Source organism: Pseudomonas sp. GW822-FHT01E03, assembly GCF_058802985.1.
On record NZ_JBXAOQ010000008.1, the window covers coordinates 1 to 57,411 of the forward strand.

Annotated in this window: 51 protein-coding genes and 6 tRNA genes (1 of these 57 only partly in view); 19 read left to right on the plus strand and 38 right to left on the minus strand. The window is 60.1% G+C overall.

Features of this window, described 5'->3' with window-relative positions:
* Position 1 precedes the first annotated feature (1 nt).
* The 17 genes from AC1RP7_RS17060 to leuC all read right to left on the minus strand — a co-directional run bounded on the left by AC1RP7_RS17060 (position 2) and on the right by leuC (position 18,813).
* Positions 2 to 77 (minus strand) — tRNA-Val (locus tag AC1RP7_RS17060).
* 218 nt (positions 78 to 295) lie between these two features.
* Positions 296 to 1,072, minus strand: coding sequence for an SDR family oxidoreductase (locus AC1RP7_RS17065; protein WP_090454230.1), 777 nt, complete (start codon positions 1,070 to 1,072; stop codon positions 296 to 298).
* A complete protein-coding gene (locus tag AC1RP7_RS17070) occupies positions 1,069 to 2,280 on the minus strand; it encodes an O-succinylhomoserine sulfhydrylase (RefSeq protein WP_057715568.1) in 1,212 nt (403 codons plus the stop codon). Before AC1RP7_RS17070 ends, AC1RP7_RS17065 begins: the two co-directional genes overlap by 4 nt.
* Before the next feature lie 81 nt (positions 2,281 to 2,361).
* Complete coding sequence (purF, locus tag AC1RP7_RS17075) at positions 2,362 to 3,867, minus strand: amidophosphoribosyltransferase (protein ID WP_007975670.1); 1,506 nt, start codon at positions 3,865 to 3,867, stop codon at positions 2,362 to 2,364.
* Between the two features lie 41 nt (positions 3,868 to 3,908).
* A complete protein-coding gene (locus AC1RP7_RS17080; RefSeq protein ID WP_007975669.1) occupies positions 3,909 to 4,469 on the minus strand; it encodes a CvpA family protein in 561 nt (186 codons plus the stop codon).
* Positions 4,470 to 4,567: 98 nt separating this feature from the next.
* On the minus strand, positions 4,568 to 5,236 hold the full coding sequence (locus AC1RP7_RS17085; RefSeq protein WP_057715569.1) for an SPOR domain-containing protein: 669 nt from the start codon (positions 5,234 to 5,236) through the stop codon (positions 4,568 to 4,570).
* Positions 5,220 to 6,527 (minus strand): bifunctional tetrahydrofolate synthase/dihydrofolate synthase, encoded by a 1,308-nt coding sequence (gene folC / locus AC1RP7_RS17090; RefSeq protein WP_154860612.1) that lies wholly within the window; start codon positions 6,525 to 6,527, stop codon positions 5,220 to 5,222. The genes AC1RP7_RS17085 and folC overlap by 17 nt, the downstream gene beginning before the upstream one ends.
* Complete coding sequence (accD, locus tag AC1RP7_RS17095; protein ID WP_008047319.1) at positions 6,524 to 7,444, minus strand: acetyl-CoA carboxylase, carboxyltransferase subunit beta; 921 nt, start codon at positions 7,442 to 7,444, stop codon at positions 6,524 to 6,526. Before accD ends, folC begins: the two co-directional genes overlap by 4 nt.
* Before the next feature lie 191 nt (positions 7,445 to 7,635).
* Positions 7,636 to 8,262, minus strand: coding sequence for a phosphoribosylanthranilate isomerase (locus AC1RP7_RS17100; RefSeq protein WP_150812503.1), 627 nt, complete (start codon positions 8,260 to 8,262; stop codon positions 7,636 to 7,638).
* Between the two features lie 63 nt (positions 8,263 to 8,325).
* Positions 8,326 to 9,150, minus strand: a complete 825-nt coding sequence (gene truA / locus AC1RP7_RS17105; RefSeq protein WP_032829430.1) for a tRNA pseudouridine(38-40) synthase TruA — start codon at positions 9,148 to 9,150, stop codon at positions 8,326 to 8,328.
* 280 nt (positions 9,151 to 9,430) lie between these two features.
* Complete coding sequence (locus AC1RP7_RS17110; RefSeq protein WP_493181874.1) at positions 9,431 to 12,040, minus strand: motility hub landmark protein FimV; 2,610 nt, start codon at positions 12,038 to 12,040, stop codon at positions 9,431 to 9,433.
* 206 nt (positions 12,041 to 12,246) lie between these two features.
* On the minus strand, positions 12,247 to 13,257 hold the full coding sequence (locus AC1RP7_RS17115) for an aspartate-semialdehyde dehydrogenase (RefSeq protein WP_429521219.1): 1,011 nt from the start codon (positions 13,255 to 13,257) through the stop codon (positions 12,247 to 12,249).
* A gap of 256 nt (positions 13,258 to 13,513) precedes the next feature.
* Complete coding sequence (gene asd, locus AC1RP7_RS17120) at positions 13,514 to 14,626, minus strand: aspartate-semialdehyde dehydrogenase (RefSeq protein WP_057715575.1); 1,113 nt, start codon at positions 14,624 to 14,626, stop codon at positions 13,514 to 13,516.
* 66 nt (positions 14,627 to 14,692) lie between these two features.
* The gene (leuB, locus tag AC1RP7_RS17125; RefSeq protein WP_007997553.1) at positions 14,693 to 15,775 is read right to left on the minus strand and encodes a 3-isopropylmalate dehydrogenase; all 1,083 of its coding nucleotides are present in this window, start codon (positions 15,773 to 15,775) and stop codon (positions 14,693 to 14,695) included.
* Between the two features lie 50 nt (positions 15,776 to 15,825).
* On the minus strand, positions 15,826 to 16,593 hold the full coding sequence (locus tag AC1RP7_RS17130) for a class I SAM-dependent methyltransferase (RefSeq protein WP_493181872.1): 768 nt from the start codon (positions 16,591 to 16,593) through the stop codon (positions 15,826 to 15,828).
* Between the two features lie 145 nt (positions 16,594 to 16,738).
* Complete coding sequence (gene leuD / locus AC1RP7_RS17135) at positions 16,739 to 17,383, minus strand: 3-isopropylmalate dehydratase small subunit (RefSeq protein ID WP_015095895.1); 645 nt, start codon at positions 17,381 to 17,383, stop codon at positions 16,739 to 16,741.
* 11 nt (positions 17,384 to 17,394) lie between these two features.
* Entirely contained in the window at positions 17,395 to 18,813 is a 1,419-nt protein-coding gene (leuC, locus tag AC1RP7_RS17140; RefSeq protein WP_493181870.1) for a 3-isopropylmalate dehydratase large subunit, read from the minus strand.
* A gap of 148 nt (positions 18,814 to 18,961) precedes the next feature.
* On the opposite strand from leuC, the gene AC1RP7_RS17145 reads away from it, so the two are divergent.
* A complete protein-coding gene (locus AC1RP7_RS17145) occupies positions 18,962 to 19,852 on the plus strand; it encodes a LysR family transcriptional regulator (protein ID WP_493181868.1) in 891 nt (296 codons plus the stop codon).
* A gap of 65 nt (positions 19,853 to 19,917) precedes the next feature.
* Entirely contained in the window at positions 19,918 to 23,196 is a 3,279-nt protein-coding gene (locus AC1RP7_RS17150) for a PAS domain S-box protein (protein ID WP_057715579.1), read from the plus strand.
* Positions 23,197 to 23,242: 46 nt separating this feature from the next.
* On the opposite strand, the gene AC1RP7_RS17155 is transcribed toward AC1RP7_RS17150, so the two are convergent.
* From AC1RP7_RS17155 to gltX, 10 genes are all read right to left on the minus strand, one after another.
* Positions 23,243 to 23,689: an Hsp20 family protein gene (locus AC1RP7_RS17155; RefSeq protein ID WP_057715580.1), complete on the minus strand. Its 447-nt coding sequence runs from the start codon at positions 23,687 to 23,689 to the stop codon at positions 23,243 to 23,245.
* Positions 23,690 to 23,821: 132 nt separating this feature from the next.
* Positions 23,822 to 24,781 carry a tRNA dihydrouridine synthase gene (locus AC1RP7_RS17160; protein WP_429521222.1) on the minus strand — a complete coding sequence of 320 codons (960 nt, stop codon included), beginning with the start codon at positions 24,779 to 24,781 and terminating at the stop codon, positions 23,822 to 23,824.
* 201 nt (positions 24,782 to 24,982) lie between these two features.
* A complete protein-coding gene (locus AC1RP7_RS17165) occupies positions 24,983 to 25,420 on the minus strand; it encodes an acyl-CoA thioesterase (RefSeq protein ID WP_493181867.1) in 438 nt (145 codons plus the stop codon).
* A gap of 49 nt (positions 25,421 to 25,469) precedes the next feature.
* Positions 25,470 to 26,303, minus strand: a complete 834-nt coding sequence (locus AC1RP7_RS17170) for an alpha/beta fold hydrolase (protein ID WP_090454212.1) — start codon at positions 26,301 to 26,303, stop codon at positions 25,470 to 25,472.
* Between the two features lie 29 nt (positions 26,304 to 26,332).
* Positions 26,333 to 26,872, minus strand: a complete 540-nt coding sequence (locus tag AC1RP7_RS17175) for a TetR/AcrR family transcriptional regulator (protein WP_057715584.1) — start codon at positions 26,870 to 26,872, stop codon at positions 26,333 to 26,335.
* Positions 26,873 to 27,065: 193 nt separating this feature from the next.
* Positions 27,066 to 27,141 (minus strand) — tRNA-Glu (locus AC1RP7_RS17180).
* Between the two features lie 80 nt (positions 27,142 to 27,221).
* Positions 27,222 to 27,297: transfer RNA gene (locus AC1RP7_RS17185), tRNA-Ala, on the minus strand.
* Positions 27,298 to 27,350: 53 nt separating this feature from the next.
* Positions 27,351 to 27,426, minus strand: a tRNA-Glu gene (locus AC1RP7_RS17190).
* A gap of 79 nt (positions 27,427 to 27,505) precedes the next feature.
* Positions 27,506 to 27,581 (minus strand) — tRNA-Ala (locus AC1RP7_RS17195).
* Positions 27,582 to 27,784: 203 nt separating this feature from the next.
* Positions 27,785 to 29,266 carry a glutamate--tRNA ligase gene (gene gltX, locus AC1RP7_RS17200; protein ID WP_057715585.1) on the minus strand — a complete coding sequence of 494 codons (1,482 nt, stop codon included), beginning with the start codon at positions 29,264 to 29,266 and terminating at the stop codon, positions 27,785 to 27,787.
* Positions 29,267 to 29,496: 230 nt separating this feature from the next.
* Between gltX and AC1RP7_RS17205 the strand changes: the two genes are divergently transcribed.
* Together AC1RP7_RS17205 and AC1RP7_RS17210 are read left to right on the plus strand one after the other, a co-directional pair.
* Positions 29,497 to 30,585: an HlyD family secretion protein gene (locus tag AC1RP7_RS17205; protein ID WP_154860620.1), complete on the plus strand. Its 1,089-nt coding sequence runs from the start codon at positions 29,497 to 29,499 to the stop codon at positions 30,583 to 30,585.
* Positions 30,575 to 32,125 (plus strand): MDR family MFS transporter, encoded by a 1,551-nt coding sequence (locus AC1RP7_RS17210; RefSeq protein WP_090454206.1) that lies wholly within the window; start codon positions 30,575 to 30,577, stop codon positions 32,123 to 32,125. Before AC1RP7_RS17205 ends, AC1RP7_RS17210 begins: the two co-directional genes overlap by 11 nt.
* Positions 32,126 to 32,242: 117 nt before the next feature.
* Here the strand turns inward: AC1RP7_RS17210 and uvrB are convergent, their stop codons facing one another.
* A complete protein-coding gene (gene uvrB / locus AC1RP7_RS17215; RefSeq protein ID WP_057715588.1) occupies positions 32,243 to 34,258 on the minus strand; it encodes an excinuclease ABC subunit UvrB in 2,016 nt (671 codons plus the stop codon).
* Positions 34,259 to 34,594: 336 nt separating this feature from the next.
* Between uvrB and AC1RP7_RS17220 the strand changes: the two genes are divergently transcribed.
* The gene (locus AC1RP7_RS17220) at positions 34,595 to 35,791 is read left to right on the plus strand and encodes an amino acid aminotransferase (protein WP_057715589.1); all 1,197 of its coding nucleotides are present in this window, start codon (positions 34,595 to 34,597) and stop codon (positions 35,789 to 35,791) included.
* Positions 35,792 to 36,028: 237 nt separating this feature from the next.
* Positions 36,029 to 36,238, plus strand: coding sequence for a hypothetical protein (locus tag AC1RP7_RS17225; RefSeq protein WP_493181862.1), 210 nt, complete (start codon positions 36,029 to 36,031; stop codon positions 36,236 to 36,238).
* On the opposite strand, the gene AC1RP7_RS17230 is transcribed toward AC1RP7_RS17225, so the two are convergent.
* The gene (locus AC1RP7_RS17230; RefSeq protein WP_007978659.1) at positions 36,235 to 36,465 is read right to left on the minus strand and encodes a hypothetical protein; all 231 of its coding nucleotides are present in this window, start codon (positions 36,463 to 36,465) and stop codon (positions 36,235 to 36,237) included. The two genes, AC1RP7_RS17225 and AC1RP7_RS17230, sit on opposite strands and share 4 nt — an antisense overlap.
* A 227-nt stretch (positions 36,466 to 36,692) precedes the next feature.
* Here AC1RP7_RS17230 and AC1RP7_RS17235 point away from each other — a divergent pair.
* A tRNA-Asn gene (locus AC1RP7_RS17235) sits at positions 36,693 to 36,768 on the plus strand.
* A gap of 134 nt (positions 36,769 to 36,902) precedes the next feature.
* Here AC1RP7_RS17235 and AC1RP7_RS17240 read toward each other — a convergent pair.
* Complete coding sequence (locus tag AC1RP7_RS17240; protein ID WP_493181859.1) at positions 36,903 to 38,420, minus strand: nucleobase:cation symporter-2 family protein; 1,518 nt, start codon at positions 38,418 to 38,420, stop codon at positions 36,903 to 36,905.
* A 254-nt stretch (positions 38,421 to 38,674) separates the two neighbouring features.
* Here AC1RP7_RS17240 and AC1RP7_RS17245 point away from each other — a divergent pair, with 254 nt between their 5' ends.
* On the plus strand, positions 38,675 to 38,956 hold the full coding sequence (locus tag AC1RP7_RS17245) for a BrnT family toxin (RefSeq protein WP_057715593.1): 282 nt from the start codon (positions 38,675 to 38,677) through the stop codon (positions 38,954 to 38,956).
* A gap of 3 nt (positions 38,957 to 38,959) precedes the next feature.
* Positions 38,960 to 39,265 (plus strand): BrnA antitoxin family protein, encoded by a 306-nt coding sequence (locus AC1RP7_RS17250; RefSeq protein WP_057715594.1) that lies wholly within the window; start codon positions 38,960 to 38,962, stop codon positions 39,263 to 39,265.
* Positions 39,266 to 39,320: 55 nt separating this feature from the next.
* Here the strand turns inward: AC1RP7_RS17250 and AC1RP7_RS17255 are convergent, their stop codons facing one another.
* Positions 39,321 to 40,151 (minus strand): arylamine N-acetyltransferase family protein, encoded by an 831-nt coding sequence (locus tag AC1RP7_RS17255; RefSeq protein ID WP_057715595.1) that lies wholly within the window; start codon positions 40,149 to 40,151, stop codon positions 39,321 to 39,323.
* A 113-nt stretch (positions 40,152 to 40,264) separates the two neighbouring features.
* Positions 40,265 to 41,059: an exodeoxyribonuclease III gene (locus AC1RP7_RS17260; RefSeq protein ID WP_154910069.1), complete on the minus strand. Its 795-nt coding sequence runs from the start codon at positions 41,057 to 41,059 to the stop codon at positions 40,265 to 40,267.
* Between the two features lie 347 nt (positions 41,060 to 41,406).
* Between AC1RP7_RS17260 and AC1RP7_RS17265 the strand changes: the two genes are divergently transcribed.
* A complete protein-coding gene (locus tag AC1RP7_RS17265) occupies positions 41,407 to 41,733 on the plus strand; it encodes a hypothetical protein (protein ID WP_493181856.1) in 327 nt (108 codons plus the stop codon).
* Positions 41,734 to 41,768: 35 nt separating this feature from the next.
* Here the strand turns inward: AC1RP7_RS17265 and AC1RP7_RS17270 are convergent, their stop codons facing one another.
* The gene (locus AC1RP7_RS17270) at positions 41,769 to 43,175 is read right to left on the minus strand and encodes a DUF1254 domain-containing protein (protein ID WP_493181855.1); all 1,407 of its coding nucleotides are present in this window, start codon (positions 43,173 to 43,175) and stop codon (positions 41,769 to 41,771) included.
* A 112-nt stretch (positions 43,176 to 43,287) separates the two neighbouring features.
* Positions 43,288 to 44,859 (minus strand): sensor domain-containing diguanylate cyclase, encoded by a 1,572-nt coding sequence (locus AC1RP7_RS17275; protein ID WP_493183995.1) that lies wholly within the window; start codon positions 44,857 to 44,859, stop codon positions 43,288 to 43,290.
* A 243-nt stretch (positions 44,860 to 45,102) separates the two neighbouring features.
* Here AC1RP7_RS17275 and AC1RP7_RS17280 point away from each other — a divergent pair, with 243 nt between their 5' ends.
* Positions 45,103 to 45,570 (plus strand): hypothetical protein, encoded by a 468-nt coding sequence (locus tag AC1RP7_RS17280; RefSeq protein ID WP_493181851.1) that lies wholly within the window; start codon positions 45,103 to 45,105, stop codon positions 45,568 to 45,570.
* Positions 45,571 to 45,757: 187 nt separating this feature from the next.
* Here AC1RP7_RS17280 and AC1RP7_RS17285 read toward each other — a convergent pair whose 3' ends face one another.
* Complete coding sequence (locus tag AC1RP7_RS17285) at positions 45,758 to 47,512, minus strand: L,D-transpeptidase family protein (RefSeq protein WP_493181850.1); 1,755 nt, start codon at positions 47,510 to 47,512, stop codon at positions 45,758 to 45,760.
* 81 nt (positions 47,513 to 47,593) lie between these two features.
* On the opposite strand from AC1RP7_RS17285, the gene AC1RP7_RS17290 reads away from it, so the two are divergent.
* From AC1RP7_RS17290 to AC1RP7_RS17315, 6 genes are all read left to right on the plus strand, one after another.
* A complete protein-coding gene (locus AC1RP7_RS17290) occupies positions 47,594 to 48,295 on the plus strand; it encodes a murein L,D-transpeptidase catalytic domain family protein (protein WP_057715601.1) in 702 nt (233 codons plus the stop codon).
* Between the two features lie 107 nt (positions 48,296 to 48,402).
* Entirely contained in the window at positions 48,403 to 50,109 is a 1,707-nt protein-coding gene (locus AC1RP7_RS17295; protein ID WP_493181848.1) for a copper resistance system multicopper oxidase, read from the plus strand.
* A gap of 10 nt (positions 50,110 to 50,119) precedes the next feature.
* The gene (locus AC1RP7_RS17300; protein WP_154860626.1) at positions 50,120 to 51,022 is read left to right on the plus strand and encodes a copper resistance protein B; all 903 of its coding nucleotides are present in this window, start codon (positions 50,120 to 50,122) and stop codon (positions 51,020 to 51,022) included.
* Between the two features lie 52 nt (positions 51,023 to 51,074).
* Entirely contained in the window at positions 51,075 to 51,458 is a 384-nt protein-coding gene (gene copC, locus AC1RP7_RS17305) for a copper homeostasis periplasmic binding protein CopC (RefSeq protein WP_493181845.1), read from the plus strand.
* A gap of 3 nt (positions 51,459 to 51,461) precedes the next feature.
* Positions 51,462 to 52,385 carry a copper homeostasis membrane protein CopD gene (gene copD, locus AC1RP7_RS17310; RefSeq protein ID WP_493181844.1) on the plus strand — a complete coding sequence of 308 codons (924 nt, stop codon included), beginning with the start codon at positions 51,462 to 51,464 and terminating at the stop codon, positions 52,383 to 52,385.
* Positions 52,386 to 52,475: 90 nt separating this feature from the next.
* A complete protein-coding gene (locus tag AC1RP7_RS17315) occupies positions 52,476 to 53,261 on the plus strand; it encodes a transporter substrate-binding domain-containing protein (RefSeq protein WP_429521230.1) in 786 nt (261 codons plus the stop codon).
* A 69-nt stretch (positions 53,262 to 53,330) separates the two neighbouring features.
* On the opposite strand, the gene AC1RP7_RS17320 is transcribed toward AC1RP7_RS17315, so the two are convergent.
* Together AC1RP7_RS17320 and AC1RP7_RS17325 are read right to left on the minus strand one after the other, a co-directional pair.
* Entirely contained in the window at positions 53,331 to 53,552 is a 222-nt protein-coding gene (locus AC1RP7_RS17320; RefSeq protein ID WP_429521231.1) for a hypothetical protein, read from the minus strand.
* A 104-nt stretch (positions 53,553 to 53,656) separates the two neighbouring features.
* Positions 53,657 to 54,037, minus strand: a complete 381-nt coding sequence (locus AC1RP7_RS17325) for a DUF6124 family protein (protein WP_223473493.1) — start codon at positions 54,035 to 54,037, stop codon at positions 53,657 to 53,659.
* Positions 54,038 to 54,482: 445 nt separating this feature from the next.
* Here AC1RP7_RS17325 and dusA point away from each other — a divergent pair, with 445 nt between their 5' ends.
* Positions 54,483 to 55,478 carry a tRNA dihydrouridine(20/20a) synthase DusA gene (gene dusA / locus AC1RP7_RS17330; RefSeq protein ID WP_090454169.1) on the plus strand — a complete coding sequence of 332 codons (996 nt, stop codon included), beginning with the start codon at positions 54,483 to 54,485 and terminating at the stop codon, positions 55,476 to 55,478.
* A gap of 49 nt (positions 55,479 to 55,527) precedes the next feature.
* Here the strand turns inward: dusA and AC1RP7_RS17335 are convergent, their stop codons facing one another.
* Positions 55,528 to 56,361 carry an undecaprenyl-diphosphate phosphatase gene (locus AC1RP7_RS17335; protein WP_057715616.1) on the minus strand — a complete coding sequence of 278 codons (834 nt, stop codon included), beginning with the start codon at positions 56,359 to 56,361 and terminating at the stop codon, positions 55,528 to 55,530.
* 524 nt (positions 56,362 to 56,885) lie between these two features.
* Between AC1RP7_RS17335 and AC1RP7_RS17340 the strand changes: the two genes are divergently transcribed.
* Positions 56,886 to 57,411, plus strand: partial view of a winged helix-turn-helix domain-containing protein gene (locus AC1RP7_RS17340; protein WP_167362854.1) — the 5' portion only. 215 nt of this gene lie beyond the right edge of the window; only the first 526 of its 741 coding nucleotides appear in the window; its start codon is at positions 56,886 to 56,888; its stop codon lies beyond the right edge, outside the window.

Sequence of the window (57,411 nt, forward strand, 5' to 3'; positions counted from 1 at the left end):
GTGGTGGGTGATGACGGGATCGAACCGCCGACATTCTGCTTGTAAGGCAGACGCTCTCCCAGCTGAGCTAATCACCCGTTTGCATCTCCGAGGCCGCGAAATTTACGCAGGTAGCGAACCTAAGTCAATAGCAGGATTGAAGTTTTTCTGAAAAAGACAAAATTATGTATGTGCAGCAAGTGCGCTTTCGCGAGCAAGCCCGCTCCCACAGGGGAATGCATTCCAAATGTGGGAGCGGCGGTGCGACGATTCGACTTGCTCGCGAAAGCAGCACATTCAACATCAATCCCGGAGCTTACTCGCTGTAAATCATCTTCTTGGTCATGCCGCCATCGACCACGAATTCCTGGCCGGTGACAAATCCGGCATTCCTCGACAGCAGCCAGGCCACCATCGCCGCGACATCCTCGACCTTCCCCACCCTGCCCGCCGGATGCTGGGCATGATCGGCCTCGGTCAAGGGTTCGGCACGTTGCACCGAGGGGTCGCGCGCATCGATCCAGCCAGGACTGACGGCATTGACCCGGATCTCCGGGCCAAGGCTGATGGCCAACGCATGCGTCAGGGCCAACAAACCGCCCTTGCTCGCCGCATAGGCCTCTGTGTCGGGCTCCGACTGCCCGGCGCGGGTCGAGGCCAGATTGACGATGGCGCCGCTGTGAGCGCGCAGGTACGGTGCACAGTGCTTGGCCAGCAACATCGGCCCACTGAGGTTCACCGCCAACACCCGATTCCAGTGAGCCAGGTCGAGGCTTTCCAGGGTGATGTTGTGCGGATCGGCAACCGCTGCATTGCATACCAGCGCATCCAGGCGCCCGAACTGACCGAGCACCTCGGCTACGCCCAGCGCGACTTGCCCCTCGTTGGAGACATCCATGGCGATGAACCAGGCGTTGTCGCCCAGCACTTTCGCCACTTTCGAACCCCGCTCCCGATCCAGATCCGTCAGCACGACTTGCCAGCCTTCGCTGATCAGCCAGGCCGAAATCCCCAGGCCAATGCCCCGCGCAGCACCGGTCACCAGCGCTACGCGGCCATTTGAGCCGGTGGTCGGCGCAGACAACTCGATCACAACGCAGCCAGGCCGCGCGCCAGATCGGCTTGCAGGTCCGCCACGTCTTCCAGGCCGACCGCAACGCGGATCAGGCTGTCACGAATACCCGCCGCTTCACGCTCTTGCGGCGCCAGGCGACCATGGGAGGTGGTGCTCGGATGGGTGATGGTGGTTTTGCTGTCACCCAGGTTGGCGGTGATCGAAATCAGGCGCGTGGCGTCGATAAAGCGCCAGGCGCCCTCTTTGCCGCCCTTGACCTCAAAACTGACGACCGCACCGAAGCCCTTCTGCTGGCGCAGCGCCAGTTCGTGCTGCGGATGGCTCTTGAGGCCGGCGTAATGGACTTTCTCGATACCGTCCTGCTGCTCCAGCCACTCGGCCAGTTGTTGGGCGTTGGCGCAATGGGCCTTCATCCGCAGGTTCAAAGTTTCCAGGCCCTTGAGGAAGATCCAGGCGTTGAACGGGCTCAGGGTCGGCCCGGCGGTGCGCAAGAAACCAACCACCTCTTTCATCTGCTCGCCGCGACCGGCCACGACACCGCCCATGCAACGACCCTGGCCGTCGATGAATTTGGTGGCCGAGTGCACGACGATGTCCGCGCCCATTTTCAGCGGCTGTTGCAGCGCCGGGGTGCAGAAGCAGTTATCGACCACCAGCATCGCGCCTTTGGCGTGAGCGATTTTCGCCAGTTCGGCAATGTCCACCAACTCGGCCAGCGGGTTGGACGGCGATTCGACGAACAGCAATTTGGTGTTGGCCTTGATTGCCGCGTCCCAGCCGGACAAGTCCGCCAAGGGCACGTAATCGACTTCGATACCGAAACGCTTGAAGTACTTCTCGAACAGGCTGATGGTCGAGCCAAATACGCTACGCGACACCAGCACGTGATCGCCGGCGCTGCACAGGCTCATCACCACCGCCATGATCGCGGCCATGCCGGTCGCGGTGGCCACGGCCTGCTCGGCGCTTTCCAGCGCGGCAATGCGCTCTTCAAAGGCACGCACAGTCGGGTTGGTGTAGCGCGAGTAGACGTTGCCCGGCACTTCGCCGGCAAAACGCGCGGCGGCATCGGCGGCGGTACGGAATACATAGCTGGAAGTGAAGAACATCGGATCACCGTGCTCACCTTCCGGCGTACGGTGCTGACCGGCACGTACGGCCAGGGTATCGAACGCTACGCCTTCGAGGTCGCTGTCCAGCCGACCGGCATCCCAATCCTGACTCATGCTGTCACTCCTTGCCTTGCTCTTGATAGATAAAAGTCTTTTTGCCAGATACAAAACCGGCCCCTCAGGGCCGGTAGTTACTCAGTTGTTGTACAGATCGATGATCGCACTGACTGCCTGCGTCTTGACCTTGGAGGCATCGTTGCGTGCCTGCTCGATCTTGTTCAGATAAGCCTCGTCGACGTCGCCGGTGACGTACTGGCCGTCGAACACCGCGCAATCGAACTTGTCGATCTTGATCTTGCCGCCCCCGACCGCTTCGATCAAGTCAGGCAAGTCCTGATAGATCAGCCAGTCGGCGCCGATCAGGTCTGCCACGTCCTGGGTCGAACGGTTGTGGGCGATCAGCTCGTGAGCGCTCGGCATGTCGATGCCGTAGACGTTCGGGTAGCGAACCGCTGGCGCCGCGGAGCAGAAGTAAACGTTCTTGGCGCCGGCTTCGCGGGCCATCTGGATGATCTGCTTGCAAGTGGTACCGCGAACGATGGAATCGTCCACCAGCATCACGTTCTTGCCGCGGAATTCCAGCTCGATGGCGTTGAGCTTCTGGCGTACGGATTTTTTCCGCGCGGCCTGGCCCGGCATGATGAAGGTCCGACCGATGTAGCGGTTCTTCACGAAGCCTTCGCGGAACTTCACGCCCAGGTGGTTCGCCAGCTCCAGCGCGGCGGTCCGGCTGGTGTCCGGAATCGGGATGACCACGTCGATGTCGTGATCCGGACGCTCGCGCAGGATCTTCTCGGCGAGTTTCTCGCCCATGCGCAGACGGGCCTTGTACACCGAAACGCCATCGATGATCGAGTCCGGACGCGCCAGGTAGACGTGTTCGAAGATGCACGGGGTCAGGGACGGGTTGGTCGCGCACTGACGGGTGTACAGCTTGCCCTCTTCAGTGATGTAGACAGCTTCGCCCGGTGCCAGGTCGCGAATCAGGGTGAAGCCGAGCACGTCCAGGGAAACGCTTTCCGAGGCGATCATGTACTCGACGCCTTCGTCGGTGTGACGCTGGCCGAAAACGATCGGGCGGATGCCGTGCGGGTCGCGGAAACCGACGATGCCGTAGCCGGTGATCATCGCTACGACGGCATAACCACCGACGCAACGGTTGTGCACGTCGGTGACGGCGGCGAAAACGTCTTCTTCGGTCGGCTGCAACTTGCCGCGCTGGGCCAGTTCGTGCGCGAACACGTTGAGCAGTACTTCCGAATCGGAACTGGTGTTGACGTGGCGCAGGTCAGATTCGTAAATCTCCTTGGCCAGTTGTTCAACATTGGTCAGGTTACCGTTGTGCGCCAGGGTGATGCCGTAAGGCGAGTTGACGTAAAACGGTTGAGCTTCAGCCGACGTCGAGCTGCCCGCGGTTGGATAACGCACATGGCCAATACCCATGTGACCGACCAGGCGCTGCATGTGACGTTGCTGGAACACGTCACGCACCAGGCCGTTGTCCTTGCGCAGGAATAACCGGCCATCATGGCTGGTCACGATACCGGCAGCGTCCTGGCCGCGGTGCTGGAGGACGGTTAGCGCGTCATACAGCGCCTGATTGACGTTCGACTTACCGACGATACCGACGATGCCACACATGCGACGCAACCCCTACTTAATGGATCTGAACTGAGCACTACTCACTGAGGCGTTTTGGCCATCGGCAAGAGTTGCTCCTTGAACGGAATATCAGCGGGTACGCTGATTCCGCTGGCAAGCCACTGACTGCTCCACCCGAGGATCAGGTTTTTGGACCAGTCTGCAACCAATAGAAATTTTGGCACGAGCTGTGACTCTTTCCACCACCCGTCCTGCTGTACCGGCCCCAGGCTCAACAGCCCGACGGCGATAACCACCAGCAACCCGCCACGGGCGGCGCCGAAGGCCATGCCGAGGAATCGGTCGGTCCCGGAGAGCCCGGTGACGCGAACCAGTTCGCCGATAAGATAATTGATCATTGCGCCTACGATTAAAGTGGCGACAAACATGATGGCACAGCCCGTTATTATACGTGCCGATGGCGTTTGAATGTACCCGCCGAGGTACTCGGACAGTGAGCCACCGAACATCCAGGCTACGACTCCTGCGATGATCCAGGTCAACAGCGACAGTGCTTCCTTGACGAAGCCGCGGCTCAGACTGATCAATGCGGAGATGGCGACGATTGCAACGATCGCCCAGTCAACCCAGGTAAATGGCACAGTGCAGCCTACAGACGGATAAGGCGGCGCATTTTAGCAGAGCCCATGCTTATCGGTAAGCTGCGATTGTCAGTGCATTTCATATCGGGGCGATAGTTTTAGCCACGTTCCGGTTGAAAGCGCACCACAAACCCCTTGAGGTTCTGCTGGCGGTTGAGCAAGTCACGCAGCCGGTCGGCTTCGGCACGCTCGATCAGCGGCCCGACAAACACCCGGTTTTTGCCGTCGGCGGTACGGATGTAGGCGTTGTAACCCTGGCTGCGCAGGGTTTTCTGAAGTTTTTCCGCGCTTTCACGGTTCGACAGGCTGGCCAGTTGCACCGACCAGCTGACAGACAAACCATTGGCATCGACACGGCTTTGCGTGGTGTCCGGCTTGCCCGGCGCCGCGGTGATCGGCTGGGCAGGCGCCGTTGCAGGCTTAGCCGCCAAAGCCGGGACCGGCGCGGGTGCAGCCGGCTTGGCTGCTGGCGCTGGAACCGCAGGCGCTGGAGCCACCGGAACAGCTGGCACCGCCGATTCCTGCTGGGCGATTTCGTCATCGCTCGGCACGGGTTCCTGAGGCAGGGCTTGCGGCTCAGGCACCGCCACGGGCTCGACCTGTACCTGGGGCATCGCCGGCGCTTGCGGAGCCGCGGGCGCTTCGACCGTCACCTGGCGCTGTTCGTCCTGGCGGGAAAACAGCATCGGCAGAAAAATCACCGCCAGCGCGACCAACACCAGGGCGCCAACCATGCGCTGCTTGTATGCCTTATCCAGCAATGCCATTTGCCGCTTCCTCCGTGGAGCGCCGGGCCAGCCATTCAAGGGCCTCGGCGACACAATAAAATGATCCGAACAACAGGATTTCGTCGTCGCTCGTGGCCTGCGCGCACTGCCCTTCCAGGGCGGCCGCGACACTGTCGTATGACGTGACCGACGCACCAAGACCTTGCAACGCGGCGTGCAAATCCGCAACCGAACGCGCCCGAGGCGAATCCAGAGGTGCGACAGCCCAGTGCTGGACACTAGCATTCAATTCGCCGACAACACCACCCAGGTCTTTGTCCGCCAGCAACCCGAACACCGCCAGACGCTTGCCGACCGGCGGGCGGCTGGCCAGGCGACGAGCCAGATACTCCGCCGCATGGGGGTTATGCCCCACATCCAGCAATAGATTCAAGCGCTTGCCTTGCCACTCGAACTCACGGCGATCCAGGCGACCGACCACCCGGGTGGCCCGTAGCGCCTCGATAATCTGCGCATCCGCCCAAGGCAAGCCGAGCAGCAGGTAAGCCTGCAACGCCAGCGCGGCGTTTTCCATCGGTAGATCGAGCAGTGGCAGGTCGCGCAGCTCCACCGCGCGTCCTTGCCCATCGACACCGCGCCATTGCCAGTTGTGATCGGTCACACCGAGGTCAAAATCGCGCCCACGCAGGAAAAACGGGCAATTGAGCTCGCGCGCCTTGTCCAGCAGAGGTTGTGGAGGATTCAGATCGCCGCAGAGCGCAGGCGCGCCCTGACGGAAAATACCGGCCTTCTCGAAGGCCACGGACTCCCGGGTATCACCGAGGTAATCCGCATGATCGACACCGATACTGGTGACCAGCGCCATGTCGGCGTCCACCACGTTGACCGTGTCCAGGCGACCGCCCAGACCGACTTCCAGCACCACTGCATCGAGCCCGGAGCGCTGGAACAGCCAGAATGCCGCCAGGGTGCCCATTTCGAAGTAAGTCAGGGAAGTGTCGCCGCGCCCGGCCTCTACCGCGGCAAAGGCCTCGCACAGCTCGGCATCCGTGGCTTCGACGCCATTGACTGTTACCCGCTCGTTGTAACGCAGCAGGTGCGGGGAGTTGTAGACCCCCACTTTCAAGCCCTGGGCCCGCAGCAAGGACGCCACGAACGCACAGGTGGAACCCTTGCCGTTGGTCCCGGTGACCGTGATCACCCGAGGTGCCGGCTTGCCCAGTCCCATACGGGACGCTACCTGCTGCGACCGCTCCAGGCCCATGTCGATGGCTGAAGGGTGCAACTGTTCAAGGTAGGCGAGCCATTCGCCAAGGGTACGTTGGGTCATAGGCTGGCGGGTACCGGTGGAACCACGATCGGCTCGATAGGGGCAGCAACGAACTTCGGCGTCGGCAGGCCCATCATTTGCGCCAGCAGGTTGCCCAGACGCGGACGCAGCTCCTGACGGTCGATGATCATGTCGATGGCACCGTGCTCCAGCAGGAACTCGCTGCGCTGGAAGCCTTCCGGCAGTTTCTCGCGCACGGTTTGCTCGATCACACGCGGACCGGCAAAACCGATCAACGCCTTCGGCTCGCCGACAATCACGTCGCCCAGCATCGCCAGACTGGCGGAAACGCCGCCGTAGACCGGGTCGGTCAACACGGAGATGAACGGGATGCCTTCTTCACGCAGACGGGCCAGCACCGCGGAGGTCTTGGCCATTTGCATCAGGGAAATCAGCGCTTCCTGCATCCGCGCACCGCCGGAAGCGGCGAAGCAGATCATCGGGCAACGTTTTTCCAGGGCGTAGTTGGCGGCGCGAACGAAACGCTCACCGACGATGGCGCCCATCGAACCGCCCATGAAGGAAAATTCGAACGCCGAAACCACGACCGGCATGCCCAGCAAAGTGCCGCTCATGGAAACCAGTGCGTCTTTTTCGCCAGTCTGCTTTTGTGCAGCGGTCAGGCGGTCCTTGTACTTCTTGCCGTCGCGGAATTTCAGACGGTCAACCGGTTCCAGGTCTGCACCCAGCTCGGCACGGCCTTCAACATCGAGGAAGATGTCGATACGGGCGCGGGCGCCGATACGCATGTGATGGTTGCACTTGGGGCAAACGTCCAGGGTCTTTTCCAGCTCCGGACGATACAGCACAGCCTCGCAAGACGGGCATTTGTGCCAAAGACCTTCAGGCACCGAGCTCTTCTTGACCTCGGAACGCATGATCGAAGGGATCAGTTTGTCTACTAACCAGTTGCTCATGCTTTCTTTCTCCAGTACCGGCGGCCCGAACGCTCTGGTTCGCGGCCCCGTGTATGCCCTAGCGCTAAATTCATGTGTGCGGCGATGATCAGTGAATGGCCGGGTCAGCGAAACGTGACCTGCGTACCACCCCATGACCCTCAGCCGTTTTGTACAGTGCAGTGGACGGCGGCAGACTGCCAGCCGTCACATCAACGGGTGCTACCGCGTACCGCTTTGATAAATGCCTGAATCTTTGCGTGATCCTTGATGCCCTTGCTCGCCTCTACCCCGCCACTGACATCCACGGCGTAAGGCCGAACGCGCGCAACCGCCTCGGCGACGTTATCCGGCGTCAGACCGCCCGCCAGAATGACCGGCTTGCTCAGGCCTTGCGGTATCAGTGACCAGTCGAATGCCTCACCGGTTCCTCCGGGAACGCCTTCGACATAAGTGTCGAGAAGGATTCCACTGGCACTTGCATAAGCATCGCAGGCCGCGGCGATGTCATCACCCGCCTTGACCCGTAGCGCCTTGATGTACGGCCGGTGCCAGCCTTCGCATTCAGCGGCGGTTTCGTCGCCATGGAACTGCAACAGGTCCAGCGGTACGGCGTCGAGGATTTCCCCCAGCTCGCAACGGCTGGCATTGACGAACAGGCCCACGGTGGTCACGAACGGCGGCAGCGCCTTGATGATCGAGCGCGCCTGCTGAACCGTCACCGCACGGGGGCTTTTGGCGTAGAACACGAATCCGATGGCATCCGCCCCGGCCTCGACGGCTGCCAACGCATCCTCTATGCGGGTAATCCCACAGATCTTGCTGCGAACGGCTGACATGTCGATACAACTCCAAGACAAATCCGGGAAAGTCCCGGATGGTAACAAAAGCGTTCGAGGGCGTCAGCCGCCAAGTTCCGAGAAGCCGGTCAGGAAGTGCGGACCGATGTAGCGCTCGGGCAACTCGAACTCGTCACGGTACTCGACCTGAACCAGATACAAGCCGAATGGATGCGCGGTCACGCCACCGGTCCGTCGAATCCGGCTCTCCAGCACCTCTTTCATCCACTCCACCGGACGCTCTCCGGCACCAATGGTCATCAGCACACCGGCAATGTTGCGCACCATATGATGCAGGAAGGCGCTGGCGCGAATATCCAGCACGATCATCTTGCCGTGACGGGTAACGCGCAGGTGATGCAATTCCTTGATCGGCGACTTGGCCTGGCACTGACCGGCGCGAAAAGCACTGAAATCATGGGTGCCGAGCAGGTACTGGGCGGCCTCGGCCATGCGCTCGACGTCCAGCGGACGGTGGTTCCAGGTCACCTCTTCGTTCAAGTGCGCCGGGCGGATCTGATCGTTGTAGATCACGTAGCGATAACGCCGGGCAATGGCCTTGAACCGAGCATGGAAGTGCGCCGGCATGACCTTGGCCCAACTGACACTGACGTCATGGGGCAAGTTGATGTTGGCACCCATGGTCCAGGCCTTCATCGAGCGCTCGACCTGAGTGTCGAAATGCACCACCTGTCCGCAGGCATGCACCCCGGCGTCGGTACGCCCGGCGCACATCAGCGAAACGGGCGAATCGGCGACTTTGGACAAGGCGTTTTCGAGGGTTTCCTGCACGGTGAGCACCCCGGACGCCTGGCGCTGCCAGCCGCGGTAGCGCGAGCCTTTGTATTCGACGCCCAGCGCGATCCGGAAAAAGCCGTCGGCTGCCATTTCGGCGGCCGGGTTATCTATATTTGCCAAGGAGGGACAGCCTGATGATGTACCAAAGGCGGGCATTATAAGGCCGCCGGGCGGGGATGCCAGAGAGTTCTCCATTGACTGTTCCGGCCTCATCGCGGGCAAGCCCGCTCCCACAGGTTTTGTGAACGACATAAATCTCTGTGGGAGCGGGCTTGCCCGCGATGAGGCCCAAGCAAACAACATCAATTAATGAGCCAAACAAAAACGGCAGCCTCAATGGGCTGCCGCTTTTTTTCAACCTGCCGATCAATCAAGCCAGGCGCGAAAGCATCTCCTCGGCTTCACTCTTCTGCTCGGCACTGCCTTCGCTGACCACCTCATTGAGGATGTCGCGAGCACCGTCGCTGTCGCCCATGTCGATATAGGCCTGAGCCAGATCGAGCTTGGTAGCGGCTTCGTCAGTGCCCGAGAGGAAGTCGAAGTCATCATCGCCATCCAGCGCGGCATCAGCTTCGGTAAAGGTCGGCTCACCGATGCTGTTGGACAAGCTCTCCAGTTCGGCATTGACATCATCCAGCTCTGCCGCGAACGCATCCGGCGCGTCCAGTTCCTCGGCCAGCGACAGATCGAAATCGGCCGGCAACTCCAGATCATCCAGCGCGACCTCAGGAACAGCCGGGGTTTCGGCAACCGGGAAATCCTTCACGCCCTCATCCAGATCCAGCAGGAAATCGTCTTCAGCCAGCATCGCCGGCGACGGTTGCGCACCGAGATCCAGGTCGAGGTCGAAGTCCGACAAATCGTCGAGGTTTTCCTTGATTTCAGTCTGCTGCTGCAACACCGACTCAAAGCTCAGATCGTCGTCCAGCGGGAACTCACCAAGGTCTGGCAACGCCGCCACTTCAGGCTCCGCTGCAGGTGCAGGTGCAGGCGCCAAAGGCGTAATCGCGTCCAGATCATCCAGGCTCAGGTCGAAGGCGCTGTCGAGGTCATCCTCGAACGGTGCCGGTTCTGGTTCTGGCGCCGGTGCTTGCGGCTCATCGAGCAACAGCTCCTTGACGTATTGCGCGTCCAGCTCGGCAGCAACGGCGGCTGCGGCGATGCCACCGGCAGCCACCAGCGCCATGGCCGGGAAGCGACTTTTGAGCTTTTCAACCTGGGCGAAGTTGTCGCCATTGGCCACCAACTGACGCTCCTGGCCGACGAACGCATCGCGGTCGCCTTGCTGGCCGTAGACTTCCATCAGTTTCAAGCGCAGGTCGCTGCGCTTGGGCTCTTGCTTGACGCCGTCCTCCAGCAACGCGGCGGCCTGGTTCAGGCGACCGGCATTGATGTGCGACTGAGCCTGACCCAGCACGTCGTCGGAACGCTCGGCAGCCGGCGCCACCAATGGCGCGGCGATCGGCGTGGTCATCACCACCGGAGCAACCACCGGCGCTGGCGCGGGAGCAGGCGTCGGGGCGGTCGCCAGTTTCACGCTCGGCGGCGGAACTTCCAGACCCTCGAAGCTGCTTTCCGGCAAGTCGAGATCGGCCGAGAATGGCTGATCTTCGGCCAAGGCACGGGCCATGCGCAGATGTTTCTCGGCTGCTTGCTGGGCTTTGCGTCGACGCGCCAGCAACAGCAGCAGGAGCAGGAGAATCACCGCACCGCCGCCCACCAGGCCCAGCAGCAGCGGATTGGTCAGCAATTCATTGAACTTCTGATCGTCAGATGCCGCCGGTGTCGCCTCGACGGGCTTCTCGGCTGGCGCGGGCGTTGCCTCAGGGGCAGGCGCAGCGGCAACCGGTGCAGGCGCTGCCTCCGGGCTGGCAGCCAGCTCGGCCGACATTGCCGGCGCTGTCGCAGCCGCCGGTGCAGCTGCAGAGCCCTCGGTTTGCAACTTGGCCAGTTGATTGTTCTTCAACTCGAGCAGGCGCTGCAGCTTGTCCACCTGGCTTTGCAGATCGGCCATGCGGCTTTTCAGTTCGGCGTTATCACGACGACTGGTGTCGAGGCTTTCCTGAGTCACCGCCAGCTTGTTGCTGAGGGCCTTGGCATCTCCGGCAGCCCCTTTGCCAGGGTTCTTGCCGGACTCGGCAGACACCAGGCTCAACTTGTCGGTGGCCGCTTGCGCCGGAGCACCCTCGGTACGAGCGCGATTGGTGGCGTCGAGCTGTTGCTGCCCTGCCCCGGGTTTTGCCACATAGCGGCGACCCTGGCGCCAGGCCTTGTTCTGTGCGGCCACTTCGGCAATGGCCTTGGCTTGCGGCAGGCCAGTGCTCTGCGCCTGGTCCGGCATGCGCAGCACCTGGCCGGTTTTCAGGCGATTGATGTTGCCGTCGATAAAGGCATCCGGGTTCAACGCCTGGATGGCCAGCATGGTTTGCTGGATCGAACCGCCATTACGCGCCTTTGCGGCGATTTCCCACAGGGTATCGCGCGGCGTGGTGGTGTATTGGGACGGTTTGGTCGCACCGGTGACGGGCGCGGCAACCGTCGACGTCGACTGTGCAGCCGCTTCAGCGGTTTGCGGCGAGAATTTGGACGGATCGAGCAGCACACTGTAGTCGCGCAGCAAGCGGCCGTTCGGCCACATGACCTGAACCAGAAACTTCACCATGGGTTCGGAAAGTGGCTTGCTGGAGGTCACGCGCAGAATGCTTTTGCCGCTGGCGTTGAGCACCGGGGTGAAGGTCAAGTCGTTGAGAAACGCCTGGCGGTCGACACCGGCCTTGGCGAAATCGTCTGGTGAGGCCAGGCTTGGTACCACTTCGGCGGCGGTGAGATCCTTGACATCGAGCAGCTCGATTTCCGCTACCAGCGGCTGGTTGAGCGTCGATTTCAGGGTCAACTCCCCGAGCCCGAGGGCATGCGCCATACCGGAGGACAGCGCCGAGGCGGCCGCTATTGCTAACACCAGTTTGCGAACTTGAACCATTAGCTCATCCTTAGTTTGAACATTCCTCGGCCAGCGAGAAGGTATTGATAGTCGCTGCCGTAAGGCATTGCACGCAACGGCGAGGGTCGTCGCGCGCGGTCATTTCATTGATGCCCGGCAAAGCCCCGCAGAGTGGCTCTGCCTTCAGCACTCCGGCAAGCATAGGCTCGCGCGGAATCATTCGACAAATTGTTGCAAAGTATCTTTTACAGCAGGTCTTTTATCAACAACTCGGCCAGCTGCACAGCGTTGAGCGCCGCGCCTTTGCGTACGTTATCTGACGTCAGCCACAGATTAAGTTCCGACGTGTCGTCAATACCATGGCGAACCCGACCAACGTAGACCACATCCTGGCCTACCGCATCGCCCACCGGGGTCGGGTAGTCGCCGGCTTCCACCAGTTCGATGCCGGGAGCGTCTTCCAGGGCCGCATTGACTTTCCCCAGGTCGATTTCACTCGCGGACTGCAGGGTCACGCTATAGCTATCGCCAAAAAACACCGGGGCTTGAATGCAAGTGACGGAAATCTTCAATGAAGGCCGCGCCATGACCTGGCGCAGCTCACGCACCAGGCGTTTTTCCAGCAGCGTATGACCTTGCTCATCCGGTTTACCGACCTGGGCCAACAGGTTGAAGGCCATCTGCCGATCAAAGAATTTCGGTTCCAGCGGCCGCACATTCAGCAGCTCGGCGGTTTGCCGGGCGAGCTCGCTCACGGCTTCGCGGCCCTGGGCCGACACCGCCAGGCTGGCGGTCAGGCTGATGCGCTGCAAATCAAGCAAATCCATCAGTGGCGCCAGCACCACCGCCAGCGTGGTGGCCGACGGGCTTGGACTGCTGACCTGAAAGGGTTTGTTCAAGCCGGCCAACACCTGGGCATTGGCTTCAGGCACAACCTGTGGCGCCTTTTCGGCCGGCAGGGCACCGGAGAGATCGATAACCGAGCAACCGGCATCGCTCGCGCGGGAAGCGAAACTCAACGAAACCGCCGGGCCGGCGGCAAAGAATGCCAACTGCACCTTGCTGAAGTCGAACTGATCGACTTCCCGCACCCGCACGTTCTTGCCGCGAAACGGCACCGAACTGCCGGCCGACTCGCTGCTGGCCAACAGGTGCAGGTTGCCGATCGGGAAATCGCGCTCTTCGAGAATCTGCACAAGTGTTTCGCCGACAGTACCGGTGGCGCCGATCACGGCAATATCAATGGTCTGGCTCATGGGTTTTACCTCTGGCGAAACGGGGGGAGCGGCACTTTACCGGGTGGGTGGGATACAGGCAATTTCTGCCGGGGATTTGTAGTGTCTGTACCGGCCTCATCGCGAGCAAGCTCGCTCCCACGGGGGTACGCATTCCAATGTGGGAGCGAGCTTGCTCGCGATGACGGAATATCAGGCAACCCATAAACATCAGGTTGCCGGAAATAAAAAACCCGCGCCTCTTTCAAGGCGCGGGTTCTTTCATTGCATCAACCGATCAACGCTCGAGCAGGATCCGCAGCATGCGACGCAGCGGTTCGGCCGCGCCCCACAGCAACTGGTCGCCGACGGTGAACGCGCCGACAAATTGCGAGCCCATGTTCAGCTTGCGCAGACGACCAACCGGGATGTTCAGGGTGCCGGTGACCTTGTTCGGGCTCAGCTCCTGAATGCTGGTTTCGCGGTTGTTCGGCACCAGCTTGACCCAAGGGTTGTGCTGGCTGATCAAACCTTCGATATCAGCGATCGGTACGTCTTTGTTCAGCTTGATGGTCAGCGCCTGGCTGTGGCAGCGCATGGCGCCGATGCGCACGCAGATGCCATCGACCGGGATCGGGCTCTTGAAGCGACCGAGGATCTTGTTGGTCTCGGCCTGGGCCTTCCACTCTTCGCGGCTCTGACCGTTCGGCAGTTCCTTGTCGATCCACGGGATCAGGCTGCCGGCCAACGGTACGCCGAAGTTTTCAGTCGGGTAAGCGTCGCTGCGCATGGCTTCAGCCACACGGCGGTCGATGTCGAGGATCGCGCTGGCCGGATCGGCCAGTTGATCGGCAACAGCGGCATGGGTCGCGCCCATTTGCTTGATCAGTTCACGCATGTTCTGCGCGCCGGCACCGGAGGCCGCCTGATAAGTCATGGCGCTCATCCACTCCACCAGGCCAGCTTCGAACAGGCCACCGAGGCCCATCAGCATCAGGCTGACGGTGCAGTTGCCGCCGATGTAGTTCTTGGTGCCCGCATCCAGTTGCTGGTCGATGACCTTGCGGTTGACCGGATCCAGAACGATCACCGCATCATCCTGCATACGCAGGCTGGAAGCGGCGTCGATCCAGTAACCCTGCCAGCCGGCTTCACGCAGCTTGGGGAAGACTTCGCTGGTGTAGTCGCCACCCTGGCAGGTCAGAATCACGTCGAGGGTTTTCAGCTCTTCAATGCTGTAAGCGTCCTTGAGCGGAGCAATGTCCTTGCCCACGGACGGGCCTTGGCCACCGACATTGGAAGTGGTGAAAAACACCGGCTCGATAAGATCGAAATCCTGCTCTTCCAGCATCCGCTGCATGAGCACGGAACCGACCATGCCGCGCCAACCGATCAGACCTACACGTTTCATCGCAACTACACCTTCTTGAAATGTGGACCGCTGCCTTGTCTTGAATTTGGTAGCGGGCCCGAGAGATTACAGATTCCGCAGCGCGGCGACTACTGCGTCACCCATTTCCTGCGTACCGACTTTAGTGCAACCGGCCGACCAGATGTCACCGGTGCGCAAGCCCTGATCCAGCACCAGGCTGACGGCTTTCTCGATGGCATCGGCCGCGGCCTGCTGGTTGAAGCTGTAACGCAACATCATCGACACCGACAAAATGGTCGCCAGCGGGTTGGCGATGCCCTTGCCCGCGATGTCCGGGGCCGAACCGTGGCACGGCTCGTACATGCCCTTGTTGTTGGTGTCCAGGGACGCCGAGGGCAGCATGCCGATGGAACCGGTGAGCATCGAGGCCTGGTCGGACAGGATGTCGCCGAACATGTTGTCGGTAACGATCACGTCGAACTGCTTCGGTGCGCGCACCAGCTGCATCGCGGCGTTGTCGACGTACATGTGGCTCAGTTCGACTTCAGGATAATCCTTGGCCACTTGTTCGACCACTTCACGCCACAGTTGGCTGGAGGCCAGTACGTTGGCCTTGTCCACCGAGCACAGCTTCTTGCCACGAACCATGGCCATGTCGAAACCGACACGGGCGATGCGGCGGATTTCGCTTTCGCTGTACGGCAGGGTGTCATAGGACTGACGCTCGCCGTTTTCCAGGGTACGGGTACCACGAGGCGCGCCGAAGTAGATGCCGCCGGTCAGCTCGCGAACGATCAGGATGTCCAGGCCGGCCACGATTTCCGGCTTCAGGCTGGAAGCCTCGGCCAGTTGCGGGTACAGGATCGCCGGACGCAGGTTGCCGAACAGGCCCAGTTGCGCACGGATTTTCAGCAGACCGCGTTCAGGGCGGATGTCACGTTCGATGGCATCCCATTTCGGGCCGCCAACGGCGCCCAGCAACACGGCGTCGGCCGCGCGGGCACGCTCCAGAGTCTCGTCGGCCAACGGCACGCCGTGCTTGTCGATGGCAGCGCCACCGATCACGTCGTGGCTCAGTTCGAAACCCAAGGCGAACTTGTCGCTGGCCAATTCCAGCACCTTGACCGCTTCGGCCATGATTTCCGGGCCAATACCGTCACCTGGGAGAATCAGAATCTGCTTGCTCATGCTTTCCTCATGTCATCAGTCGGTGCGCCTTGGGCGCACCCGGAAAAATTCTATCGCTCGGCCATCAGTACCAGCACATCCGTACTGAACGAACCATCGGCCTCAATCTCAAAATATTCGCGTACTTCATTGCCCATCGACTGCTGCAACTCGCGGATCGCCGCGCGCATCACTTGTGGTGTGCGCATGCGCTCGACCCAGCTGTTGTATTCCAGGCGCAAGCGCTGACGGGTGGTACTGCGGGTGTGCAGCCCCGCCTCGCTGACCTGGCGCAACCACTCGCCAGCGGAATAATCGCGCACATGGCTGGTATCGCGCAGCACTTCGACGCTTTGCAGGTAAGTGTCGAACAGCGGGCTACCCGGTGACAACACGTCGACGAACGCCGCCACACCGCCCGGCTTCAGGACTCGACGCACCTCCCGCAGGGCCACGCCCAGGTCGCTCCAATGGTGCGCCGAATAGCGGCTGAAGACGAAATCGAATTCGCCATCGGCGAACGGCAGGCGCTCGGCGGCACCGTTGACCGTGGTTACGTTGCTCAAGCCACGGTCGACAGCAGCGGCAGCGACCACGTCGAGCATTTGCTGCGACAGGTCGTAGGCCACCACCTCTTTCACCAATGAGGCTACGTGAAAACTCACGTGACCTGCGCCGCAACCCAGATCCAGGACCCTGGCCTCGGCCTGCCCCGCCAGTTCGGCCTGTAGCAGCGCGAATTCGGTGCCTTGAGCGTGTACGGCGCTGCTCAGGTAGGCCGAGGCCTGTTCACCGAATTGCTTCTGGACTACCTGGCTGTGCTGGGCGGTGCTGGTCATGAGGGACTTCCTTCTTGGGGTGAGTCTTGGGGTGTCTGTTCTGGCCTCATCGCGAGCAAGCTCGCTCCCACAGGTTTTGTTTACGCCGCAAATCCAATGTGGGAGCGAGCTTGCTCGCGATGGCGTCATTACGCCTTACGCAAATTCAAGCGTCGCGAAACAACCAAGGCTGGCTCGCACGATGTTTGGCCTCAAATGCCGCAATCGCATCGCCGTCCTGCAAGGTCAGGCCGATATCGTCCAGGCCATTCAACAGGCAATGCTTGCGAAACGCATCAATCTCAAAACTCAACACCTTGCCATCCGGACGGGTCACGGTCTGGGCCTGCAGGTCAACCTGCAACTGATAGCCCGGATTGGCCTCGACCTGCTGGAACAGTTCGTCGACTTCGGCGTCGCTCAAGATGATCGGCAGCAAGCCGTTCTTGAAGCTGTTGTTGAAGAAGATGTCGGCATAGCTCGGCGCGATGATGCTGCGGAAACCGTACTCTTCCAGCGCCCACGGCGCGTGTTCACGGCTGGAGCCGCAACCGAAGTTTTCGCGGGCCAGCAACACGCTGGCGCCCTGGTAACGTTCGGCGTTGAGGACGAAGTCCTTGTTCAGCGGACGCTTGGAGTTGTCCTGGTAAGGCTGGCCCACATCCAGGTAGCGCCATTCATCGAACAGGTTCGGGCCAAAGCCCGTGCGCTTGATCGACTTCAGGAACTGCTTCGGGATGATCTGGTCGGTGTCGACGTTGGCACGATCCAAAGGCGCGACAAGACCAGTGTGCTGGGTAAAAGCTTTCATGCTGCGCTCCTTCAGATCAATTCACGGACGTCGACGAAACGACCGTTTATAGCAGCGGCTGCGGCCATGGCCGGGCTGACGAGGTGAGTACGACCACCGGCACCCTGACGGCCTTCGAAGTTACGGTTGGAGGTCGAGGCGCAATGCTCACCAGACTCCAGGCGGTCCGGGTTCATCGCCAGGCACATCGAGCAACCCGGCTCACGCCATTCGAAACCGGCTTCGAGGAAAATCTTGTCCAGGCCTTCCGATTCAGCCTGGGCTTTAACCAGGCCCGAGCCCGGCACCACGATGGCCTGCTTGATGGTCGAGGCCACTTTACGGCCCTTGGCGATCACGGCCGCCGCACGCAGATCTTCGATCCGCGAGTTGGTGCAGGAACCGATGAACACGCGGTCGAGCTGAATGTCGGTGATCGCCTGATTGGCGGTCAAACCCATGTACTTCAAGGCACGGACGATGGAGTCGCGCTTGACCAGGTCCATTTCCTTCGCAGGATCCGGCACGTTCTGGTCTACCGCCAGCACCATCTCAGGCGAAGTACCCCAGCTGACTTGCGGCTTGATCTGGGTCGCATCGAGCTCGACAACCGTATCAAACGTGGCATCGGCGTCAGACACCAGGTCTTTCCAGGCTTCAACGGCCAGGTCCCATTCCGCGCCTTTCGGGGCAAATGGACGGCCCTTGACGTAAGCCACGGTTTTTTCGTCCGCAGCCACCAGGCCTACGCGAGCGCCGGCCTCGATGGACATGTTGCAGATGGTCATGCGGCCTTCGACGGACAGGTCGCGAATCGCGCTGCCGGCGAATTCGATGGCGTGGCCGTTACCGCCGGCGGTGCCGATCTTGCCGATCACCGCGAGCACGATGTCCTTGGCGGTCACGCCGAACGGCAATTGGCCTTCGACGCTCACCAGCATGTTTTTCATTTTCTTGGCGACCAGGCACTGGGTGGCGAGCACATGCTCGACCTCGGAAGTGCCGATACCGTGAGCCAATGCGCCGAATGCGCCATGGGTCGAGGTATGGGAGTCGCCGCAGACCACGGTCATGCCGGGCAAGGTTGCGCCTTGCTCCGGGCCGATGACATGGACGATGCCCTGGCGAACGTCGTTCATCTTGAACTCGACGATGCCGTATTCATCGCAGTTGTCATCGAGGGTCTGGACTTGCAGGCGCGAAACCTGGTCAACGATGGCGTCGATGCCGCCCTTGCGCTCCGGCGTGGTCGGTACGTTGTGGTCCGGGGTCGCGATGTTGGCATCGATGCGCCATGGCTTGCGCCCGGCCAGACGCAGGCCTTCGAAGGCTTGCGGCGAAGTCACTTCGTGGATGATGTGACGATCGATGTAGATCAGCGCAGAGCCATCGTCGCGCTGCTTGACCAAATGCGAATCCCAGAGCTTGTCGTAGAGCGTTTTGCCGGCCATCAGACGGTTTCCTCATCAGCTTGTTTCTATGCCCTGGGTCTTGAGCGACTCAATAACCCCTTGGCTTGTGAGGCTGATCCTATGGGGTTACATTAAATAACTCAAATTCATATTTTTTATGCTTTGGATAACCAACTGGAATGCAACTATGGACCTGGCTAACCTCAATGCCTTTATTGCCATCGCCGAGACCGGAAGCTTCTCCGGCGCCGGGGAACGGCTGCACCTGACCCAGCCGGCCATCAGCAAGCGCATCGCCGGGCTGGAGCAGCAATTGAAGGTGCGGTTGTTCGACCGTCTGGGTCGTGAAGTGGGCCTGACCGAGGCCGGGCGCGCCCTGCTGCCGCGGGCTTATCAGATTCTCAATGTCCTCGATGATACGCGCCGAGCCCTGACCAACCTCACCGGCGAAGTGACCGGCCGTCTGACCCTGGCCACCAGCCACCACATCGGCTTGCACCGTTTGCCGCCCTTGCTGAGGGAGTTCACCCGACTCTACCCACAAGTGGCTCTGGATATTCAGTTCCTCGATTCGGAAGTGGCCTACGAGGAAATTCTCCATGGCCGCGCCGAACTGGCGGTCATTACCCTGGCGCCAGAACCCCATGCGCTGGCCAAGGCCACCCCGGTATGGGACGACCCGCTGGACTTCGTGGTTGCGCCGGAGCATTCGTTGCTCAATAACGGCAAGGTCAGCCTGGCGGACATCGCCCGACACCCGGCGGTCTTCCCCGGTGGCAATACCTTTACCCACCACATTGTGCAGCGGCTGTTTGAAGCCCAGGGCCTGACGCCAAACATCGCCATGAGCACCAACTACCTGGAAACCATCAAGATGATGGTCTCGATCGGGCTGGCCTGGAGCGTTTTGCCGCGCACCATGCTCGATGACCAGGTGGCGCGCATACCTTTGCCGGGCATACAGCTCACTCGCCAGCTAGGCTATATCTTGCACACAGAAAGGACGCTGTCGAATGCTGCGCGGGCCTTCATGGCCTTGCTGGACGCTCAACTCGATCAGCCAGGGACTCAAGGCTAAGCTGTGCTAATCCTGTAGAGCCGCGAATTCCTGCCCCAAACGCCCATTCAGCCCAAGGCTTGCCAATGCCCAAATCTGTTGACCGTATTCCGCCAATGCCGCGTATACAGGCACTTGACCCGAAAAGCTCCGAACAGAGCTGGGAAAGTGCCCCGCAATTGTTGGCCGCGCTCAACGGCGCGCGCCTGGGTGCGTGGTATTGGGACATCGAGCGCGGGAAGATCAGTTGGTCCCGGGGCACGCAGGCGCTGTTCGGCTTCGATCCCCGCAAACCGTTGCCATCGGATCTGGAATACCTCGACTTGCTGCCTCCGGAGGATCGCGCGAAAACCGTTCGCGCGTTCCACGCAGTCATCGCTGGCGCACCGCTGGAGCAAGCGATGCATCACCGCATCCGCTGGCCCGATGGCAGCCTGCACTGGCTGGAAATCAGCGGCAGCCTGTTACCGGACAAGCACGGCCGGCCACGGATGATCGGTGTAATCCGCGAGATTACCCACCAGCGCCAGCGCGAACAGGCGTTGAGCAGCTCGGAAAAACGCTTCGCCACCCTGTTCCACCTGTGCCCCAACATGGTCCTGCTGACCCGCCAGGAAGACGGCCTGATCACCGAAGCCAACCAGTATTTCGAAAGCCTGTTCGGCTGGCCGGTGCAAAACGCGATCGGCCGCACCACCCTAGAACTGGGCCTGTGGGTGCATCCCGAACAACGGGCCGAACTGGTCAAGGCCACCAAAGCCAAAGGCGACCTGGTCAGCATGGAAGTGCAGTTTCGCGCCAGCAATGGCCAGGTCCACGACGGCATCCTCAGTGCGCAAAAGGTCGAGCTCGAAGGCCAGCCCTATCTACTGAGCACGTTCCTTGACACCACCGAGCGCAAAGTCGCCGAACAGGCCCTCAAGGACAGCCAGGAACGCCTCGACCTGGCACTGGACTCGGCGCAACTCGGTACCTGGGACTGGCACATTCCCAGCGGCATGCTCTACGGATCGGCACGGGCCGCCCAACTGCACGGTCTGGACGCCAAGCCCTTCCACGAGTCCTTCGACGAGTTCTTCGAAGGCGTGCCCGGCGAAGAACGCGACACCATGCGCGACGCTTACCGCAGTCTGCGTGAAGGCCCGGCCGGCAACTATCAATTGACCTACCGCGTGCAATTGCCCGACGGCACCTCGCGCTATCTGGAAAGCCGTGCCCGCCTCTACCGCGATGACAACGGTGTGCCGGTGCGTATGGCCGGCACCTTGCTCGACATCACTGATCAGGTGGAACGCGAACAACGGCTGGTGGCCTCCGAAGAGAAATTCGCCACGCTGTTCCAGGTCAGCCCCGATCCGATCTGCGTCACCCGCCAGGACTCCGGCCAGTTCATTGAAATCAACTCCAGCTTCACCCAGACCTTCGGCTGGAGCACCGCCGATGTGATCGGCCGCAGCGCCGACGAAATCGGCCTGTGGGACGCTTCGGCGAAAAGCCTGCGACGAATCGAACAAGTGATCCGCGAACAAGGCCTGAACAACGTGGCCATTCTGGTCCAGCACAAGGAAGGACAGACCCTGACTTGTGTGATTTCCAGCCGCCAGATCAGCGTCGGCGACCAGCCCTGCATCGTTACCACCCTGCGCGATATCACCCAGCAACAGCGCTCGGAAGCGGCGCTCAAGGCCAGTGAAGAGAAATTCGCCAAGGCCTTCCACTCCAGCCCCGACGCCATCACCATCACCGAGCGCGACACCGGACGCTATCTGGAGGTCAACGACGGCTTCTGCCGCCTGACCGGCTACCGCGCCGAGGAGGTGGTGGGCCGCACGGTGTACCAGGTCGGGATTTGGGCCGAAGAAAAACAACGCTCGGCGCTGCTGGCCGAATTGCAGATCAAGGGACGGGTTCATCACCAGGAAATGCTCGGGCGCAACAAGCGCGGCGAACTGCTCACCGTCGAAGTCTCGGTGGAACCGATCACCCTCAATGAAACCGCCTGCCTGCTGCTGACCGCGCGCGACGTCAGCCTGCTGAAAAATGCCGAAGCGCAGATCCGCCACCTGGCCTATCACGACCCACTGACCAACCTGCCCAACCGTGCCTTGCTGATGGACCGCCTGAGCCAGCAGATCGCCCTGCTCAAACGGCATAACCTGCGGGGCGCGCTGATGTTCCTCGACCTCGACCATTTCAAGCACATCAACGACTCCCTCGGGCACCCGGTGGGCGATACCGTGCTGAAAATCATCACCGCGCGCCTGGAGGCCAGCGTGCGCATGGAGGACACCGTTGCGCGCCTGGGCGGTGACGAATTCGTGGTACTGCTCAGCGGCCTCGAAGGCTCGCGCAGCGAGGTCAGTGAACAGGTTCGCGAAGTGGCCGACACCATCCGCGAGCTGCTGTCCGAACCGATGTTCCTCGACGGCCAGCGCCTGCAAGTGACACCCAGCATCGGCATTGCGCTGATCCCCGATCACGGCTCGACCCCGACCGACCTGCTCAAGCGCGCCGACATCGCGCTTTATCGCGCCAAGGACTCGGGTCGCAATACCACGCAGATGTACCACAACACCATGCAGAAGGCCGCGAGCGAACGCCTGCGCATGGAAACCGACCTGCGCCTGGCCCTTTCCCGGGGCGAGTTTCGCGTGCATTACCAACCCCAGGTCGACGCCCGGGGCGACCGCATCGTCGGTGCCGAGGCCCTGGTGCGCTGGAATCATCCGGAGCTCGGCCCGCAGTCACCCGCCGAGTTCATCAAGGTGCTGGAAGACAGCGGACTGATTCTTGAGGTCGGCACCTGGATCCTCGACGAAGCTTGCCAGGCCTTCAAACGGTTGATCGACGACGGCCTGGTGAATCCGTATAAATTCAGCCTGTGCGTGAACATCAGCCCGCGCCAGTTCCGCCAGAACGATTTCGTCGAACGTGTCGAAAACAGCCTGAACACCTATGGCCTGCCCTGCTCCCTGTTGAAACTGGAAATCACCGAAGGCATCGTGATCCAGAACCTGGAAGACACTATCAGCAAAATGCGCCGCCTGAAAAAACTCGGTGTGAGCTTCGCCATGGACGACTTCGGCACTGGCTACTCCTCGCTGACCTACCTCAAGCGCTTGCCGGTCGACACCCTGAAAATCGACAAGTCTTTCATCCGCGACGCCACCAGCGACCCGAACGACGCCGAGATCATCCGCGCCATCGTCGCCATGGCCCACAGTCTGGATTTGAAAGTGATTGCCGAAGGGGTGGAAACAGCGGAGCAGCTTGAGTTCCTGCAGGGGCTGGAGTGTCACTTCTACCAAGGGTATTTGCACAGCCTGCCGTTGCCGGTGGAGGAGTTTCAAAAACTGCTGAAGTGACGGGCACAAAAAAGGGCGCCAGTGGCGCCCTTCTTCTTGCTCCGACTCAGTGTTGCAGAGCCGGCTTTTGCGTCCCGTTGATCGGGATGCGCTTGGCTTTCGCCTCTTCCGGAATCACCCGCAGCAGGTCGATGCTCAACAGACCGTTGCTCAGGCCGGCAGCCTTGATCTCGATGTGGTCCGCCAGACGGAAGGACAGCTTGAACGCACGCTGGGCAATGCCCTGATACAGATAAGTGACGTCTTCGTTCGCGTCGCGTTTACCGCCACTGATGGTCAGCACACCTTTCTCGACTTCGAGCTCCAGATCTTCTTCCTGGAAACCGGCCGCGGCAATCACGATGCGGTATTGATCGTCGCCGTGTTTCTCCACGTTATAGGGTGGATAGCTGCTGCCTGGCTCGTTGCGCAGGGCGGTCTCGAACAGGTCGTTGAAACGGTCGAAACCTACCGAGGAACGGAACAGTGGGGCCAAGGATAATGTAGTAGCCATGATGCAAATCTCCTGAAAACAATCAGCAAGGTTTTTTGTCTCCGCGACCCGAATTCGGCATCGCGTAATCCTTAAATAGGGACCGCTGATTGCATTTCAAGAGATTGTTTTCTGCTTTTTTTACAAAAAATTTCAGGCCGCTTCCGCCACCGGCAAACCCAAAAAGCGCGAGACGTTATCCAGCTCGGTCTCACGACGCAGCACGGTAAAGAGCTCTACCGCCTCGGGATAATTGCGGGTCAGCATCGCCAGCCATTGCTTCAGACGACCCGGCGACTGGCGTGGCGTCATTTGTGCCTTGGCTTGCAGCCAGAAGTCCTGGATCAGCGGCAACAACTCGGTCCAGGTCATCTCGACCACCTCTTCACCGGCCCGCGCCGCGGCGATCTGCCGGGCGAGATCCGGGCGCGAAACCAGGCCGCGACCGAGCATGATGTCTTCCACGCCGCTGATCTCGCGGCAACGACGCCAGTCTTCGACGCTCCAGATGTCGCCATTGGCGAACACCGGCACCTTGACCACGTCCTGCACTCGCGGAATCCACTCCCAGTGTGCCGGCGGCTTGTAGCCGTCGACCTTGGTCCGCGCATGCACCACGATATGTTCGGCACCGCCTTCGGCCAGGGCCGTGGCACACACCAGCGAGCCGTCCGGGCTGTCGAAGCCCAGGCGCATCTTGGCGGTGACTGGAATGTGCGCGGGGACGGCACGACGGACGTGCTCGACGATCTGGTTGAGCAGCTCGGGTTCCTTGAGCAATACCGCACCACCACGGGATTTGTTGACGGTCTTGGCCGGACAGCCGAAGTTCAGGTCGATCACTTCGGAACCCAGCTCACAAGCCAGCGCGGCATTTTCCGCCAGGCACACAGGATCGGAACCGAGCAGTTGCACACGCAGCGGCACACCGGAGGCCGTCCGGGCACCGTTGAGCAACTCCGGACCGAACTTGTGGAAATAGGCAGGTGTGAGCAACTGGTCGTTGACCCGGATGAACTCGGTCACGCACCAGTCAATACCACCCACACGGGTCAGCACGTCGCGCAGGATGTCGTCGACCAACCCCTCCATGGGCGCCAAAGCAATTTGCATGAAAAACACACTCGAGGAAAAACGTGCGGCAGTTTACTGGATAATCGAGCGAAAGACTTGCGCATACCCTTGTGGCGAGGGGGCTTGCCCCCGCTGGGTCGCGAAGCGGCCCCGGCATTTCGTCAGATAAATTGCATCGACAGGTTTTGCGACTGCTTCGCAGCCGAACGGGGGCAAGCCCCCTCGCCACAGGAACCAGTGTCAGGCCGGGGTTTGCAACGCCGAGCCATAACCCTCGATGAACTCCGCCGGCATGCGCTTGGGCTTGCCCGTGGACAGTTCGATGCAGACGAAGGTGGTCTGCGCGCGCAATAGCGTGGTGTTGTCGCTGGGACGGACCAACTGGAAGTGCCGGGTCATTTTAAGGCGCTGGTCCCAATCGACGATCCAGGTCGCCAATTGCAACTCATCGTCCTCATAGGCTGCCGCCAGGTAATCGATCTCGTGCCGCACCACCGCCATCGCCCGGTCCAGCCGCCGATACTCGACCAGGTCCAGGCCAAGACGCTGGGAGTGGCGCCAGGCACAGCGTTCGAGCCAGGTCACGTAGACCGCGTTGTTCGCGTGCCCCAACCCGTCAATGTCCTCGGCGCTCACTTGCAGATCAATGATGAACGGCGTTTCCCGATCCCAGCCCATGCCCGACTCCCTGGTCAGATAATTTCGACCGGGGCAGTGTAACGGAAGCTCAGGCGGATTGGCGTGATTGCAGACTGCGCCCGGCCAGCAGTGATAACACGCCATCAATCACCCGAGGGTCGGCCAACACTCGCTGATGACCACCGTCTTTCAAACGCAACAAGCGGCTGTCGAACCAGGCTTCATGGATCAGCTGGGATTCCTTCACAGAGACAAAGTTGTCGTCTTCGGCGTGGACAATCAGGCCGGGCATGTCGAGTTGATAGTGCGCGACATCCAGCGTCGCGGCTCGCATGCCGACGTCTTGCTCGACCTGGCGAATGAACGCCGAGCGGGCCTTCGGTGGCAGCCCGACATAGCGGGCAAAACCACGCAACACACCAAGAATCCGCGCCGGGGCCGCAATGCTGACCAGGGTTTCGGTGCGCAGGCCCAACTGGACCGCGAGCATCGCACTGGCGCCGCCCATGGAGTGGCCGATGACCGCTTGCAGAGGTGGCAGTTCGGCGGCCGCTTCCAACATGGCGCGGGCGAACAGCACCACATTCGCTTCACTGCCCGGTGAGCGACCGTGGGCCGGACCATCCAGGGCCACGACCGAGTAACCGGCATCGACCAGCGCGGTGATGAGGCTGGCAAACTGCGTCGGCCGCCCTTCCCAGCCATGCATCAGCAATACTGCCGGGCCCTGACCCCATCGCAAGGCCGAGAGACCGAAACGCAGGGTGACCCGCTCGGACTTGGCCAACAGTGGCAGCTCCCAGTCACGCAGCGGCAGGTCCCGTGGCGTCATGAACGCCTGTCGCATTTTGCTTGCGACCAGTTTCGGGGCAACCCAGCCCAAGGTGCCATTTACGCCACGAACCCACTTTAACGTGCTCATCGCATTCTCCTCAGGCCGCAGCCTTCAGGTCAACGCACTGCCGATTTGGCCGCGCGCAGTAATCGATCGGACAACTCTCCTGGCCCCAGCGCCCGCGCCAGAGCCAGCCCACCCACCATCAAGGCCATGTCGGCCAGGGCTTTTTCGGTTTCTTCAGGGCTGGCCGCCAACTGCGCGACCATCAATTCCACATGCTCATTGAGCGCGACACGAAACGCTTCCGGCAGCCGCCCCAGTTCGCCGACCGATGCCGGGATCGGACAGGCCGATTCGGAGGAATCACGGTGCTTGCGCGACAGATAGAACGCCGCCACCAGCGCGCGGCGCTCTTCGCCGGTCAACTCCGCGTCCATGTCGGCAATCAAGTCACGGCGGTGACCGAGCAATTGCCTGAACGCCTCCAGCATCATCGCGTCCTTGCTTTCGAAGTGGGCGTAGAAGCCGCCGACCGTCAGGCCCGCCGCGCCCATCACTTCGCCCACGCTTGGCTCGGCCGGGCCGCGCTGAATCAGCGCTGCGCTGGCAGCCTTGAGGATGCGTTCGCGGGTTTGGGCTTTTTTATCGTTCATCGTTGCCTCCGAATATTACGATTGAAATATTATTCTCATAATAAATTTTAGCAAGTCATGGGCGTGACCGCTGGTCTGAAGAACAGCTTTTTTGGAAATTTTGGAAATGGAGGAATTTGGCCAAACGCCAGACAAACAAAAGGGCCATTCAATAATTGAATGACCCTTATAAATCCCGCAGAGCGGGTAATCGTGGCGTCCCCTAGGGGACTCGAACCCCTGTTACCGCCGTGAAAGGGCGGTGTCCTAGGCCACTAGACGAAGGGGACACAAACCCTTCTATACAACTGATCAGTGCTGAGTGCTGATCGATTCAAGGCCGGTGTGGCCAGACCTTGAACTGTAAAATTGGTGGAGCTAAGCGGGATCGAACCGCTGACCTCCTGCATGCCATGCAGGCGCTCTCCCAGCTGAGCTATAGCCCCGGATTTTTCGCCTCGCGGCGGAGCGACATCTTGCAACATCGCTTCTGTAAAACTGGCGTCCCCTAGGGGACTCGAACCCCTGTTACCGCCGTGAAAGGGCGGTGTCCTAGGCCACTAGACGAAGGGGACGCAAACCCTTCTATACAACTGATCAACGCTGAGTGTTGATCGCTTCAAGGCCGGTGTGGCCAGACCTTGAAGTGTAAATTGGTGGAGCTAGACGGGATCGAACCGTCGACCTCTTGCATGCCATGCAAGCGCTCTCCCAGCTGAGCTATAGCCCCTCATCGTTGATGTCATCGCTGAGGACGGGGCGAATCTTAAGGGCGTATCGAAAGCCTGTCAAACTTATTTTTCAAAAAAATTAAAATTTTTTGCCGACATAACAATCACTTACCGCCCTCCCCCCCGAAAAATCGGGGTCTGAGGACCACTGCGCGCCCAACGACGGGCACACACAATGGCCATCAGCCCTTCATCAAGCGTGTCAGGCAATCGCGCCCAACAGCTTTTCCCACTCCTTGTTTTCTTTCTTCGACACGCCGCCCAGCAGGTCAATGGCCTGGCGCAGACGGAAACGGGTCAGGTCCGGCCCGAGGATTTCCATCGCATCGAGCACCGACACCGAGCTGGCCTGGCCAGTGATCGCAGCGAACATCAGCGGCATGGCATCACGCAGCTTCAGCTCCAGGGATTCGACCACCGCCTGAATGGTCGCGGTGATGCTGTCCTTTTCCCACTGACGCAGGCTTTCGAGCTTCCACAGGATCAACTGCATCAACTGACGAACCTGATCACCCGACAGCTTCTTCGATTCGAACAACTTCGCATCCGGGTTCACGCCACCGGCAAAGAAGAACCCGGCCAGCGGTGCCACCTGGCTGAAGGTTTCGACCCGGCCCTGTACGTGCGGTGCGATCTTCATCATGTATTCGGAATTGAACGCCCACTTCTGCACGCGCGCGGCGAACTCTTCCACCGGCAGGTCGCGCAGCCACTGGCCGTTGAGCCACGACAGCTTCTCGATGTCGAAGATCGGCCCGCCGAGGGACACGCGCTTGAGGTCGAAGTTGTCGACCATTTCCTGCAGCGAGAACTTCTCGCGCTCGTCCGGCATCGACCAGCCCATGCGACCCAGGTAGTTGAGCATCGCTTCCGGCATGAAGCCCATGCGCTCGTAGAACGTCACCGAGGTCGGGTTCTTGCGCTTGGACAGCTTGCTCTTGTCCGGGTTACGCAGCAGCGGCATGTAGCACAGCTCCGGTTGTTCCCAGCCGAAGTATTCGTAAAGCAGGATCAGCTTCGGTGCCGATGGCAGCCACTCTTCGCCACGCAATACGTGGGTGATGCCCATCAGGTGGTCGTCGACCACGTTGGCCAGGAAGTAGGTCGGCAGGCCGTCGGTCTTCATCAGGACTTGCATGTCCATGCGGTCCCACGGGATTTCAACGTCGCCACGGAGCATGTCCGGCACCACGCAAACGCCTTCGCTCGGTACTTTCATACGGATGACGTGCGGCTCGCCAGCGGCCAGGCGACGGTCGACTTCTTCCTTGGACAGCAGCAGCGCGCGGCCGTCATAACGCGGGGTTTCGCCGCGAGCCATCTGCTCGGCGCGCATCTGGTCCAGCTCTTCGGCGGTGCAGAAGCACGGGAAGGCATGGCCCATTTCGACCAGTTGCTGGCAATACTTCTGGTAAATGTCGCCGCGCTCGCTTTGACGGTACGGACCGTGCGGGCCGCCGACATCCGGGCCTTCGCTCCAGTCGATCCCGAGCCAACGCAAGGCGTCGAAAATCTGCTGTTCGGACTCGCGGGTCGAACGCAGCTGGTCAGTGTCTTCGATCCGCAGGATGAACTCACCGCCGTGCTGCTTGGCAAAGCAGTAGTTGAACAAGGCGATATAGGCGGTACCTACGTGGGGATCCCCGGTAGGCGATGGCGCGATGCGAGTGCGGACGGTGGTCATGGCATGTCTCGAAAAGAATAAAAGCGAAGTTCAAACAAGGCGCGAATGGTAACAGGCGACACCCGCCCGGCTCCAGTGAACAGGGCATTTAAGCCAAGGTTGCGTCTGTAACGCCCGTACAGGGAGGTGAATGGCCGAAAATCAGCCGACAGCATTTACCGCTTATCGGCTGTATGCCAGATTTGCCCGCTGATAACTTCTCTTACAATTTCTCGACTACAGTTTGCCCCATGCCTGCCCAACTCAAGCGTCGCCTCTTCTCGTTCCTGCTGATTGTCCTGTTGGTTGCCGGGGGCCTGTTTGCCCATTGGCTCTTGAAGGGGCGCTTTTATGAAAGTACCGACAACGCTTATGTCCAGGGCGAGATCACCCGCGTGTCGAGCCAATTGGGCGCGCGTATCGATCAGGTGCTGGTGCAGGACAACCAGCATGTCGAGAAAGGCCAGTTGCTGGTCAAACTCGAAGGCGACGACTTCCGCCTCGCTGTCGACCGCGCCAATGCCGCCCTGGCCACCCGCCAGGCCGAACGCCTGCAAGCCCAGAGTAAACTGACCCAGCAGGCCAGCCTGATTGCCGCCAGCGAAGCGCAAGTCGCGTCCAGCCAGGCCAGCCTGGGTCGCTCGCAGATCGACCTGACCCGCGCCGAGACCTTGCGCAAACCCGGCTATATCTCGGAAGAACGGGTGACCACCCTCTCCGCCGACAACCACATCGCACGCTCGCAAGTGGCCAAGGCCCAGGCCGACGCGCAAAGCCAGCGCCAGCAGGTCAATGCGCTGAATGCAGAGATCAAACGCCTCGACGCGCAGATCGCCAACGCCAAAACCGACCTGGCCCAGGCCGAACTGAACCTGACCCGCAGCGAAATCCATGCCCCCATCAGCGGCCTGATCGGCCAGCGTGCAGCCCGCGAAGGCCAATATGTGCAGGCCGGCGCTTACCTGTTGTCGATCGTGCCGGACGAAGACATCTGGATTCAGGCCAATTTCAAGGAAACCCAGATTGGCCACATGCAGCCCGGCCAGGAAGCCGAACTGACCTTCGACGCCTACAGCGACACCCCGATCAAAGCCCGGGTCGACAGCCTGTTCGCCGCCTCGGGCGCGCAGTTCAGCCTGTTGCCGCCGGACAATGCCACGGGCAACTTCACCAAAGTCGTACAACGGATTCCGGTCAAACTGACCTTCGCCGCGGACAATCCGCTGCGCGGCAAGATCCGCCCGGGCATGTCGGTCACCGCCAAGGTGAACATCAAGGACGCCCCTGAAGAAATCACCCCCAAAGTGAGCCACAAAGACGCCCCTGACGATGGCCGGTGATCAACTGATCCGCCCGGTCGGCGAACCGACCCGGCGGGACTGGATTGCGGTGATGAGCGTAATGCTCGGTGCGTTCATGGCGGTGCTGGACATCCAGATCACCAACTCCTCGCTCAAGGACATCCAGGGTGCACTGTCGGCGACCCTGGAAGAAGGTTCGTGGATTTCCACCTCGTACCTGGTGGCGGAAATCATCATGATCCCGCTCACGGCCTGGCTCGTGCAGCTGCTGTCGGCGCGGCGCCTGGCAGTGTGGGTGTCCCTCGGATTCCTGGTCGCGTCCCTGCTCTGCTCCATGGCGTGGAGCCTGGAAAGCATGATCGTGTTCCGCGCCCTGCAAGGCTTTACCGGTGGCGCGCTGATTCCGCTGGCGTTCACCCTGACCCTGATCAAGCTCCCGGAACACCACCGCGCCAAAGGCATGGCCATGTTCGCCATGACCGCCACCTTCGCGCCCTCCATCGGCCCGACCCTCGGCGGCTGGCTGACGGAAAACTGGGGCTGGGAATACATTTTCTACATCAACATCCCGCCCGGCCTGATCATGATCGCCGGCCTGATGTACGGCCTGGAGAAGAAAGAAGCCCACTGGGAGTTGCTGAAAAGCACCGACTACGCCGGCATTCTCACCCTCGGCGTCGGGCTCGGTTGCTTGCAGGTGTTTCTGGAGGAAGGCCATCGCAAGGACTGGCTGGAATCGAGCCTGATCGTAACCCTGGGCAGCATCGCACTGGTCAGCCTGATCAGCTTTGTGATCGTGCAGACCTCCAAACCCAATCCGCTGATCAACCTCGGCATCCTGCGCAATCGCAACTTTGGCTTATCAAGCATTTCCAGTGTCGGGATGGGGGTCGGGCTGTACGGCTCGATCTACCTGTTGCCGCTGTACCTGGCGCAGATCCAGAACTACAACGCCCTGCAGATCGGCGAAGTGATCATGTGGATGGGCGTGCCGCAGCTGTTTCTGATTCCGCTGGTGCCCAAATTGATGAAATACGTCTCGCCCAAATGGCTGTGCACACTGGGCTTCGGGCTATTCGGGTTGGCGAGTTTCTCTTCGGGCGTGTTGAACCCGGACTTTGCCGGGCCGCAGTTCAATCAGATCCAGATCATCCGCGCCCTGGGCCAGCCACTGATCATGGTCACCATCTCGCTGATCGCGACCGCCTACATCCTGCCCCAGGATGCGGGATCGGCCTCGAGCCTGTTCAACATCCTGCGCAACCTCGGCGGCGCCATCGGCATCGCCCTGCTCGCCACGCTGCTGGATGCGCGGACCAAGGTTTACTTTGATTACCTGCGTGAATCCATCGTGCCGAGTAATCCGCAGGTCGCTGAACGGATCGCCTCACTGGCTGACAGGCTGGGCAATGAAACGGCAGCCCTGGGCAAACTCAGCGAGATCGCCCACCAGCAGGCGTCGATCATGGCCTACAACGATGCGTTTCATTTTGTCGGGATTGCGTTGGGGATCAGCATGGTGGCGGTGTTGCTGACCAAAAAGTTGCCGGAGGGGTTGAAGGCTGGGGAAGCACACTAATTGATACTTGCAGCGCCCTGACCGGCCTCATCGCGAGCAAGCTCGCTCCCACAGGGATCACACCGAACCTTGTGGGAGCGAGCTTGCTCGCGATGAGGCCAGTTCAGACACTACAAATCAAACAGTAATCAACCGCTCGCGCAACTTGCCAATCTCATCGCGCATCTGCGCCGCCGCTTCAAACTCCAGATCGCGCGCCAACGCATACATCTTCTCTTCCAAGGCCTTGATACGCTTGGCGATCTCGCCCGGCGAGCGCAACTCCGCTTCGTATTTGGCGTTCTCTTCCGCAGCCTTGGCCATGCCCTTGCGCTTCTTGCTGCGCGAACCCGGCACGGTGGCGCCTTCCATGATGTCGGCGACGTCCTTGAACACACCTTTGGGGGTGATGCCGTTGGCCAGGTTGAAGGCGATCTGCTTGTCGCGACGGCGCTCGGTTTCGCCGATCGCGCGCTCCATGGAACCGGTAATCCGGTCGGCATACAGAATCGCCCGGCCATTAAGGTTACGTGCCGCACGCCCGATGGTCTGGATCAGTGAGCGCTCGGAACGCAGGAAACCTTCCTTGTCGGCATCGAGGATCGCCACCAGCGACACTTCCGGCATATCCAGGCCTTCGCGCAGCAGGTTGATCCCCACCAGCACATCGAAAGTACCCAGGCGCAGATCACGGATGATCTCGACCCGCTCCACGGTGTCGATGTCCGAGTGCAAATAGCGCACGCGCACACCGTGATCGGCCAAATAATCAGTCAAGTCTTCGGCCATGCGCTTGGTCAGTGTCGTGACCAGCACTCGCTCTTCCAGAGCGACGCGCTTGGTGATTTCCGACAGCAAGTCGTCGACCTGGGTCAGTGCCGGGCGAATCTCGATTTGTGGGTCCACCAGCCCGGTCGGGCGCACCACCATGTCAATGACGCGGCCAGCGTGTTCGGCTTCGTAGTTGCCCGGGGTCGCCGAGACGAAAATCGTCTGCGGGCTGATGCTTTCCCATTCATCGAAACGCATCGGCCGGTTATCCAGCGCTGAAGGCAAGCGGAAACCGTATTCCACCAGCGTCTCTTTACGCGAACGGTCGCCTTTGTACATCGCACCGACCTGCGGAACGCTGACATGGGATTCGTCGATCACCAGCAAGGCATCGGCAGGCAGGTAATCGTAAAGGGTGGGTGGTGCCGCGCCGGCTTCGCGGCCGGACAGATAGCGCGAGTAGTTTTCGATGCCGTTGCAGTAACCCAGCTCGAGGATCATCTCCAGGTCGAAACGGGTACGCTGCTCCAGGCGCTGGGCTTCCACCAGTTTGTTGTTGGAGCGCAGGTATTCCAGGCGCTCCTGCAACTCGACCTTGATGCCCTCGACCGCGCCCATCAGGGTTTCCCGTGGCGTCACGTAGTGGCTCTTCGGGTAGAAGGTGAAGCGCGGCAGTTTGCGAATGACTTCGCCGGTGAGCGGATCGAACGCCGACAGGCTTTCCACTTCATCGTCGAACAGCTCGATGCGGATCGCCTCGAAGTCGGATTCCGCCGGGTGGATATCGATCACATCGCCACGCACGCGGAAGGTCGCACGGGCAAAATCCATGTCATTGCGGGTGTATTGCAGGTCAGCCAGGCGTCGCAGCAATTCGCGCTGGTCGAGCCGGTCGCCGCGATCCACGTGCAACACCATCTTCAAATAGGTTTCCGGGCTGCCCAGACCGTAGATGCACGACACCGTCGTGACGATGATCGCGTCCTTGCGCTCGAGCAATGCCTTGGTCGCCGACAAACGCATCTGCTCGATGTGGTCGTTGATCGACGCATCCTTCTCGATGAAGGTGTCCGAGGACGGCACGTAGGCTTCCGGCTGGTAGTAGTCGTAGTAGGAAACGAAATACTCCACCGCGTTGTTCGGGAAGAACGCCTTGAACTCTCCGTACAACTGCGCCGCCAGGGTCTTGTTCGGCGCCAGCACCAGGGTCGGGCGCTGCACCTGGGCGATCACATTGGCGATGCTGAACGTCTTGCCCGAGCCGGTCACACCGAGCAGCGTCTGGTGCGCCAGCCCGGCTTCGATGCCCTCGACCATCAGGCGGATGGCTTCCGGCTGATCGCCGGCGGGCTCGAAACGGGTGACTAGCTGGAATTCAGACATGAAATACCTCTGGAATCACGCTTGCCGGCAAAACCGGCACGAACGAGAAAGACCGCAAACGACCGATGTCGCCCGAAGAAAAAACTGGATTGTGCTCAATGTGGAGCCGATTGCCAGCGCTTTCAAGGCAAACGTCCTACATCGCGCAAAACCATTGCCGACGCCTTTCGACTAACGGTCGCAAAATAATCGGAAAAACTTACCTTAAAAGCCGAATAGCCTGTCGCCATTGATCGCGGATGGCCTCTATACTAGCTCCCCGTTTGTGCACCGCTCTAGTGCATTCGGCTGGAGCGCGACACGTCCCTCCACTCTCCATTCAGAGCCGCCGCAATAATGAGCCTGTTCTCCGCTGTCGAAATGGCACCACGCGATCCAATCCTGGGCCTCAACGAAGCATTCAACGCCGATACCCGGACCAACAAAGTCAACCTGGGGGTCGGTGTTTACTGCAACGAGGAGGGGCGAATTCCACTCCTGCGCGCCGTTGTCGAAGCCGAAACCATTCGCGCCGCTCAACACGTTTCCCGTGGCTACCTGCCAATCGACGGCATCGCCGCCTACGACCAGGCCGTGCAAAAGCTGCTGTTCGGCAATGACTCGCCGCTGATCGCTGCTGGCCGTGTAATCACCACCCAGGCCGTTGGCGGTACTGGCGCACTGAAAATCGGTGCCGACTTCCTCAAGCAACTGCTGCCGAACGCCGTTGTGGCGATCAGCGACCCGAGCTGGGAAAACCACCGCGCACTGTTCGAAACCGCCGGTTTCCCGGTGCAGAACTACCGTTACTACGACGCCGCGACCCACGACGTGAACCGTACCGGCATGCTGGAAGACCTGAACGCGCTGCCAAACGGCTCGATCATTGTGCTGCACGCCTGCTGCCATAACCCGACCGGCGTGGACCTGAGCCCGGCGGACTGGAAAAACGTCCTGGACGTGGTCAAAGCCAAAGGCCACGTGCCGTTCCTCGACATGGCCTACCAGGGCTTCGGCGATGGCATCGACGAAGACGCCGCTGCCGTACGCCTGTTTGCCGAGTCGGGCCTGACTTTCTTCGCCTCCAGCTCCTTCTCCAAGTCGTTCTCGCTGTACGGCGAGCGCGTGGGTGCCCTGTCGATCGTCAGCGAATCGAAAGAAGAAAGCGCGCGCGTGTTGTCGCAAGTCAAACGCGTGATCCGCACCAACTACTCCAACCCGCCGACCCACGGTGCCAGCGTTGTCGCTGCAGTACTGAACAGCCCGGAACTGCGCGCCCAGTGGGAAGCCGAACTGGCCGAAATGCGCCTGCGCATTCGTGGCATGCGTACCCAGATGGTCGACCTGCTGGCACAAAAAGCGCCTCAGCGCGATTTCAGCTTCGTCGGTCGTCAGTGCGGCATGTTCTCCTACTCCGGCCTGACGGTTGAGCAAGTTCACCGCCTGCGCAACGAGTTCGGCATCTACGCCCTGGACACCGGCCGCATCTGCGTGGCCGCGTTGAACCAGAGCAACATCAAGGTTGTGACGGACGCTATCGTCCAAGTCATCTGATGACACCTTGAAATGAAAAACGGGAAGCCATGGTGCTTCCCGTTTTTTATTTGTCACAGATAATTTTCGGCAACTAGAGCGAGCCCTCTAAACTGCACACAACCATCCACTGTGGGAGCGAGCTTGCTCGCGATAGCGATTGTCCTGCCAACATCAATGTTGAATGTGATGCCCTCATCGCGAGCAAGCTCGCTCCCACAGGTTTGAATACACCCTGGAATTTCTGCGAGAACCCATATGAAAAACGACGACCTGCGCGCCGACCGCGATGACCTGGATGACCTGGATCACTTCACCCCACGCGCCCCGGCAAAACGCGGCAACAACCTGGTGATGCAAGTGGCCGCCGGTGTGTTTCTCGGCGGCCTGGCCCTGTGGCTGGTGCAATTGGGTGCCACGGCGCTCTACGCCAAACTGATGCTTGCCACGATTACCTTCGGCGGTTAAGCCAGTTCGGTCGCGCGCTGGCTGGCAGCGTCGTCGTAGGCGACATACAGCGATTCAGCGACCTGACTCTTGATCGCTTTAGTGCTTTCCAAGCCCAGGACAAAACCTTCGGCCTTGCCGCCAGCACGGTTTAATGCTTCAGCGGTGCCGGCCTGAGTGATGGCGTCGAACAACTTTTCGGCGTGGGGGCCGACACCTTTGGGCAGGCTGATCTGAGAGATGCTCATGGGTGCATCCCGTGGTGTCGAGGTGTGAGGGTCAAATGATTCATGGCGCGTACCTTTTCGGCGAATGGCCGGCAGCGCGTGTCACCACTTCCGGGCAGCCATGGTAGACCTCTGGGGCGATCCTGGTAACCGCCAATCGCCGCTAAACCACCGCCCGTCCCGATGATTCGCTCAAATTGTTATTCGGTGCTTGACTTCTCTTTTTGAATCAGTAAGATACGCGCCATTCCGCGATAGCTCAGTTGGTAGAGCAAGTGACTGTTAATCACTGGGTCCCTGGTTCGAGTCCAGGTCGTGGAGCCAGACAGCAACATCGAAAAGCCCCTGAATCGAAAGATCCAGGGGCTTTTTTGTGGTCGATTGAAAAGCCAACGCCTGAAAAGCAAAAAGCCGATCTGTCTATTCGACAGATCGGCTTTTTTCAGTTGCCGTGAACGTCAGACATGCTCACTGCTTTTCGTGTGGACCGCCCGTGGTTCTGCCACGCCATGTTCCGATTCCAGCACCGGAATCTCCTTGCCGTCGCAATCGTGCAGTTTACCGTCGCTGAAGTAGTCCCCTTCACGCAACGCCGCCAGATCCTGATAACGCAACACCCGCTCGGTACCGGCCGCAAACACCGATTGCTGGTCGGAGTTACCGGCAGTCAGATGGTTGAAGGTCAGGTTCAGCACGATGGCCATGATTGCCGAAGAACTGATGCCCGAATGGAAAATGGTCGCGAACCAGCTCGGGAAGTGATCGTAGAAGCTAGGTGCCGCGATCGGGATCATGCCGAAGCCAATCGAGGTCGCGACGATGATCAGGTTGACGTTGTTGCGGTAGTCGACCTTGGACAAGGTCCGAATGCCGCTGGCCGCGACGGTACCGAACAGCACGATGCCGGCGCCACCCAATACGGAGGTCGGTACGGCGGCGATGACCCGGCCCATGAAGGGCAGCAGACCGAGGATCACCAGGAACAGACCGCCGGTTGCCACCACGTAGCGGCTCTTGATGCCGGTGACAGCCACCAGACCGACGTTCTGGGCGAAGGCGCTCTGGGTGAAGGAACCGAAGATCGGCGCGAACATGCTCGACAGCATGTCGGCGCGCAGACCGTTGCCCAGGCGCTTGGAGTCAACCTTGGTGCCGATGATCTCACCGACGGCCAGAATGTCCGCCGAGGTCTCCACCAGCGTCACCATCACCACGATGCACATCGACAGGATCGCAGCAAAGTGAAAGGTCGGCATGCCGAAGTGGAACGGCGTCGGGAAGCCGAACATCGGGCCCTGGGTTACGGACGAGAAATCCGCCATGCCAAGGGACACCGCGATCACCGTACCAATGACCATGGCCAACAGAATCGACAGGCGGGAGATGGTCGCACTGCCGATTTTGCTCAGCAGCAGTACCAGCACCAGCGTTACCGCCGCCAGACCGATGTTCGCCATGCTGCCGAAGTCCGGCGCATGGCTGTTGCCGCCCATTGCCCAGCGCGCGGCTACCGGCATCAGCGTCAGGCCGATGGTGGTAATCACGATGCCGGTCACCAGCGGCGGGAAAAACTTGGTGATACGCGAGAACACCGGGGTTATCAGTAACCCGATCAGGGACGCCGCTATCACCGCCCCCAGCACCGATTGAAACCCGCCCTCCCCGCCACTGCTGACAATCGCCACCATGGTCGCGACGCCGGAGAAGGATACGCCCTGCACCAGCGGCAATTGACAACCAAAAAACGGTAAACCCAGGGTTTGCAGCAGCGTTGCCAGCCCCCCCGCAAACAATGAAGCAGCAATCAACAAACCGATGTCCGCCGGCGAGAGCCCGGCCGCCTGGCCGATGATCAATGGCACCGCGACGATACCGCCATACATGGTCAGAACATGTTGCAGGCCATAAGCCATATTCGCGCCGATCCCAAGATTTTCGTCCTCGGGCCGTTGGTGTGAAACATGGGGCGTTTTCATGGAGGGGGTTCCCTGGTTTTTGTTATGCGCACACTGTATGCAAGACATAGGACAAATGTCTATAGAGTTGTATACAACTTATCAGTCACAAAATGGATACTTGTCCGTTTCCGCCTGACACCCACCCTCCTGGCCACGCCAAAAACCTTGAAATACATCCCTCGCCGCCCACACCCGCGTGCTGACTAGTCTTTTGAATTCCTGGCGACCATCGGTAAGGCCCGCCTCTTCTATATACATATAAAGTATGCATAATGAAGTCATTCGAAATTCAGTTCCACAAGGCCAAGAACGCAGCCAACAAACTCAAGCACCAAGGCATCAGCCTCGCAGAGACTGAACCGGTATTCCATGACGAGCGAGCGCTGACCATCGAGGACAATCACCATGATGAACAACGCTGGATCACCCTGGGGCTGGACGCCAAAGGCCGGTTGCTGGTTGTCGTGTACACCCACCGCGATCCGAATTTCGTTCGAATCATTTCCGCGCGCATCGCCACCAAAAGCGAGCGTCGTCAGTACCTGGAGGCATGACCGATGAAAGACGAATACGATTTCAGCAACGCCAGGCGCGGGGCCGTGGCGCCTGCCAAAGGCAAGACCCGCATTACCATCATGCTCGATGACGCAGTCATCGAAGCGGCCCGCACACTGGCAGAACACGAGGGGTACGGCTACCAGACGGTGATCAACAATACCTTGCGCCGAGCCCTGCTCAACGAAGGCAAGAGCGCACACCTGAAACAAACCCTCACCCCTGCCGAACTCAAGGGGCTGGAGCAGAAACTGGCAGAGGCCTTGCGCGAAATCCAACGGGTGATGGAGCCGGGTGTTCGGCCCTGAAACACAAAGGGCCGATCAATCGGCTCAGCTCTGTGCGATGTCCAGGATCAGCCTGTTACTGCGGTGCTGCGATCAATCGTTTCAGAGTCCGTGCCAATTGCGCCTGTTCCGGTACGCGAATGCCGAACTCGCTGCCCAGCAGGCCAATCAGTTCCTGAACATCCGTCACCTCCCGCCGCTCGCTGTCATGGCCAATCCGGTGAATCGCGAAGCTGCCATTGTTGAGCGTGCGTCGCCACCCCTCTCCGGTGCGTGCCACCATCAACTGCTTGACGAAAGACGACTCGGGGTGGGTCGAGACGTACCAGTTGCCCACAGCAAAATCGATATCTTCCTGGCGTTGCAGGTCGAAGATGTACATCGCTCGCCATTCACCCGCAACGTTGGCGCGCAGGGTAAAGCCGTCGACGTGCAGATCGATGCGATACGACTCGTGCGGGGTTGGTTGTTCGGCGCGGGTATCAAGCAACAGGGGCGCGGTCGGTACCATGCCGCCGAAGCCGACGTCGGTGATGTAGCGCACGTCATTGATGATGACCAGGCTCAGGCGGTGGGTCCGGGCAGTCCAGGAGCCCTCCGGCTGACCCATCACCACCCGGCCGCTGATGGCACGGGCGTCGAAACCCAATTCCTGTAGCAAGGCCAGGAACAGGTTGTTGAGTTCGTAGCAGTAACCGCCACGACCATCGTGCAAGACCTTCTGCTCTATGGACGGCAAGTCGATCAGCACCGGCTCGCCGGATAATGTGGTGAGGTTTTCAAACGGGAAAACGCCGGTATGGCGCAGTTGCAGCTGGCGCAAGGTTTCCAGGGTCGGTGCTGGAGGTGCATCGAAGCCCAGGCGTTGCAGATACAAAGCACGGTCGGTCAGGCGTGGCTCGCTCATCGTTCAGTCCTTTTGCACGCAGCGGCGGATTGCTCCGCCAGTGGCCGCTATGTATACGGGATCAAGCACTGCCGCCGACAATTGATTTAGCCAATCACCCGGCATGAAAACACTCAACGCCGCTTGTGCGAGCCCAATTGAATCCAGGTCGGCGCGTGGTCGCTGGCATGGGGCTCGTTACGCACCCACGCATCCACCCCGGCGTCTTGCAGATACGGACTCAGGGCCGGGTTGAGCAGCAGATGGTCAATGCGCAGCCCCGAGTTTTTCTGCCAGTGCTGACGGAAATAATCCCAGAACGTGTAGAGCCGATCCTGTGGATGCAGGTGCCGCAATGAATCGGTCCAGCCCTGGTCCAGCAACCGCTGGTAGCACTCGCGACTTTCCGGTTGCAGCAAGGCGTCCTTGAGCCAGGAGCGCGGGTTGTAGATGTCCAGGTCGGTGGGCACCACGTTGTAGTCCCCCGCCAGCACCACCGGATGTTCGCTGCCTTCAAGCGTCTGCGCGTAATGGATAAGCCGTTCGAACCACGCCAGCTTGTAATCGAATTTCGGCCCCGGTTGCGGGTTGCCGTTGGGCAAATACAGGCAACCCACCAGAACCCCGTGGACAGCGGCTTCCAGATAGCGACTGTGATTGTCGCTGTCATCGCCGGGCAACCCGCGTCGGCTTTCCAGCGGCTGCGCATCCCGCGCCAGGATCGCCACGCCGTTCCAGGACGCCTGACCCTGCCAGATGGCGCCGTAGCCGGCCGCTTCAAGCTCAGCCGCCGGGAATGCGCTGTCCACTGCCTTCAATTCCTGCAGGCAGGCGATATCCGGTTTTTCCCGCTCAAGCCAGGCCAACAGATTCGGCAGGCGTGCGCGCAGGCCATTGACGTTGAACGTGGCGATCCGCAACTTTTTCATGAACGGACACTCCTGAGGACGAGGTGTCTGACGTGTGACACCGGCAGGTTTCGCAGGTTGCGTCAGCGGTCCCGGGGCGGCAGCACCTTCAGCGCAAGCTGGTCGATCATAGGCCTTGCTGACGCTGAGAGCTGTGTGGGAGCGAGATTGCTCGCGATGGCGTCGTATCAGTGGCCAACCATTTGCCTGACCTGTCGCTTTCGCGGGCAAGCTCGCTCTCACAGGGTTCTCGTTTGGCCATGGATCGGTGGCCCCCTTAGGCCCCGTGCCACTCGTCAACCGGGTCGGCACCAACCGCGTGACCCTTCACACTAACATCAGGTAACGACTCATCCCGGGAGACGACCATGATGAACATAAAAATGACTTCGCTGCTCATGGCCGGATGGTTGTCGGCGACGTCCCTGGCCACGTTTGCGGCGTCCGGCGATGGTCCTGGCGCGACCGGTACGGCACCCGGCGCAACCCGCAATTCAACTCTGCTGCCAGATAACAACAGGCCCAGCGATCCCTCGGGTAATAACGGGCGCGGACAGAACCCCGGCTCGTCAAGCGGCAGCACCGGCGTCAATGGCCCGGGCAGTGGCGCGGGCGGCGGCACCGGTGCGCCCGGTGGCGGAACCGGCGGTGCTGGCGGCGGAACGGGTAGCTGGACAGGCAAAAGCCGCCAATGACATGCCGTCATTGGCCGCTTTTTGTGACCTGAGGCCTACATCGGCTTGACCGCTGGCGGGTTCCACTTGCCATTCAGCGCTTCGGCTTTCGGGCCGTACAGACGCATGGTCAGGTTGAACGGCCCTTTGGGTGCCGGTAGCCAGTTAGCCTCCAGATCCTTGCCAGGGCTTTCGTTCTGGAAGTAGAGATCCAGCGAGCCATCGGCGTTGTTCTTGAACGGCATCCAGCTACTGACCGCAAAACGATTGAGTGAGTTGGCGACCTGGAACCCTTCCGGGTCATACAGGGTGATCGACCAGAAGGCATTCACTGGCGGCGCCTCGCCCTTGTTGAAATGCAGCACGTACTTGTTTGCGCCCTCGAGCGGCTTGCCGTTGCTGTCGCCGATGTTCAACGGATAAATTGCGTCCTCGGGCAGGTTGGCACCGAGCCCCACCTGCGTAACGATGGCGCGCTTGAGGTAGTAGTTGCCGTAGACGCCCATGGTGTCAGTGTTCATCGACCAGCCATTGACCTCCCGCGCCAGGGTCGGCACTTTCCAGGTCATCAAGGCCTGCGCATCCTGGGGCACGCTTTGCAGCGCGGCCTGGATTTGCGGATCCAGCGTGTCCATGTCGAACGACTTGCCGGGTTCGATGCCGATCCGTTTGATCTGCGCCAGCATGGGCTGGTCGGTGCTGTGCGGCGGATTCACTTTCAGCAGTTCGGCAGCGTAAGTGAAGTAGTTGGCAGCCGACATGGAATCGACCTGAATCTTCGGTGGCGTTTTCATGTCCACCGCCGGGTCGACCTTCACGGTGACGGCTTCAGGCTCCTTGCCCAACCGGGACAACGGCGTAACCGTGTAACCGGCCTGGATCTTGTGCACCGCCGCGTAATCCGCCGCGCCATCAGTCTTGGTACGGCCGATGACCCAGACAAACGGGGTTGGCGCCGGCAGGTGGCTCATCCCGGCGGGCACCGTCCCGGTCCATCCCGGCGGCGTCACCAGAAATTGCCCGGCCTCAGTGCCTGTGGTGCGCCAGCCCGGCGAAGCGAATACGTCGGTCCACATATCCAGCATCGGTAACAGGTAGAAACGCCCATCGGTATCGGGCGCGGCGATCACCAGCGGTTCCTTGGTCAAGTCCAGCCAGGCAATCGAATACAACGTGTCGAAATTAGAACGCACCACCCCTCTGAAATCGGCAGGCGGGTACTGCGGCACACTCACAAACATGTTCATCGGGCCTTTACCGAACTCCTTGCCCGGCTCGATGTTGGTGAACTGCTTGCGAGTGACGTCCATGCTCAGCAGCGGGTAAAAATAGATGTAGGCATCCACGCCGATCGAGTGAGCTTCTTCGGCGGTGATTTTCGATTGCGCGTGGCTGGCCAGCGGAAAGATGGCAGTGGCTGCGACGGTCAAAGCAACGGCTGTCAACGTTTGAGGTATCAACATGTTGGCGATCGTCCATGCGAGTGGATGTCTGCCGGGATCGACAGAACAATCGGAACTCTAGACGATCAATTCCGCCAGACCAGGGAGACAGACCACCGGCAGCAACAGCACCTCAACGGTCGGAGCGCATCAACGCCTCGACGCCACCGGCCATCGACAACGTTGCCACGCGGTTTCTCCCCGAATGCTTGGCCTGATACAACGCCGCATCCGCCCGCTCGACAAACACATCCATGCTGTCACGCCCCGACGGCACGAACGAATAGCAACCAAGACTCACCGTCACATAGCCATTGGGCGAGCCGGTGTGGCTGATGTGCTTGTCGATGACGCTGCGGCGGATCTGCTCGGCAATCGTCATGGCGCCGTGGATGTCGGTGTCCGGCAGCAGCACCGCAAACTCTTCGCCACCGTAACGCACCGCCAGATCGGCCTTGCGGTGGCAGCAACTCTTCAGCGCGCGTGCCACTTCGGCCAGACAGTGATCCCCCACCACGTGGCCGTAGGTGTCGTTGTAGCGCTTGAAGTAATCGATATCGAGCATGATCAGGCTCAAAGGGCTCGCCTGCCGGGCGCCGCGCCCGAACTCGACGTCCAGCGCCCGCTCGAACAATCGGCGGTTGGCCAATCCGGTCAGGCTGTCGTGGGTGGCGATCAGCTCCAGCGCTTGCTGTGCCCTGCGCAAATCCGACTCGACCCGCTCGCCAACACGCACCTGATGCAGGAACACCCACCCGAACAACCCCACGCCCAGCAATACCAAGGCAACAATGAGACTGGAGCGAAACGCCGTGTCGTACCAGCCCGCGAGAATGGATTCCGTGGACGACGCCGCCGTGACCACCAGCGGATACGCCTCCAGCTGTCGGTAACCGTAAAGGCGTGTCACACCATCGATGATGGATGTGAACATCGCATTGCCGGAGCTGGCCAGTGGCAGGGACTTCTGGAAAATCTCGCTCTGGGCCAGCGACGTGCCGATCTGCGCCTCCACAAAAGGTCGACGCGCCAACAGCGTGCCATCGGTCAAGCCGAGAAACATCGAGCCGTTGTCGTCGAGGCTGAAGCTTTTGAAGAACTGGTCGAAGTACGACATCTTGATCCCGGCCAGCAATACGCCCTGGAAACGGCCGTTCTTGTCGTTGACCCGTTTGGAAACCGGAATGATCCACTCACCGTTATCCCGACTGCGAATGGCCGGGCCGATATGCGCCACCGACGATACGTTCTGCTGGTGATACTTGAAGTACTCGCGATCGGCGACGCCGGGCCCCCGAGGCAGATTTTCAAACGAGGTCACCACCCACTGGCCCTTCTGGTCGAACAGCAGGATGCCGTGCAACTGATCCAGCGCCAGCACGCGCCGAGCGAAGGTCTGCTGCAAGCGTGGCTGTTGGTCCGGGCCGAACCCGTCGACCTGAATCCAGTCCACCAGGCTGGTCAATACCAGGTCGGCCTTCATGAAGGTGTCTTCGGCTTGCTGCGCCATGGCCCGCGTCAGGTTCGAAGACGCCACTTGCGCCAGGCTCAGGTCGTGGCGACGGGACTGTTCCAGTTGCAGGTAGAGCAAACCGCACAGGCACAGGCACACCGTGACAATGAACAAGACCGCGGCCTTGCGCAGCGGTATGCGTTTCAATGCGATGCCAGGGGCGTGGTCCGGGTCGTTAAAGCGCGTGGGCAAAAGTTCATCCTGTCGGGGGCAAGGCATGGGCAACGCCCCAAAGCCCTCAGTCTTCGGGTGGCGTAGTTTACGGGGTTATCCAGGACAAATGGGTGGCCACTTGCCCAGCGGTATCACACCGCCCGTTGGTACTGCCCGGACACAACGTCCGCACCCTGCCTGCGCTGCAAACATGACCCAGGGCAAGCGCTAGCTGTGCGTCAACGAGCTACGATTAAACAAACCTCAATACAGGGAATCGACATGAGCAAGGCAGACGAACTCGCCGCAAAACTGAAACAGACACGGCTGACCAGCGCGGATCAGGCGATCGATGGCTGGCCGGGCCAGGTCTACGAACTGTATCAACGCATAGAGACCTGGCTACAGCCGTTGACCGAAGCGGGCCTGATCCTGCGGCGCAACCCCACCCACGTCTTCGAGAGCCACCCCGATGGCGACGCTTACGACTACGCCATCGACCAGTTGGTGATCATCGGCAACGAGCACAGCATTACCTTTGACCCGGTTGCACGCTTCACCGCCGACGGTGAGGGGCGGGTCGAGATCCACACAACAGACAACGAACTCGCCCTGTTGCGCACCGTGGACGAACACGGTGAAACACACTGGTGGCTACAAACGATCGAGCAGGCCACCGCGCAACTGGATGCGGTGGCGCTCACGGAAACCGATCTGCTTGTCGTGGTCCAGCAAGGGCTGGCGCTTTAGGGGCTAATGCCAGTCAGTTAAGCCTTTGAACACCGCAAACCTTGTGGGAGCGAGCTTGCTCGCGATGACGGTTGGACAGTCACGTAAGGGGTGCCTGACAGTCCGCCATCGCGAGCAAGCTCGCTCCCACAGGTTTCGTGTGTTAAGTGATCAGTAATACGCTCCGGCGCCCGTTTCCAGTCTTTCGCTACAGCTTGTTCTGCCCCGTCACCACCAGCGGTATCTCTGCGCGACGCAAGTCCAGAGCGGGCAATTTCGTAGGCTGACTCAAGCCCTGCAGCACCCTGGCATCGTAATCATAAATGTCGGGCTTGAACGTCACCCGCCCGTCATTGCTCAGATCCACGGTCCAGTAAGCCAACAACACCGGCACTTTCACCGGTAGCGGGATGTTCTCGGTCCTGCCATTGGCCAACTGTTTTTGAATCCCGGCGCTGTTCCAGCGCACCGGGTCGTTAAACAACAGCTCGACCAGTTGCAAGGGGTTTTCCACGCGGATGCAGCCTGAACTGGTGGCCCGGACCGTTTTGGCAAACAGCTCGCGGTGCGGCGTGTCATGCAGGTAAATCGCATAGTCGTTGGGGAAGCGGATCACCACCTGCCCCAGCGAACTGTCGGGGCCGGCATCCTGACGCAGGTGGATGCCTCGCGGGTTGCTCCAGTCGACACTCGACGGATCGAGCACATTGCCTTCGCGATCCAGCACGCGAATCCGGTTGGCCGCCAGATAACCCGGATCGTTCTGGACTTTCGGAATCACGTCCTGCTTGAGGATGGTCGGCGGCACGGTCCAGGTCGGGTTGAACGTGATGTAGGTGATTTCGGCCTGGAATACCGGCGTACTGCGCACCGGCTTGCCGACTTGCACTCGCGAACGCCAGATCGGCAGACCGTCACGGTACATCGCCACCTTGTATCCGGCGATATCGACGATCACAAACGTGCCCTGCAGTTTGTACAAAAGCCACCGGGCGCGCTCCATGTTGACCCGCACCTGATCGATCCGCGCCTCGACCGGCACGTTCAGCGCCGCCAGCGTCGCCGCCCCCGCCACGCCATCGGCCGCCAGGTATTGCTCGGCCTGATACTTCTTCACCGCGGCAATGACCTTGTCGTCGTAACCGGCTTTTTTCGACAGGTGCGCGTCCAGGTAACCGCCCGCCACCAGACGCGCACGCAATTGAGCCACCGCCACCCCGTCCATGCCGGGCTTGAGCGATTGCCCTTCAGTGACTTTCGGCCAGCCGCCCGCATCATGGACCTGGCGCAACCGGGCCAGGCCTTCACGCAAATTGCGGTAAATCTCTTCCTGAGGAGGCGCATCGGCGAATGCACGCGCAACGTCATGGGCATCGAGGGCGGCGAACAGGTTGTTCATGTCCTCGTGGGCATTGCCGCCGGCAGGATCGAAATTCCAGTGAATGTCCAGCCGCGACGGATCGACTTTACCCCGGCGCAGTTGCAGCAGCGCGGTGATGAACGTGCGGGTCGCCGCCATATCGAACATCGCCCGTTGCGCCGTGGAAGGCATGGCAGCCACCAGCGACTCATGGGCCTGAGCCAGTTCGGTGATGCGGAAATCCGCCGGATTCAGGCCGTCGATCCGGGTGGCTTCGAGGCTCTTGAGTAATTGCGCCACGTCACGATCATCCGTCCACGCGGCGCGATAGTTGCGATGCATATAGAAATCCAGCACCACCCGACTGACATCCACACGCTGATGGCGCCTGGACGTGAGCAACGGCGGAAAGGCCGATCGCAGCGGTTCCAGGGTCGCTTGAATCGCTTGGCCGACCGCGTCGTCGGGCGCCGCGGCATCGATTGTGCTGCTCGCCGCAGATACCGGCTCAATCGGCGAAACTTGCCCAAACGCTGCACCGCTGATCAGAAAGCCCATAAAAAATATGCGGCTTATGACGAATGACCTTGTTAACTGCACCATGGATAATCCTTAATCCCCCGTTTCAAACGGCTAGTTTTCCGCTCGCTGCTAGACTCGAAATTATCATGATGAGACCCGACTATGGCGCTAATCCGCTTTGGCCTTTTATTTGCCATTTTACTGACGTGCCTTTCAGTAACGTCAGCCTACGCCGATTCGCTTGAAAACGCGCTGGTCAAAGCAGCACCCGGCGCCGACGCCAAAGTGATTGCCCTGGCCGTTCGTGCCACTCAATGCAGCCGTGCCCAAGGTGTCGCCCCCGCCCAACGACTGGCGGTGATCGATTACTCCCTGCCCTCGACCGAACAACGGCTGTGGGTCTTCGACCTTAAACGGCGCAAGTTGCTGTTTCACGAACTGGTCGCCCATGGCCGCAACAGCGGTGAAAACATGGCCACGCTGTTCTCCAACCGCAACGAAAGCCACGCCACCAGCATCGGTCTGTTCCGCACCCAGCAAAGCTACCTCGGCCAGAACGGCTACTCGTTGCGCATGGAAGGCCTGGAGCCCGGCTTCAACGATAACGCCTTTGACCGGGCCATCGTCATTCACGGCGCGCCCTATGTCAGCCCGGTGCTGGCCCGCGCCAATGGCCGCATCGGCCGTAGCCTGGGTTGCCCGGCCGTCAGACCGGCGATTGCCCATCGGCTGATTGATTCGATGAAGGACGGGCAATTGTTGTTTTCCTACTACCCGGACCAACGCTGGCTGAAGTCGTCTTCCTACATCAACTGCAGCGGCGACACGGTGGCCTCAAGGGAAAAGTCCACTTCACGCCGGTAAGCGACGCCCAACCTGTCAAAACTGTAATCTTCGCCTCAGCCAGCTGAAAGGCACCGCCTGCTAGCCTCATCAACAAGTTCAACAGGCTGACGGGCGGAACAGACGGCATGCACTCCCACACTTCAAGACGCACCTTCGTCAAAGGCCTGGCCATCGGCGGGCTCTTCGGCGGCCTCGGGTTATGGCGCACACCGGCCTGGGCAATCAGCAGTCCCGGCGAACCGCAGGTGTTGGCCGGTAATGAATTCAACCTGTTCATCGGCGAATCCCCGGTCAACTTCAGCGGCAACCCACGCACCGCGATGACCATCAACGGCGGCATCCCCGGCCCGCTCCTGCGCTGGCGTGAAGGCGATACGGTGACGCTGCGGGTGCGCAACAGACTCAAGGACAGCACGTCCATTCACTGGCACGGCATCTTGCTGCCGGCCAACATGGACGGCGTGCCGGGGCTGAGCTTCAAGGGCATCGAGCCCGGCGGCATGTACGTCTACCAGTTCACGGTGCGCCAGAACGGCACCTACTGGTATCACAGCCATTCGGGGTTTCAGGAACAATCCGGCGTCTACGGCCCGCTGGTGATCGACGCCAAAGATCCGGAGCCGTTCCAGTACGACCGCGACTACGTGGTGATGCTCAGCGACTGGACCGACGAAGACCCGGTCGGCCTGATGAAGACGCTGAAAAAACAGTCCGATTACTACAACTTCAACAAACGCACCGTGGGCGATTTCATCCACGACGTCAGCGAAAAAGGCTGGGGGCCGACCGTCGCCGACCGCAAAATGTGGGCCGAGATGAAGATGAACCCCACCGATTTGGCGGACGTCGGCGGCGCCACTTACACCTACCTGTTGAACGGCCAGGCACCGGATTCGAACTGGACCGGGGTGTTCCGCCCCGGGGAAAAGCTGCGGCTGCGCTTCATCAACGGCTCGGCCATGACCTACTTCGACGTGCGCATCCCCGGCCTGAAAATGACTGTGGTCGCCGCCGATGGCCTGTACGTCAAACCCGTGAGCGTCGACGAGTTTCGCATCGCCGTGGCGGAAACCTTCGACGTTATCGTCGAACCGACTGAAGCGGCCTACACCCTGTTCGCCCAGGCGATGGATCGCACCGGATACGCACGGGGCACCCTGGCGGTGAAGACAGGACTGGTTGCGCCGCTGCCGCCACTGGACCCGCGCCCCCTGGTGACCATGGATGACATGGGCATGGGCGGCATGGACCACGGCAGCATGGCGGGCATGGATCACAGCAACATGGCCATGGGCGATATGCCCGGCATGCAGTCCCACCCGGCCTCGGAAACCGACAACCCGCTGGTGGACATGCAAGCCATGTCCACCTCACCGAAACTCGACGACCCCGGCATGGGCCTGCGCAACAACGGGCGCCGCGTACTCACCTACTCCGACCTGCGCAGCACCTTCGAAGACCCGGACGGCCGCGAGCCTGGCCGCAGCATTGAGCTGCACCTGACCGGCCACATGGAAAAATTCGCCTGGTCGTTCAACGGCGTGAAGTTCTCTGATGCAGAGCCGTTGCGCCTCAAGTACGGCGAGCGGCTGCGGATCGTTCTGGTCAACGACACGATGATGATGCACCCCATCCACCTGCATGGCATGTGGAGCGACCTCGAAGACGAGAACGGCCAGTTCATGGTGCGCAAACACACCATCGACATGCCACCGGGCTCCCGGCGCAGCTATCGGGTCACGGCCGATGCGCTCGGCCGCTGGGCCTATCACTGCCATCTCCTGTACCACATGGAAATGGGCATGTTCCGTGAAGTTCGCGTGGAAGAATGAGGTGCGCCCCATGATTCGATTCACCCCGGTTTTTTTCGCACTCGTGACCTCGACGGCAATGGCCGCCAGCGATGACATGCAAGGCATGGATCACAGCCAGATGGACCACGGCCAGATGCAAGGCATGGATCATAGCCAGATGAACCACGGCCAGATGCAAGGCATGGACGAGGGCCAGATGCAGCCCGCCGCCCCCAGCGAAAGTCGCACGCCGATCCCGGTGCTGACCGATGCCGATCGCGCTGCGGTGTATGCCGATCCCGCCGGCCACCACGTACATGACAGCACGCTCAACTCCTTTTTCCTCGCCGACAAACTGGAATGGCAGGACGCCGATGACGGCAGCACCCTGGCCTGGGACTTGTCCGGTTGGGTCGGCGGTGACATTGATCGCCTGTGGCTGCGCTCCGAAGGCGAGCGCACCAACGGCGTGACCGAGGACGCGGAAATCCAGGCCCTGTGGGGCCACGCCATATCCCCGTGGTGGGACGTCGTCAGCGGCGTGCGCCAGGACTTCAAACCCGGTGCCCCACAAACCTGGGCCGCGTTCGGCGTGCAAGGCATGGCGCTGTACAACTTCGAGGCCGAAGCCACGGCCTTCATCGGCGAAGGCGGTCAGAGCGCCGTGCGGCTGGAGGGCGACTACGACATCCTGCTGACCAATCGGCTGATCCTGCAGCCGACCGTCGAGCTCAACGCCTACGGCAAAAACGATCCGCAACGGGGCATCGGCGCGGGGCTATCCAACACCGAGGCTGGCTTGCGCCTGCGCTACGAAATCCGCCGGGAATTCGCGCCCTACCTCGGCGTGACCTGGAACCGCACCTACGGCAACACCGCCGACTATGCCAACGACGAAGGCGAGGACCGCAGCGAAACCCGCCTCGTGCTCGGTGTTCGGATGTGGTTCTGAACAGACTCACCCAAAACCAACAACAACCGCTTCGAGCGGTAAAGGACCTTGCATGCGCATCTTCAAACCCACCGCTATCGCAGTCGCGTTGCTCAGCGGCCTGCTTGTTAGCACCCTCGCTCAAGCGCACCCCAAACTACTCTCTTCCACCCCGGCGGAAGGCGTAGAAGGTGCATCACCCGACAAGATCGAACTGCACTTCTCCGAAAACCTCGTCACCCAGTTTTCCGGTGCAAAACTGTTGATGACCGAAATGGCCGGCATGGCCCACGCCCCGATGCCGGTCAAGGCCAAAATCAGCGGCGGCAGCGATCCGAAGACCATGTTCATCATCCCGGCAGCGCCCCTGGCTGCCGGCACCTACAAGGTCGAATGGCGCGCGGTGTCGTCGGACACCCACCCGATCACCGGTAACGTCACCTTCAAAGTGAAATGATCGATGAGCGACTCGGCCAACGTCGTGCTGCGGTTTGTGTTGTATGTGGATTTGATGTTGTTGTTTGGCGTAGCGCTGTTCGGGCTATACAGCTTAAAGGGACAGGAACGGCTATCCGGGACAGTCTTGCCCTTTCGCCGGCTATTGACGGGAACAGCCGGGCTCGGCGCGCTGCTGTCCATCGCCGGCATGGTGCTGATGGTCCGCGTCATGAGCGGTGAATCAGACGTTACCGAGTTGCGCCCTCACCTCGAAATGATGCTGTTCGAGACAGACGTCGGGTTGGCCTGGGCCGTGCGGATGATTGCATTAGCGGTCGCGGGTTTGGCGTTGATGCTCAACCCACGCGCCCCCGGCATCAGCCTGGTGATCGCCGCCACGGCCGGCGGCATCGCCCTCGCCAGTCTGGCCTGGAGCGGGCATGGCGCCATGGACGAAGGCAGTCGCCGTTACTGGCATTTCGCTACGGACATCCTGCACCTGTTGGTGGCGGGTGTCTGGCTCGGCGCGTTGCTGGCGTTTGCGTTGATGGCGCAACCCCGGGCCCTGCAAACCGAAGCGCACATACGGTTGCTGGCTCACGCAGTCAGGCGATTTGAGCTTGTCGGTGCGCTGGTCGTTGTGATCATTACCGTGACGGGCGTGGTGAACTACCTCTTCATTGTCGGGCCGAAACTCGATGAGGTTTTACTCAGCCACTACGGAGTTTTGCTGGCGATCAAAGTACTGCTGTTTGCCGGGATGCTGGTGTTGGCGGCGCTGAACCGCTTTTATCTTGGCCCCTTGCTGGAGCGGTCGTTGCGAGAGGGCCAGTATCGCGTGGCAGCCCATGCACTTCGGCGTAGTGTGTTGGTGGAAATGGCCGCGGCGATATTGATTGTGGGGTTGGTGGCGTGGCTGGGTACGTTGAGCCCGGAAGTGGAATGAGTCATCTTCAGGGGCGTTGATTTTTCACTCCGGTGAAAGTTTCACTACACTCCCCTTTCAAAACCACTCCAGCACAAAAGCCCGATAACAATGACGAAAATCAAAAGAGCAATGATGCTCGGCGGCTTGCTCGCACTCTCCCTTGGCGCCCAGGCAGAACCTTCGCATCTGGACAGCGTCATGCAACAGGGACAGCTGCGCGTCTGTACCACCGGCGACTACAAGCCCTACACCCTCAAAGCCGAGGACGGCGAATACTCCGGCATCGACATCGCCATGGCCCGAGCCCTGGCCGACAGCCTTGGCGTCAAGGTCGAGTGGGTGCCCACCACCTGGAAAACCCTGATGCCCGACATGCTCGCCGGCAAGTGCGACATCGCCATGGGCGGCATCTCGGTCACCCTGGAACGGCAGAAAAAAGCCTTCTTCAGCAGCATCCTGGACGTCGACGGCAAAATCCCGCTGGTGCGCTGCGAAGACCAGGCGCTGTACCAGACCGTCGAACAGATCAATCAGCCAACGGTTCGCCTGGTCGAACCCGCCGGCGGTACCAACGAAGCCTTCGTCCACGCCTTCCTGCCCAAGGCGCAATTGAAGTTGCACGACAACGTGACCATCTTTCAAGAACTGCTGGATAAAAAAGCCGACGTGATGATCACCGACGCATCCGAGGCGCTGTATCAGCAGAAGCTCAAGCCGGGCCTGTGCGCGGTCAACCCCACGCACTACATGCAATACGGCGAAAAAGCCTACCTGCTGCCCCGCGACGACATCACCTGGAAGCTGTACGTCGATCAGTGGCTGCACCTGGCCAAGGTGACAGGCAACTACCAGAAGATTCTGCGCCAATGGCTGGCGGTACCTGACGCCAAGTAACGGATCGTTTTTAATCGCACAAAAAAGGGCGCCCCCAAAGGAGCGCCCTTCTTCATTGCGGAGCGCGTATCAATCGTCGTGCAGCAAACCTGAGCCGTATTCGCCGAAGCTATTGCCGAGCGCACTGCCATGGAAATTCATCTTGTCGGGATTGCTGCTGGTCGGCCCCGGGCCAAACCCGGCCGACTGCACCGAGTCGGCCGAATAATCACGATGGGCGCTCACACCCGAACAGGCGCTCAACAACAAAGCACCGGCAAGCAGCGAGACTTTGACGAGGGTTGCGATCATTTTTTGATTCCTGTGGGTTGAAGCGCGGGGCATGGCGTTTGGCGGTCATCCTATGCCTCGTCTGTGCCGGGCAACATGAAACTTTGGGGGGTGACAGCGTAGGTTCAGGAACCGTGCGCACCTGGCGATCTCTCACATCCACTACTTTGCGGATCGACATTGTCCAAGGCCCGATTCACCAACAACTCCCCCACCACCGCCAGTTGCTGAATCGACAGCGCCAGACTGCGTGTTGAACCTTCGAGCTTGCAAGCCAGGTCAGTGGTCAAGACGTTCAACGATGCGAGGGTTTCACAGGCGTGACAGAGGAGCGTTTCAGTGTCGACGTTGGGCAGAATGGTGAACACATGGCAGACGGGATCAGCGTGATTCGGATTTCGTAGACGTTTGCTGACAACCCGCTGAGAGTCAGCGGAGAGTTGACCAAGATCGAGAGAATCGGAAGGCGTTGCGGTTTCCGGAGGATCAGGCGTGATCTTTTTCATCATTTTCGTTCCTAGAATTAACCAAAGGAACTGCCAGCATCACTTCCACATGATGGGGTGGCAGCTGTGCACGGGTGTGGAAGACCGGGGATCTAGGAACCCAGCGCACCCGAAAGTGCCCCGCGCACAGCCGCCATAATTTAACAGCAGACATGAAAAAAGCGCCTGCTTAAATTTAGGTGGCGCCTGTGCGCCTAGATCTTGTGAAGGGCTTCCACACCCTTGTCGCTGAATTTGCAGCGACGGAGGGAGGTTAAACGGGTGATCAGAGGTAGGGCAATATGGGCAATGTGGACGCGATTTGAGGGAAATCTCCTACTTTTTCGTGATGTTATCAACGCAATACCCAGCACCTACTAAATCGCCCTGAGGCATGCCCAAACCCCACAAGCCCCATTCCTGATAAACTCCTCCACCTCCCAGCCTCACCGATTCCAGATCCCCCATGTCCGTAACCACCGCCACACCCGCCCCGCTCTCCCGTCGTTTCTCCGTCGCGCCGATGATGGATTGGACAGACCGCCACTGCCGCTTCTTCCTGCGCCTGCTGTCGAAAAACGCCCTGCTCTACACCGAAATGGTCACCACTGGCGCGCTTCTCAACGGCGACCACGAACGCTTCCTGCGTCACAACGAAGCCGAACACCCGCTCGCCCTGCAACTCGGCGGCAGTGTTCCACTGGACCTGGCCGCGTGCGCGCGCATGGCGCAGGAGCATGGTTATGATGAGGTGAACCTGAATGTCGGCTGCCCGAGTGATCGGGTGCAGAACAATATGATCGGCGCGTGCCTGATGGGACATCCGCAGTTGGTGGCCGATTGTGTGAAGGCGATGCGTGATGCGGTGTCGATTCCGGTGACGGTCAAGCACCGTATCGGGATCAATGGCCGGGACAGTTACGAGGAGCTGTGTGATTTCGTCGGCACGGTGCGGGATGCCGGGTGCACCAGTTTTACCGTGCATGCGCGGATCGCGATTCTGGAGGGATTGTCGCCGAAGGAGAACCGTGACATCCCGCCCCTGCGTTATGACGTGGCAGCGCGGTTGAAGGCGGATTTTCCTGAGCTGGAGATTATCCTCAACGGCGGGATCAAGACGCTGGAGGCTTGCCACGAACATTTGCAGACGTTTGACGGCGTGATGTTGGGCCGCGAGGCGTATCACAACCCTTATGTGATGGCCGAGGTGGACCAGCAGCTGTTCGGCAGCGCGGCGCCGGTGATCAGCCGGGCTGATGCGCTGGCGCAGTTGCGTCCTTATATAGCGGCGCACATCGCGGCAGGTGGTTCGATGCACCACATCACTCGCCATGTGCTTGGACTGGGCACCGGGTTCCCGGGAGCACGCAAGTTTCGGCAGTTATTGTCGGTGGATATTCACAAGGCCAAAGAGCCTTTGGCGTTGCTGGATCAAGCGGCGGAGTTGCTTGAGGGGCGTTAACGGTTAGCCCCTGCGACCAGGCTGCATGTCCTGCAGCCTGGTGCAAGTGTCAGAGCGCTGCAGCCTCGGTCCAGTCAACCCAACCGAATACCCACGTTGCCAGAATCAGCAAACCGAATCCGATCCGGTACCAGGCGAACACGGCGTAACTGTGGCTGGCGATGAACTTGAGCAAACCACGCACGGCGATCATGGCGAAAAAGAACGCCGTCACGAAACCCAGCGCAAATACCGGCAGGTCGCCAGCCTGAAACAGATCCCGATACTTATAGCCTGAATACACGGCGGCACCGACCATGGTCGGCATCGCCAGAAAGAACGAAAACTCCGTAGCCGCCTTACGCGACAGGCCAAACAGCAACCCACCGATAATCGTCGATCCGGAGCGCGAGGTGCCCGGAATCATCGCCAGGCATTGCGCGAAACCGACCTTGAGGGCGTCGGCCCAGCGCATATCGTCAACATGCTCGACAGACACCACATGTTCCCGCTGCTCGGCCCACAACATGATGATGCCACCCACCACTAATGCCACTGCTACAGTGATTGGATTAAACAGATACTCATGGATCTTATCGGCGAATAACACCCCCAGGACCACTGCCGGAAGAAAGCCGATTAATAGATTCAAGGTGAAACGTTGTGCATTGCGTTGAGTCGGTAAGCCGGTAACGATCTCGAGAATCTTGCGACGGAACTCCCAGACAACTGCCAGGATCGCGCCCAATTGAATGATGATGTTAAAAGCCATTGCTCGCTCGCCGCCGAAGCTGAGCAAGTCCGCGACAACAATCTGGTGCCCTGTACTTGATATCGGCAAAAACTCCGTCAGACCTTCGACCATCCCTAAAACCAACACTGATATGGTTGTCCAAAGATCCATTAATTCCTCCCTCAACGACAAATACCCATGCGTCGACTTCGCTCTGATTCAACGCCAACACGAAAGTAAAGCGCATTAGACAAACTAATAAAACTCAATGTTATGAAATGTCCATGGTCAACACCACCAACATGAACGTTATATAACGGTTAATATTGGATAGCTCCGAGCCAAACAAGAGCAATCACTCGCACTTGAATCAACAAAGCCCTACTGCCTCATGGCACCCAATGAAAAAAATCAAGCCGCGGGAACTTTAGCGGCATCCACGGTCGTATTGATGCGAAAAACAGGGACATCGGGACAAAAGATGGCACAATGATATGACCTGTCAGCCCGCGAGATTCCAATAGGCCATCAGGCCTCTTGAGCCATTGGTAAGCAAACGATCACGTGAGAATCACCAGCAACGTTAAAAAAAGGTAGCGACCGCTTGAAAAACGAGTGAAATGTTACCAATTGTCAGTCACAACCGAGAATGGGTGCTTTAACATTCAAATGCCAGCACCCAGCCGAGTCAAAGCATGATGCTTACAGGGAAAATAACGACTACAGACCACAGCTACGCGAAGGAGGAGAAAGGTATTCTCACCGTTGGGCGAACCCACACGCTAGCTGAGGGCTTTAGGGAATTAGTCGCAAGCCACGTAGGCAAGGATATTGCCGTTGATGCAATGTGCTATAGCAACTCATTCAAAAGAAACAAGAATACTGATTCATACCGTGCAATTTTTATCGTAATCGACAGCCCTCAAGCATTTGTTGAAAGCCTCACCACGGTAGAAAATATTCGCGCCGAAAATCTGGCGTCAATAATTTTCGTAGCCATCACCGGTAGAGGCACCTACAACAAGATGAAGTATTACTTTGCCGGGGCCGACTACTGTATTAATTGCGATACTTTTGCAGACAAAAAATGTGACGTACTGTCCGAATTTTTTAACAGTCCAGAATGGCAAAAAAAGCATAATCTGCTTTTGGACCCTACTCGCATGTGCCTGATTGGCGAGTATAAAAAACTGGATGTATCGTTTGCAGAAATGAAAATTC

Coding starts and splice junctions, on each gene's coding strand:
- AC1RP7_RS17070 (WP_057715568.1), bottom strand. CDS start 2,280: ATGAGTCAGGATTGGGATGCCGGTCGGCTGGACAGCGACCTCGAAGGC.
- purF (WP_007975670.1), bottom strand. CDS start 3,867: ATGTGTGGCATCGTCGGTATCGTCGGTAAGTCGAACGTCAATCAGGCG.
- AC1RP7_RS17085 (WP_057715569.1), bottom strand. CDS start 5,236: ATGGCATTGCTGGATAAGGCATACAAGCAGCGCATGGTTGGCGCCCTG.
- folC (WP_154860612.1), bottom strand. CDS start 6,527: ATGACCCAACGTACCCTTGGCGAATGGCTCGCCTACCTTGAACAGTTG.
- accD (WP_008047319.1), bottom strand. CDS start 7,444: ATGAGCAACTGGTTAGTAGACAAACTGATCCCTTCGATCATGCGTTCC.
- AC1RP7_RS17100 (WP_150812503.1), bottom strand. CDS start 8,262: ATGTCAGCCGTTCGCAGCAAGATCTGTGGGATTACCCGCATAGAGGAT.
- truA (WP_032829430.1), bottom strand. CDS start 9,150: ATGGCAGCCGACGGCTTTTTCCGGATCGCGCTGGGCGTCGAATACAAA.
- AC1RP7_RS17110 (WP_493181874.1), bottom strand. CDS start 12,040: ATGGTTCAAGTTCGCAAACTGGTGTTAGCAATAGCGGCCGCCTCGGCG.
- AC1RP7_RS17115 (WP_429521219.1), bottom strand. CDS start 13,257: ATGAGCCAGACCATTGATATTGCCGTGATCGGCGCCACCGGTACTGTC.
- asd (WP_057715575.1), bottom strand. CDS start 14,626: ATGAAACGTGTAGGTCTGATCGGTTGGCGCGGCATGGTCGGTTCCGTG.
- leuB (WP_007997553.1), bottom strand. CDS start 15,775: ATGAGCAAGCAGATTCTGATTCTCCCAGGTGACGGTATTGGCCCGGAA.
- AC1RP7_RS17130 (WP_493181872.1), bottom strand. CDS start 16,593: ATGACCAGCACCGCCCAGCACAGCCAGGTAGTCCAGAAGCAATTCGGT.
- leuD (WP_015095895.1), bottom strand. CDS start 17,383: ATGAAAGCTTTTACCCAGCACACTGGTCTTGTCGCGCCTTTGGATCGT.
- leuC (WP_493181870.1), bottom strand. CDS start 18,813: ATGGCCGGCAAAACGCTCTACGACAAGCTCTGGGATTCGCATTTGGTC.
- AC1RP7_RS17145 (WP_493181868.1), top strand. CDS start 18,962: ATGGACCTGGCTAACCTCAATGCCTTTATTGCCATCGCCGAGACCGGA.
- AC1RP7_RS17150 (WP_057715579.1), top strand. CDS start 19,918: ATGCCCAAATCTGTTGACCGTATTCCGCCAATGCCGCGTATACAGGCA.
- AC1RP7_RS17155 (WP_057715580.1), bottom strand. CDS start 23,689: ATGGCTACTACATTATCCTTGGCCCCACTGTTCCGTTCCTCGGTAGGT.
- AC1RP7_RS17160 (WP_429521222.1), bottom strand. CDS start 24,781: ATGCAAATTGCTTTGGCGCCCATGGAGGGGTTGGTCGACGACATCCTG.
- AC1RP7_RS17165 (WP_493181867.1), bottom strand. CDS start 25,420: ATGGGCTGGGATCGGGAAACGCCGTTCATCATTGATCTGCAAGTGAGC.
- AC1RP7_RS17170 (WP_090454212.1), bottom strand. CDS start 26,303: ATGAGCACGTTAAAGTGGGTTCGTGGCGTAAATGGCACCTTGGGCTGG.
- AC1RP7_RS17175 (WP_057715584.1), bottom strand. CDS start 26,872: ATGAACGATAAAAAAGCCCAAACCCGCGAACGCATCCTCAAGGCTGCC.
- gltX (WP_057715585.1), bottom strand. CDS start 29,266: ATGACCACCGTCCGCACTCGCATCGCGCCATCGCCTACCGGGGATCCC.
- AC1RP7_RS17205 (WP_154860620.1), top strand. CDS start 29,497: ATGCCTGCCCAACTCAAGCGTCGCCTCTTCTCGTTCCTGCTGATTGTC.
- AC1RP7_RS17210 (WP_090454206.1), top strand. CDS start 30,575: ATGGCCGGTGATCAACTGATCCGCCCGGTCGGCGAACCGACCCGGCGG.
- uvrB (WP_057715588.1), bottom strand. CDS start 34,258: ATGTCTGAATTCCAGCTAGTCACCCGTTTCGAGCCCGCCGGCGATCAG.
- AC1RP7_RS17220 (WP_057715589.1), top strand. CDS start 34,595: ATGAGCCTGTTCTCCGCTGTCGAAATGGCACCACGCGATCCAATCCTG.
- AC1RP7_RS17225 (WP_493181862.1), top strand. CDS start 36,029: ATGAAAAACGACGACCTGCGCGCCGACCGCGATGACCTGGATGACCTG.
- AC1RP7_RS17230 (WP_007978659.1), bottom strand. CDS start 36,465: ATGAGCATCTCTCAGATCAGCCTGCCCAAAGGTGTCGGCCCCCACGCC.
- AC1RP7_RS17240 (WP_493181859.1), bottom strand. CDS start 38,420: ATGAAAACGCCCCATGTTTCACACCAACGGCCCGAGGACGAAAATCTT.
- AC1RP7_RS17245 (WP_057715593.1), top strand. CDS start 38,675: ATGAAGTCATTCGAAATTCAGTTCCACAAGGCCAAGAACGCAGCCAAC.
- AC1RP7_RS17250 (WP_057715594.1), top strand. CDS start 38,960: ATGAAAGACGAATACGATTTCAGCAACGCCAGGCGCGGGGCCGTGGCG.
- AC1RP7_RS17255 (WP_057715595.1), bottom strand. CDS start 40,151: ATGAGCGAGCCACGCCTGACCGACCGTGCTTTGTATCTGCAACGCCTG.
- AC1RP7_RS17260 (WP_154910069.1), bottom strand. CDS start 41,059: ATGAAAAAGTTGCGGATCGCCACGTTCAACGTCAATGGCCTGCGCGCA.
- AC1RP7_RS17265 (WP_493181856.1), top strand. CDS start 41,407: ATGATGAACATAAAAATGACTTCGCTGCTCATGGCCGGATGGTTGTCG.
- AC1RP7_RS17270 (WP_493181855.1), bottom strand. CDS start 43,175: ATGTTGATACCTCAAACGTTGACAGCCGTTGCTTTGACCGTCGCAGCC.
- AC1RP7_RS17280 (WP_493181851.1), top strand. CDS start 45,103: ATGAGCAAGGCAGACGAACTCGCCGCAAAACTGAAACAGACACGGCTG.
- AC1RP7_RS17285 (WP_493181850.1), bottom strand. CDS start 47,512: ATGGTGCAGTTAACAAGGTCATTCGTCATAAGCCGCATATTTTTTATG.
- AC1RP7_RS17290 (WP_057715601.1), top strand. CDS start 47,594: ATGGCGCTAATCCGCTTTGGCCTTTTATTTGCCATTTTACTGACGTGC.
- AC1RP7_RS17295 (WP_493181848.1), top strand. CDS start 48,403: ATGCACTCCCACACTTCAAGACGCACCTTCGTCAAAGGCCTGGCCATC.
- AC1RP7_RS17300 (WP_154860626.1), top strand. CDS start 50,120: ATGATTCGATTCACCCCGGTTTTTTTCGCACTCGTGACCTCGACGGCA.
- copC (WP_493181845.1), top strand. CDS start 51,075: ATGCGCATCTTCAAACCCACCGCTATCGCAGTCGCGTTGCTCAGCGGC.
- copD (WP_493181844.1), top strand. CDS start 51,462: ATGAGCGACTCGGCCAACGTCGTGCTGCGGTTTGTGTTGTATGTGGAT.
- AC1RP7_RS17315 (WP_429521230.1), top strand. CDS start 52,476: ATGACGAAAATCAAAAGAGCAATGATGCTCGGCGGCTTGCTCGCACTC.
- AC1RP7_RS17320 (WP_429521231.1), bottom strand. CDS start 53,552: ATGATCGCAACCCTCGTCAAAGTCTCGCTGCTTGCCGGTGCTTTGTTG.
- AC1RP7_RS17325 (WP_223473493.1), bottom strand. CDS start 54,037: ATGAAAAAGATCACGCCTGATCCTCCGGAAACCGCAACGCCTTCCGAT.
- dusA (WP_090454169.1), top strand. CDS start 54,483: ATGTCCGTAACCACCGCCACACCCGCCCCGCTCTCCCGTCGTTTCTCC.
- AC1RP7_RS17335 (WP_057715616.1), bottom strand. CDS start 56,361: ATGGATCTTTGGACAACCATATCAGTGTTGGTTTTAGGGATGGTCGAA.